This window comes from Comamonas sp. 14P8.1.4, from assembly GCF_057799285.1.
Genome location: NZ_JBYOKN010000017.1, coordinates 1 through 41244, shown reverse-complemented (window position 1 = coordinate 41244; position 41244 = coordinate 1). Strand labels below are relative to the sequence as shown.

33 protein-coding genes and 1 pseudogene are annotated in these 41244 nt (G+C 60.6%); 16 read left to right on the top strand and 18 right to left on the bottom strand.

Annotation, left to right across the window (positions count from 1 at the left end; translation table 11 throughout):
- Both AC27VO_RS15960 and rbp read right to left on the bottom strand, forming a co-directional pair.
- A partial coding sequence (locus AC27VO_RS15960) for a tyrosine-type recombinase/integrase (protein WP_488667701.1) occupies positions 1 to 1145 on the bottom strand: 1145 nt, incomplete at its 3' end.
- Between the two features lie 525 nt (positions 1146 to 1670).
- A pseudogene (gene rbp, locus AC27VO_RS15955) lies at positions 1671 to 1958 on the bottom strand (RNA-binding regulator); the annotation flags it as partial.
- Positions 1959 to 2539: 581 nt separating this feature from the next.
- Here rbp and AC27VO_RS15950 point away from each other — a divergent pair.
- The 5 genes from AC27VO_RS15950 to AC27VO_RS15930 all read left to right on the top strand — a co-directional run bounded on the left by AC27VO_RS15950 (position 2540) and on the right by AC27VO_RS15930 (position 6199).
- On the top strand, positions 2540 to 2758 hold the full coding sequence (locus AC27VO_RS15950; RefSeq protein ID WP_488667700.1) for a hypothetical protein: 219 nt from the start codon (positions 2540 to 2542) through the stop codon (positions 2756 to 2758).
- 47 nt (positions 2759 to 2805) lie between these two features.
- Positions 2806 to 3069: a translation initiation factor IF-1 gene (gene infA / locus AC27VO_RS15945; RefSeq protein ID WP_488667699.1), complete on the top strand. Its 264-nt coding sequence runs from the start codon at positions 2806 to 2808 to the stop codon at positions 3067 to 3069.
- 46 nt (positions 3070 to 3115) lie between these two features.
- Positions 3116 to 3367: an RNA recognition motif domain-containing protein gene (locus AC27VO_RS15940; protein WP_488667698.1), complete on the top strand. Its 252-nt coding sequence runs from the start codon at positions 3116 to 3118 to the stop codon at positions 3365 to 3367.
- A gap of 494 nt (positions 3368 to 3861) precedes the next feature.
- Positions 3862 to 4359 carry an ESPR domain-containing protein gene (locus AC27VO_RS15935; RefSeq protein WP_488667697.1) on the top strand — a complete coding sequence of 166 codons (498 nt, stop codon included), beginning with the start codon at positions 3862 to 3864 and terminating at the stop codon, positions 4357 to 4359.
- The gene (locus AC27VO_RS15930) at positions 4295 to 6199 is read left to right on the top strand and encodes an autotransporter family protein (protein ID WP_488667696.1); all 1905 of its coding nucleotides are present in this window, start codon (positions 4295 to 4297) and stop codon (positions 6197 to 6199) included. Before AC27VO_RS15935 ends, AC27VO_RS15930 begins: the two co-directional genes overlap by 65 nt.
- Positions 6200 to 6626: 427 nt before the next feature.
- Here AC27VO_RS15930 and AC27VO_RS15925 read toward each other — a convergent pair whose 3' ends face one another.
- Complete coding sequence (locus AC27VO_RS15925; RefSeq protein WP_488667695.1) at positions 6627 to 7361, bottom strand: SDR family oxidoreductase; 735 nt, start codon at positions 7359 to 7361, stop codon at positions 6627 to 6629.
- Between the two features lie 114 nt (positions 7362 to 7475).
- Here AC27VO_RS15925 and AC27VO_RS15920 point away from each other — a divergent pair, with 114 nt between their 5' ends.
- Positions 7476 to 8426, top strand: coding sequence for a LysR family transcriptional regulator (locus AC27VO_RS15920; RefSeq protein ID WP_488667694.1), 951 nt, complete (start codon positions 7476 to 7478; stop codon positions 8424 to 8426).
- Between the two features lie 56 nt (positions 8427 to 8482).
- On the opposite strand, the gene AC27VO_RS15915 is transcribed toward AC27VO_RS15920, so the two are convergent.
- From AC27VO_RS15915 to AC27VO_RS15850, 14 genes are all read right to left on the bottom strand, one after another.
- Entirely contained in the window at positions 8483 to 8977 is a 495-nt protein-coding gene (locus AC27VO_RS15915) for a hypothetical protein (protein ID WP_488667693.1), read from the bottom strand.
- Between the two features lie 263 nt (positions 8978 to 9240).
- The gene (locus AC27VO_RS15910; RefSeq protein ID WP_488667692.1) at positions 9241 to 10221 is read right to left on the bottom strand and encodes a Bug family tripartite tricarboxylate transporter substrate binding protein; all 981 of its coding nucleotides are present in this window, start codon (positions 10219 to 10221) and stop codon (positions 9241 to 9243) included.
- 339 nt (positions 10222 to 10560) lie between these two features.
- Complete coding sequence (locus AC27VO_RS15905) at positions 10561 to 11319, bottom strand: SDR family NAD(P)-dependent oxidoreductase (RefSeq protein WP_488667691.1); 759 nt, start codon at positions 11317 to 11319, stop codon at positions 10561 to 10563.
- Between the two features lie 176 nt (positions 11320 to 11495).
- Positions 11496 to 12197, bottom strand: coding sequence for an ABC transporter ATP-binding protein (locus AC27VO_RS15900; protein WP_488667703.1), 702 nt, complete (start codon positions 12195 to 12197; stop codon positions 11496 to 11498).
- Between the two features lie 19 nt (positions 12198 to 12216).
- Positions 12217 to 12987, bottom strand: a complete 771-nt coding sequence (gene livG / locus AC27VO_RS15895) for a high-affinity branched-chain amino acid ABC transporter ATP-binding protein LivG (RefSeq protein WP_488667690.1) — start codon at positions 12985 to 12987, stop codon at positions 12217 to 12219.
- A gap of 38 nt (positions 12988 to 13025) precedes the next feature.
- Positions 13026 to 14273 carry a high-affinity branched-chain amino acid ABC transporter permease LivM gene (locus tag AC27VO_RS15890; RefSeq protein WP_488667689.1) on the bottom strand — a complete coding sequence of 416 codons (1248 nt, stop codon included), beginning with the start codon at positions 14271 to 14273 and terminating at the stop codon, positions 13026 to 13028.
- On the bottom strand, positions 14273 to 15199 hold the full coding sequence (livH, locus tag AC27VO_RS15885; RefSeq protein ID WP_488667688.1) for a high-affinity branched-chain amino acid ABC transporter permease LivH: 927 nt from the start codon (positions 15197 to 15199) through the stop codon (positions 14273 to 14275). The genes AC27VO_RS15890 and livH overlap by 1 nt, the downstream gene beginning before the upstream one ends.
- Positions 15200 to 15304: 105 nt before the next feature.
- Positions 15305 to 16429, bottom strand: a complete 1125-nt coding sequence (locus AC27VO_RS15880; RefSeq protein ID WP_488667687.1) for a high-affinity branched-chain amino acid ABC transporter substrate-binding protein — start codon at positions 16427 to 16429, stop codon at positions 15305 to 15307.
- 257 nt (positions 16430 to 16686) lie between these two features.
- Positions 16687 to 17334: an RluA family pseudouridine synthase gene (locus AC27VO_RS15875; RefSeq protein ID WP_488667686.1), complete on the bottom strand. Its 648-nt coding sequence runs from the start codon at positions 17332 to 17334 to the stop codon at positions 16687 to 16689.
- A gap of 5 nt (positions 17335 to 17339) precedes the next feature.
- A complete protein-coding gene (locus AC27VO_RS15870) occupies positions 17340 to 19529 on the bottom strand; it encodes a PAS domain-containing hybrid sensor histidine kinase/response regulator (protein ID WP_488667685.1) in 2190 nt (729 codons plus the stop codon).
- Between the two features lie 84 nt (positions 19530 to 19613).
- The gene (gene gcvP, locus AC27VO_RS15865) at positions 19614 to 22484 is read right to left on the bottom strand and encodes an aminomethyl-transferring glycine dehydrogenase (RefSeq protein WP_488667684.1); all 2871 of its coding nucleotides are present in this window, start codon (positions 22482 to 22484) and stop codon (positions 19614 to 19616) included.
- Positions 22485 to 22660: 176 nt separating this feature from the next.
- Entirely contained in the window at positions 22661 to 23035 is a 375-nt protein-coding gene (gene gcvH, locus AC27VO_RS15860) for a glycine cleavage system protein GcvH (RefSeq protein ID WP_488667683.1), read from the bottom strand.
- A 128-nt stretch (positions 23036 to 23163) separates the two neighbouring features.
- A complete protein-coding gene (gene gcvT, locus AC27VO_RS15855; protein ID WP_488667682.1) occupies positions 23164 to 24303 on the bottom strand; it encodes a glycine cleavage system aminomethyltransferase GcvT in 1140 nt (379 codons plus the stop codon).
- 327 nt (positions 24304 to 24630) lie between these two features.
- Complete coding sequence (locus AC27VO_RS15850; RefSeq protein WP_488667681.1) at positions 24631 to 24948, bottom strand: hypothetical protein; 318 nt, start codon at positions 24946 to 24948, stop codon at positions 24631 to 24633.
- A 175-nt stretch (positions 24949 to 25123) separates the two neighbouring features.
- Between AC27VO_RS15850 and AC27VO_RS15845 the strand changes: the two genes are divergently transcribed.
- From AC27VO_RS15845 to pntB, 10 genes are all read left to right on the top strand, one after another.
- On the top strand, positions 25124 to 25909 hold the full coding sequence (locus AC27VO_RS15845) for an SDR family oxidoreductase (protein ID WP_488667680.1): 786 nt from the start codon (positions 25124 to 25126) through the stop codon (positions 25907 to 25909).
- Positions 25910 to 26036: 127 nt separating this feature from the next.
- Positions 26037 to 26477 (top strand): PaaI family thioesterase, encoded by a 441-nt coding sequence (locus AC27VO_RS15840; protein WP_488667679.1) that lies wholly within the window; start codon positions 26037 to 26039, stop codon positions 26475 to 26477.
- A gap of 103 nt (positions 26478 to 26580) precedes the next feature.
- On the top strand, positions 26581 to 27597 hold the full coding sequence (locus AC27VO_RS15835; RefSeq protein WP_488667678.1) for an NADP-dependent oxidoreductase: 1017 nt from the start codon (positions 26581 to 26583) through the stop codon (positions 27595 to 27597).
- Positions 27598 to 27672: 75 nt separating this feature from the next.
- Entirely contained in the window at positions 27673 to 28593 is a 921-nt protein-coding gene (locus AC27VO_RS15830) for an SDR family oxidoreductase (RefSeq protein WP_488667677.1), read from the top strand.
- Between the two features lie 337 nt (positions 28594 to 28930).
- Positions 28931 to 30172, top strand: coding sequence for an efflux RND transporter periplasmic adaptor subunit (locus tag AC27VO_RS15825; RefSeq protein ID WP_488667702.1), 1242 nt, complete (start codon positions 28931 to 28933; stop codon positions 30170 to 30172).
- 18 nt (positions 30173 to 30190) lie between these two features.
- Complete coding sequence (locus tag AC27VO_RS15820) at positions 30191 to 33358, top strand: efflux RND transporter permease subunit (protein WP_488667676.1); 3168 nt, start codon at positions 30191 to 30193, stop codon at positions 33356 to 33358.
- Positions 33355 to 34824: an efflux transporter outer membrane subunit gene (locus tag AC27VO_RS15815; RefSeq protein ID WP_488667675.1), complete on the top strand. Its 1470-nt coding sequence runs from the start codon at positions 33355 to 33357 to the stop codon at positions 34822 to 34824. The genes AC27VO_RS15820 and AC27VO_RS15815 overlap by 4 nt, the downstream gene beginning before the upstream one ends.
- A 326-nt stretch (positions 34825 to 35150) precedes the next feature.
- Positions 35151 to 35606: an Lrp/AsnC family transcriptional regulator gene (locus AC27VO_RS15810; protein ID WP_488667674.1), complete on the top strand. Its 456-nt coding sequence runs from the start codon at positions 35151 to 35153 to the stop codon at positions 35604 to 35606.
- A 568-nt stretch (positions 35607 to 36174) separates the two neighbouring features.
- Positions 36175 to 37782: a Re/Si-specific NAD(P)(+) transhydrogenase subunit alpha gene (locus AC27VO_RS15805; RefSeq protein WP_488667673.1), complete on the top strand. Its 1608-nt coding sequence runs from the start codon at positions 36175 to 36177 to the stop codon at positions 37780 to 37782.
- A gap of 22 nt (positions 37783 to 37804) precedes the next feature.
- Positions 37805 to 39220: a Re/Si-specific NAD(P)(+) transhydrogenase subunit beta gene (pntB, locus tag AC27VO_RS15800; protein ID WP_488667672.1), complete on the top strand. Its 1416-nt coding sequence runs from the start codon at positions 37805 to 37807 to the stop codon at positions 39218 to 39220.
- Between the two features lie 245 nt (positions 39221 to 39465).
- Here the strand turns inward: pntB and AC27VO_RS15795 are convergent, their stop codons facing one another.
- Complete coding sequence (locus AC27VO_RS15795) at positions 39466 to 40932, bottom strand: amino acid permease (RefSeq protein WP_488667671.1); 1467 nt, start codon at positions 40930 to 40932, stop codon at positions 39466 to 39468.
- Between the last annotated feature and the right edge of the window lie 312 nt (positions 40933 to 41244).

The following is a 41244-nucleotide window of genomic DNA, read 5'->3' as shown; positions in this document are numbered from 1 at the left end:
TCCATTGCTTCGCGTACCGGATCAATCCACAGCCGGTCATAAGTCTTTGTGGTGTCTAGCGACTTGTGGTTGAGCGACTTCCCAATGATCGACAGGTTGGCTCCGCTACCTGCCATCCAGGCACCGAATGTGCGTCGCAGATCATGAAGCCGCACGTCTTCGATGCCAGCTTTCTTGCGGATCGTGTCCCACGCGCGCTTGGGCTCGACCAGATGGCCTTTTGCTCCAGTGCTGGGGAAAACGAACTCGCTGTTGGCTGCGCCGGGGTCTGCTTTGCGTGCCTTAAGGATTTCCAGCGCTTGAGGCAGCAGCGGGATGGTCTGAGGCTCGCCGTTCTTTGTCTCGGGGATCAGCCATTCGTTGCGGACGAGGCTGATTTGGTCCCAGCGCATCGCCAGCACGTTGGAGCGGCGCGCACCAGTGACCAGGCTCATCTTGATGTAGTCGCGGGCAATAGGGTTCTTACATTCTTCCAGAGCCTTGAAAAGAGCGGGGAGTTCTTCGCGGGTCAGGAAACGCGATCGCTTGTTCTCCTTGTTGCGCCGGACTCCACGGCACGGGTTCAGCCCCGAATAGAGTTCAGCGCGAACGGCCTCGCTAAAGACGCTGCTAATCAGGGCCAAGACGCGATTGGCGGTGATGGGATGCTCTTCCGTGATCTTGTTGAAGACTGCCTTAACTTCCCCGATACCGATCTCGGACAGACGGTGGTTTGCGAGGTTGACGCCGTACTTCCGGTTCGACAGGTACTTGGTGAACTTGGCCAAGTCCTCCTTGTGTGTTTTCTTTCGCGGTCTGCTGTGTTGCTCGTAGTACAGCTTGAACATCTCGCCGAAGGTGATCTCCGCACGCTGCTGGCGCTTCTTGTCGGCAGGGTTACTGCCCAGCGCCACCTTGCCGTTGTGCTCAATGGCCTTGGTTCGCGCTTCGTCCACTGTAAGGTCGGTGGTACGCCCGATCTTGATGCGTTCGGGGCGACGGTTGATCTTTTTATACAGAACGTAGGTTTTGACGCCGCTGGAACCAACACCAACCGCCAAGCCGGAGACCTTGGTGTCGTAGTAATACTTCCAACCGGACTCGGGAAGAGGGAGGCTGTCTATGCTTGCTTTGGTGAAATTGATGCGGTTCGTGGGGCTTGTCATGGTGGTCAAAAACCGTCGTGACCAGCGACCGTCGGATGGATGTTTGTTGCTACTGAATTGCTACTGGACAAGCTAATTGCTACCAAATTTCTACCATCTGAACTGATCTTGTATGACGGTTTAAAAGCTTTGTTGATTCAATTTTTCATTATAAATCAATTGGTTATTATGAAGATTGACCGTTGATGACTTAGTGTGATGCTATGGTTTTTGTGACTTTTAATCCGTTGGTCGCGAGTTCGAATCTCGCAGGACCCACCAAAGATTACAGCCCCATGCAGCAATGCATGGGGCTTTTCTTTTGTGGGTTTGCGGTTTTTCCCAGCCAAGCAAAGGCGTTCTGCGGCGTCTTGGTGGCCTGATCGCTCAGTCAGTGCCCTGAGGGGGCCGGCTAAGTAGGTCGGAAATTACGCCGAAATCCACAGATAAGCAAAAAAGCCCGCATGGAAACTTCCACGTGGGCTTTTTGAATTTTCACAGTATGTGAAAAAGTTCTTGGCGCAGAGCTGTTTAGTAGCGGTTGCGATCGTTGCGGTAGCCGCCGCTGAATCCCGATGGACGCTCTTCGCGAGGGCGTGCAACATTGACCATCATGTTGCGGCCGCTCCAAGGCTGCTCATTCAACCCAGCAATTGCGGCTTGCGCTTCTTGTTCTGTAGACATTTCCACAAATCCAAAACCTTTGGAGCGACCGGTGTCGCGTTCCATCATGACTTTGGCAGAGGTGACTTGTCCAAACTGTGAAAATTGCTGCTCCAAGTCAGCATCACGTACGGCGTAAGAGAGGTTGCCTACGTAGAGTTTGGTGTTCATTGCTTGCTTTCAAAAACCACCTATGCAGCATCCACTGCGATAGGTTGAGATCAGATCCACCATGATTCCCGCCAAGGTGGATTGAGAAGTGACGACGCTAGGACTCTCCAGAAGTAGTCAGCGTGTTTGTCGAGATGTTGGAACGTACTGTCCATGTAGGCTTGGGCTCACTTGCATTGGCAACGGCCTGCCTTTAACAAGATGCCGGTAACGGGGATGTGGCATCTGGGGGCAGTGTATGTGAACCAGCCCATCCGCGTGCTTTGGGATATCTTGACCTTCCAACGGGAGCGGTACTAGGGGCATGGCGCTGGCCGCTAGTGTGATTGTGAGATGGCGGATATACTGTTTTTCTGCACTAAATTTGTTGTTCGCCCACTCTAGTGCGTGACTGGCCCCTTTCAGCCCCTTGGCTGCGGGAAGTTCCCTTCGACTGATATCGAAGCGCGTGACGGCCACACTCCACGGCGAATTCTTGCAGGCATCTTCTTGGCCTGCACTCTCATTGCCCTCTACAAGGGCACCTTCCTTTTTTTCTGACGACAGTGTCACTGCGGGTGACCAAGCTCGTCCATATTTCCATGCTGCAACAAAAAATCAAAGAGCAGGTGGGCAACTACGTTGTTACACCATTCAGTCACATAGACGTTTCGGGTCAGTTTTCCTCATCCGTTTCAATCCGACGCGGCATGTACGACCGCATCTTTCGCTTTATTCCACAGTTTGATAGCGAAACACTGGCTAACAGCTACGCATTGGCGCAGGCACGCACGATGGTGTTGTCTAACCAACTTAATTAAGCGCGTGCATACGGCACACGTTGTGAATCCACTGACACAGGAGACTCATGTCCAAAGAAGAACTCATTGAAATGCAAGGCCGTGTTGAAGAGGTATTGCCTGATTCGCGTTTTCGCGTCGTTCTGGAGAACGGACACCAACTGATTGCTTACTCCGGCGGCAAGATGCGCAAGCACCGCATTCGAGTTCTGGCAGGTGACAAGGTGACGGTTGAAATGTCACCGTATGACCTGAATAAAGGGCGCGTGACTTTCCGCCACCTGGAAACGCGCTCCAGCAATTTCGGCGCACCTAAGCGCCGCCCCAACTAAGCACTTTTGTCTTGGCTCGCCAGCCCATTTTTTCGGAAAGCACACCATGCAAAACAAGCTTTATGTCAGCAACCTCGCTTTTTCCATTGACAGCGATGCTTTGCGCAAGCTGTTTACCAACTACGGCACCGTGACATCGTCTCAGGTCATTTTGGATCGTGACACGGGCCGCTCGCGCGGATTCGCGTTCGTCGAAATGTCCACGCCCGAAGCGGCGGCTGCTGCCGTTCAGGGCCTGCATGGTCAACCGACGGAGGGTCGTTCTTTGAATGTCGCTATTGCACGCGAACGCAACTGACTGTGCCCCCGCATTGAAAACCCCTGCCAGTGCAAACCGGCAGGGGTTTTTTACATGCAGAATTTGAATGAAATAGGCCTCTAGCGCTTATACAGCAATCGCTAGATGCTATTCAATTAATCGCGCATCACATCACAGTGTTGGGTGGCAAGGGCGGCCAACTGCGTGTTGGTGGGCGCAATGTCGTGCTGGATGATGTAGCGGGTCAGCGCGGTCATGGGTGCAACCCTCTGCCCGTCAACCCGCTGCTGACCGCTGATCCACCCAGGTTCACCACGGGCGGGGCTGCTGACTTCGTAGAGTCTTCAAAGTTTGTAGCGCCAAAGCTACAGGCAATGACTGCTGCAGCCTGATTGCCAAAAATTATCGTTGGCTTGGTTTGGTAAGTTTGTTTAGCATCTGTATCAATTTAGAACTTTCTGCTGTCAGGCGGCTGCGCGACTGTGCGAGCACGCTTGGCAGCACCCATACGTTGACGTGCTAAGGATTCGCTGATGAACCACATTTACCGCTCCATCTGGAACGCCGCGCTGGGCTGCTGGGTGGCAGGCCCTGAAACAGCACGTGCCGCCGCTGGCGGTGGGCATAAACACTGCGTGCTACAGGCCACAGTGACCAATGCGTTTGCCGGTTTTCAGGGTGCGCGCTGGCAGCCCACAGCGCTGTGTTTGGCCGCACTGTTGGCATGTGCAGGCGTGCAAGAGGCATCAGCAGTCTCGCTTACGGTTGGGGCTGGAGTCAGTGAAACTATTGCCAATTCTAGAAACTACGATGGTGGGACTATCGATCCTACCGGTGAACTCAACATTATCAGTAGTGGCACGCTGACCAACGCTGGCTGGTTTGTCAATTATGGGGCCCTGCGCAACGAGTCTGGCGCTACGCTGACCAATAATGCGAACATGCAAATAATGTCTGGCGCCACACATGACCAATGTTGGCGTGCTGACCAATACTGTGAGCATGGTCAATGGTGGCGTGCTGACAAATAATGGGGATCTGACGTCTAACGCTCTGCTGATAAACGAGCATACGCTGATCAACGAGTCTGGCGCTGAGCTGACTAACAATCGCGAGCTGCTCAGTATTGGGGGGGTGACCAACAAGGGCACGCTGACCAACGCCACCAATAGCACGCTGATCAACGCCACCAATGCCACGCTGACCAATGCGTCGGGTGGCACGCTAGTTAATCATGGCGACTTAGAGTTAAGGTTCGGCAGTACATTCGAGAACTACGGCACGTTGAGGGGGACTGGCACTGTCAAAGGCAGTTTCACGACGCTGGCTGGCAGCACCATAGCGCCAGGTGGGGTAGATAACGATCGCCCCTACGATCCGCTGAAGGTGGATGGTGACCTGACGATGGCGTCTGGCTCCACACTACAGGTACGGGTGGATCCATCCACAACCCAAGCCAGCTTGCTGAAAGTTAACGGTATAGCCACCCTGACAGGCAGCAGCGTGCAGCATGTGGGCAATGTCGTTAAAGCAGCCTCTGATTTTCAAACGGGTGTGACTTACACGATCTTGACGGCCTATCAGATCAACGGCCGATTCCAATCTGTTGCGACGAATTACGCATATCTGAATGCAACGCTCGGCTATCTGGATAGTGGGCAGGTTGTCACCGATCCGGCGCTGGATGCCACCGATGTCACTCTGACGCTGCAGCGCAAGGCCAATGTGGGTTTTGCCGATCAGGCAGGCACCACCAATCAGGTGGCTGCAGCCAATGCGATTGAAATCTTGCCCAGCAGCCATCCCGTACATCAGTACATTGCAACTTTGCCAGCTGGGGCGCCAGCGGCAGCGTTCAATAGCCTGTCTGGTGATTCACACGCCAACTGGCAATCTGGCTTGCAGGCATTAAGTGCCCGTGCAGCAGGCTTGGGGGCGCAGCGCATGCACAGCAACCTGACGGCTGGTTACCGCCCAGGCGCTGCCATTGCACAGTCTGATGGCCCTTTGCCAGCATCGGCCTGGCCCACATCGAAAGCACTGCCTGCATGGGCGGAGGTGGTGGGCCACCGCCAAAGCGTAGATGGTGATGGCAACGCCGCCAAGTTGACGCAAAACGTGTACGGCCTGTTTGTGGGGGCTGATGAGGAAGTGGGTCGCAATGGCTGGCGCGTGGGTGGCTCGCTGGGCTTTACCACGGCAGATGCCAAGGTGAAGGCGCGTGATGCATCGGCAGACACCAAGAGCTACAGCGCATCGGTCTACACCGGCAAGGGGTTTAGGCACGGCATGCATCGTGTGAACGTGATGGGTGGTTTGGCGTATACGCACCACCGCATCAGCAGCGAACGCAGCGTGGCGGGCTTGGGCCAGAACCTCAAGGCCAAGTACAGCGCCAACACGCTGCAGTTGTTTGGTGAAGTGGGTTACGCCATGGGGCAGTACAGCAAGCAGGGGGTGGAGCCGTTTGCCGGCATCAACATCACGCAGCAGCGCGTGGGCAGCTTCCAGGAAACAGGTGGCTTTGCCGCACTGCGCGGCAGCAGCAGCAATGACACCACCACCAGCACCACGCTGGGCGTGCGGGCACACAGTGACATCAAGCTGGCAGGCAAAGATGCCCGCCTCAAAGGTACTTTGGGCTGGCGCCACGCCTTTGGTGATGTGAAGCGAACGGCCACCATGGCGTTTGAAGGCAGCAGCAGCTTTACCATGACGGGCGCACCACTGGCGCGCAACACGGCGCTGGTGGGCCTGCAAGCCGAGGTGGAACTAAGCCGCCGCGCAGCACTGGAGCTGGGCTACCAAGGCGAATATGGCAGTGGCACGCGTGAGCACGCAGTGAATGTGAAGATGCGCTGGGCGTATTAAGCCTTACTGCCTGAGCGCAACCCACCAAACCCCTGCCAGTGCAAACCGGCAGGGGTTTTTTTACATGAAAAATTTAAATGAAATAGGCGTTTAGCGCTTATGCAGTAAGCGCTAGTAGCTATTAAATTCAAATATTAAACTACCCGCACATCACACAAACACAGTGCGGAATGCGCCGGGTGGCCGGGTTTGCCGCTGCTGCCCATGTGGGGTGGCATGGGGGCTACCAATGACAGCTAACCGCCGCAGCGATGAAAGTTGCAGCGGATTTGCTGTTTGATGGCCACGACAGGAATATCTACGCCGGCCAGCAAGCACGCTGGAAACTGCTGGGGCGGCTGCAGGCGTGTTCAGTGACTGACGTGCGTGCCTGGCCCTCTGGCAGTGCAGCCATGCTGCGCTTGAAGTGGATCAGCGCTTCGCAGGTTCAGTGCGGGCTGGCAGTAGGGCGGACAATGATTTCGCTGGTATCCACATCTGCGGGCTGTGAGATAGCGAAGAGGATGGCGCGGGCTACGGCCGATGCGCTGATGGCAACCTTTCGAAACTCTTTCATGGTTTGGCGGCCTGTTGCATCCGAGATGGTTTCTGCCAATTCCGACTCTGTGACGCCGGGGCTGATGGTGGTGACGCGGATATCTGCGCTTTCTTGGCGCAGCCCCTCTGAGATGGCCCATACGGCATACTTGGTGGCGCAATAGACGGCGGCGGTTGGAGATACCGCGTGGGCGCCGATGGAGGCGATGTTGACCACCTGGCCGTAGCCTTGGCGGCGCATGACAGGCAACACGGCTGCAATGCCATGCAGCACGCCGCGGATGTTGACATCGATCATCCAGTCCCATTCATCGACTTTCAGTGCTGCCAGCGGAGACAGCGGCATGACGCCCGCGTTGTTGATGATGGCGTCAATGCGCCCGAATTGCGCCATGGCGTGGTCTGCAAAAGCTTGCACCTGCGCACGCTCGGTCACATCCAATGCGTGGGCTTCTGCCATACCCCCCGCACGTGCAATATCGGCCACGATGCCGTGCAACTGGTCGATGCGGCGCGCACCCAGCAGCACGGTGGCGCCGCTGGCGGCCAGCAGCCGTGCGGTGGATGCACCAATGCCACTGCTGGCACCGGTAATCAAAATAACTTTGTTGAGTGGGTTGGTCATAGGGAGCTTTCTGCGCGCCAAGGCGGCGGGGGATGGAAAGCCCGAACTGTATGCAGCCCGATTGGATTGGATAAGCCCCCTAATTTCGATCAATTTGGTTAGAGTGTCTAACCAATGAAAGATGAACTCTATTTGCTGCACAGCTTTCTGGCGGTGGCCAAAGCGCAAAGCTTTCGCGCAGCTGCAGACCAGCTGGGCGTGACGCGTTCTGCGGTCAGCCAGGCCATGCGCCGGTTGGAAGACAGCCTGGGTACGACTTTGCTGCATCGCACAACGCGCCATGTTCGCTTGACCGAGGCTGGCCAGGCGCTCTATCAGCAAATCAGCGGGCCTTTGGCGGTGGTGCATGCGGCGCTGGAAGAGGCGGCCCACGATGGACCGGCACGCGGGCTTTTGCGCGTGGCGGTCACCTCGATTGCCGAGCGATTCCTCTCGGGGCCGCTGATCAGCGCCTTTGCCGCAGCCCATCCTGGAATCACCCTGGATATCACGGTGACGGATGATGAGTCAGACATCATTGCGGCGGGATTTGATGCCGGTGTGCGCCTGGGTGAAGTCATTGAGCAAGACATGATTGCCATTCCGTTGACGGGCCCACAGCGGCAAGTGGTGGTGGCTACGCCTGCGTATTTCTCAGCGCATGGAACCCCGCAGCACCCGAATGATCTTTTGGGCCACCGTTGCATTGGCTGGCGCGCTGCGCTGCAGTCTGCGCCTTACCGCTGGGAGTTTCAGGAAAAGGGCCGTGATTTCAGCCTGGCCGTCGCACCCTGCGTGACCACGAACGACATGCTGCTGATGATTCGCACCGCGCTGGCGGATGGCGGCATCACCATGGGCATGCAAGAAACCTTTGCGCCATACCTGGAGCGCGGGCAGCTGGTGTCTGTTTTGGACCGCTATTTGCCGGAATTCCCAGGCTTTTATTTGTATTACGCCAGCCGCCGCAACCAGCCGCGCAAGCTGCGCGCCTTGATTGAGCATGTGATTGCCTGGCCGCAGAGCGCTGGCGCGGGGCTCCCTCAGCCAGCCGATCACGGCGCACACATCGGTCAGCGTATCTAGCACGTGCACCGATCAGCGTTGCGCTCGCACCCAGGTCGCCAGGGTGTTGGGTGCAGCTAGCCCATGTGGGGGGATGCCGCCGAGGTGTCGAGCTGCAACACATTGGCGGCGAACTGGCGCACCGAGCGCACAAAGGCAGGGCGGTCAATTTTTTCATCGGGCATGATGGCGCGGTGCAGGGCGCCGTCCAGCCCGTGAAAAATCAGTGAGGCGGACAGCGTATACGCGGCGGCAGCGCTAGGTTGTGGCGCTGGCAGGTTGTGTTCCATCGAACGCAGCAGCCGCTGCAAGATGCGCTCGTCAGACTGTTTGCACAGCGCCAGCGCTGGGGCATCTGCTGAGCCATAGACCAGCCGGTGCAGCGCTGTGTGCTCCAGTGCGTGGTGCGTCAGCCGCTCAATCAGCTGCAGGATGTGTGCAGGGTCGGGCTGCTGTGCTGCTGCACCACTTGCGCGGCTGGGATTGGGATCTGTGGCAGCGTCCCGTGCGGGTGCTGCTGCACAACCGCCAGTTGCAGCAGGTGGCGGACCGCACCATGACTTGGCAAGCACTGATCGCGCTGCGCGCCGGCACGCACCATGACTTGGCAAGCACTGATCGCGCTGCGCGCCGGCACGCACCTGCCAGAGCACACTGCGCAATTGCAGGCTTGGGCCCGTCAGGCCGTGGGTGAGGCGCCGCCGTAGCCACCTGCCGCGCCTGCGTGGCTGCACCATGAAAAAAGCCCGACTCCTGCGAGCCGGGCTTTTTTTGGAGTGAAAACTGCCTTTGGCGCTGATGTAGCCAGCGCTGACAGCTATCAATTAGTTATCCATTACTGGATGCTGGCACCAGACGCTTCCACCACAGCCTTGGAGTTGGTGAAGTCGGTACGGTACATCTTGTCGAATTCCGCAATGCTCATGGCCTTGGGCTCTGCGCCCTGAGCCAGGATGGCTTCTTGCACTTCGCGCGAGGCCAGCAGCTTGTTCACTTCCGCATTCATTTTGGCGGCGATGTCCGCTGGTGTACCCGCAGGCATGAACAGACCGTACCAGGTGCTGACGTCAAAGCCCTTCATGCCTTGCTCTTGCATGGTGGGCACATCGGGCAAAGAAGTGGCGCGCTGGGCCGAGGTCACAGCCAGAGGGCGCAGCTTGCCTGCCTTGATCTGGCTGATGGCCGAAGGAATGGAGGAGACCAGCAGATCCACGTTGCCGGAAATTGCGTCCATCAAAGCGGGGTTGGAGCCCTTGTAGGGCACGTGCGTCAGTTGGATGCCCGCTGCCTTTTCGAACATGTGGCCCGCAATGTGAATGCTGGTGCCATTGCCGGGCGAGCCGTAGGTCACCTTGTTGGGGCTGGCCTTGGCGGCAGCAATCACGTCGGCCATGGACTTGTAGGGCGAGTTGACGCTGGTGGCGATGATGACCGGGGTGTAGGCCACGTGGGCCACTGGGGTCAGATCCTTGGTGGGGTTCCAGGGCAGGTTCTTGTACAGATAGGGGCCCAGGATCAGGTTGTCCTTTTGGCCCATGACCATGTCGTAGCCCGTGGCGGGGGATTTGACGGCTTCGGAAATACCGATGGTGCCGCCCGCGCCGGCCTTGTTCTCAGGAACGACCGTCCACTTGGTGGCTTCGGTCAGCTTGTTGGCCACCACGCGCGACAGGATGTCGGTGCCGCCTCCTGGAGGAAATGGAATCACCAGGCGGATGGGTTTGCTGGGATATTGGCTGGCGCTTTCGGCCAAGGCGGGTGCTGCAACACCTGCAGCCAAAGCCAATGTGGTGCAGGTGATCAGTTTGCGGTACATGAAGGTCTCCAAAAACACAGATATCTAAAACAGCCGAGGGTTCTGCCATTGCCATGCAGAACAAGCTCTCGCTTTCGAGCAAATTTGTGGGCCGATTGATGGCACAGGGGTGCTGTACCACCAGGCATGGAGTACCTGTATGTAACCCAGTTTGCGCACAGCCCGTAGGGGTTGCCTACGGGTTGATCACGGTCTGCGGCATCGATCAGATGGCGCAGCGCTGTGTGGCCCACTTGGCACAAACAGGTTCTTGGGATGCCCTGATATTAGCGCTGGAATGCGAAGAATGTGACCAAAGTTAGCAAAAAATGCATTCCGATTCGGCATCTGTGCAGGTAATCAGCTTTGGCGCACATCGGCCAGCACAGGCTGGCCAAAGTCGGGCCGATCCAGCCAGGCCAGCACGCGTGCAGCAGCTTCCTCGGGCGAGGTGAGGTTGCCGCTGTGCTTCAACCCAGCAAAACGTGCGACATCGGGGAATGCAGCTTCGCTGGCGCTGCGCAGCTGCAGCTGCATGTCGGTGTCAATCACGCCGGGTGCCAGTGCGCAGACCTTGGCGCCGTTGGGTTTGGCGGCTTCGTCCAGCGCAACGGACAGCGAGAAATTGTCCATGCCGGCCTTGGCCGCGCAGTAGGTGGCTTGCGAAGCAATGGCGCGGCGGCCGAGCCCGGAGGAGACGTTGAGCACCTGGCGTGGAATGTCCCAATGCTCCGTCGCCTGCAAAAAGGCGGAGGTCAGCAGCATGGGGGCTTCCAGCCCCACGCGCAGGGCCTGGCTGATGGCGTTCCAGTCGCTGCTGGACAGCGGGGCAATCGGTGGGATGGCGCCCGCATTGTTGATCAGCACCACGCGCTCAAAGTCGGCTGCGCTGTGGGTGCCCAGCCAGGTGCGCAGTTGCTCGGCGGCGGCAGCGGGTGCTGCCAGGTCGTGCTGCCACTGTTCCAAATTGGCCTGGTGGGCAACGGCCAGTGGCTCCAGATCGGCATTGCGCTGGCGCGCCATGGTCAGCAGGTGGTGGCCCTGGCTGAGGATTTGCTGTGCCATGGCCAGACCCATGCCACGCGAGCCGCCGGTGAGGATGTAGAGCTGAGGTTTCATGCCCACCATCGTACCGTGCGCAACGCGGCGGCTGGTGTTCAATGTGGCTGGGGTGGCTGCTTGGTTGTGTATAAAAAAAGAGCTGCTAGCGACCGTCTTTGTTTGCTTTCAGCCTCTTTATATGCTGAAAGCATTCATTGACAAGCGCTGGCAGCTCTTGTTTTTGCGCAGGTGCTTTATCCGCCCAGGTAGGCCTTGCGCACGGCGTCGTTCTTGAGCAGATTGGCACCTGTGTCTTCCAGCACCAGCTTGCCGGTTTCCAGCACATAGCCCCGGTCGGCAATTTGCAGGGCGCGGTTGGCGTTTTGCTCCACCAGGAAGACGGTCACGCCTTCGTTGCGGATGGTCTGAATGATGTCAAAAATCTGCGCAATGATGAGTGGGGCCAGGCCCAGCGTGGGCTCGTCCATCAGCAGCAGACGCGGCTTGGACATCAGCGCGCGGCCAATGGCCAGCATTTGCTGCTCGCCGCCCGACATGGTGCCGGCGCGCTGGTGGGCACGCTCTTTCAGGCGCGGGAACAGGTGGAACACGTGCTCGATGCCCGACTCAATGTCTGACTTTTGCAGGAAGAAGCCGCCCATCTGCAGGTTTTCCACGACGGTGAGGTCGGGGAAAATCCGGCGCCCCTCGGGCGAGATGGCAATGCCACGCTGCATGATGTGGTGCGTGGGCAGGTGGGTGATGTCCTCGCCCTCGAAGTGGATGGTGCCACTGGTCGCACGTGGATTGCCGCACACTGTCATCAGCAGCGAGGTTTTGCCTGCGCCGTTGGAGCCGATCAGGCTGACGATCTCGCCCTTGTTCACATGCAAAGACACCTGGTTGACGGCGCAGATGGAGCCGTAATGGGTGCTGATGTGCTGCAGGCTGAGCATGGGGGTTGTTGCTGTCATCTCAGGCCTCTCCCAGGTAGGCCTTGATGACCCGCTCATTGTTTCTCACTTCATCCGGTGTGCCATGGGCAATGGGCTTGCCATATTCCATGACGGTGATGCGCTCTGAGACGCCCATCACCAGGCCCATATCGTGCTCGATCAGCAAAATGGCCACGCCATACTGGTCACGCAACTGGCGAATCAGCGCTTGCAGATCCAGTTTTTCCTGGGGGTTCAGACCGGCGGCGGGCTCGTCGAGCATGAGCACCTTGGGGTCGGTGATCATGCAGCGCGCAATCTCCAGACGGCGCTGGTGGCCATAGGCCAGGTTGCCCGCTTCGCGGTTGGCGAATTCGCGCAGGCCCATATAGTCCAGCCAGTGCAGGCTGCGCTCGATCACCTCGGCCTCTTTGCGGCGAAAGCTCGGTGTGTTGAACAGGCCTGACAGCACCGAACCGCGTGTTTTCTGGTGCTGTGCCACCAGCAGGTTCTCCAGCGCTGTCATGCGCTTGAACAGGCGCACGTTCTGGAAAGTACGCACCACGCCTTTGCGTGCCACGGTGTGGCTGCCCAGACCGGCGATGCTTTCGCCTTGCAGCACAACGCTGCCGCTGGTGGGGGTGTAGAAGCCGCTGATGCAGTTGAAAACAGTGGTTTTACCGGCCCCGTTGGGGCCGATGATGGCGAGAATTTGTTTCTCGCTCAGTTCAAGATTGACGCCATCGACCGCGAGCAAACCGCCAAAGCGCATGCTCAGGTCTTTCACGTCCAATAAATGGCTGCTATGCATGCTGGAATTTCTTCTTCAATGTGTGCATGGGATGGAGGTCAAGCGCTGCGCTTGGGCGGCACTGCCACATGGGGGCGGGTGACAGGGAACAGGCCCTGCGGGCGCCACACCATCATCAAGATCATGACCAGGCCAAAAATCATCATGCGGTATTCGGAGAACTCACGGGCCAGCTCGGGCAGCACCGTGATCAAGATGGCCGCCACAATCACACCCATTTGAGAGCCCATACCTCCCAGCACCACAATGGCCAGGATCAGCGCGGACTCAATGAAGGTGAAGGATTCGGGGTTCACAATGCCTTGGCGTGCTGCAAAGAAAGCGCCGCCAAAACCTGCAAACATGGCCCCCAGGGTGAAGGCGGATAGCTTGATGTGCATGGGGTTCAGGCCCAGCGAGCGGCAAGCGATCTCGTCTTCACGCAAAGCTTCCCAGGCGCGCCCGATTGGCATGCGAATCAGGCGGTTGGAGATCCACAGCGTGACAATCGCCAGCATCAGCGCCATCAGGTACAGGAAGATGACCATGTGCACGGAGCTGAACTCCAGACCCATGAGTTGGTGGAAAGTGGTGCCACCTTCGACGCTGGGGTTGCGGGTCATCTCAAAACCCAGCACGGTGGGCTTGGGAATGCCGGAGATACCGTCAGGACCGCCGGTCCAGTCGTTCAGGTTGATGAGCAGCAGGCGAATGATTTCACCAAAGCCCAGGGTCACGATGGCCAGGTAGTCACCGCGCAGGCGCAGCACGGGAAAGCCCAGCACAAAGCCGAACAAGGCCGAGGCGGCACCTGCCAGTGGCAGTGCTTCCCAGAATGACCAGCCTGCCCAGTGGAACAGCAGGGCGTAGGTATAGGCACCGACGGCGTAAAAGCCGACAAAGCCCAGATCCAGCAAGCCGGCAAAGCCCACCACAATGTTCAGGCCCAGCCCCAGCATGACGTAAATCATGGCGAGGGTGGCGATGTCCACCGCATTGCGGCCCGCAAAGAACGGCCAGGACACGGCCATCAGCAGCGCCGCAAACATGAGGGCGTTGCGCAGCTTGGGTGAGATGTCAGGAATGCGCGGCAGGCGAATGCCACGGGTTGCGCCCTTGAGTGCAGGTTTGAGCAATTGCACGGCAAAGACGATCAGCGATGCCCAGAGCACATAGCTCCAGTGCGGCTCCAGGCTCATTTGCCCGCCCACGCGCTCCAGTTGCAGACCAAAAATAGGGGTAACGACCAGGGCGGTGATGACGGCAGCCATCAACGCCGGGCCAAGGTTCAGGAGAAGGCGCTGCATCAGACTTTCTCCACTTCAGGCTTGCCCAGCAGACCTGTGGGGCGGAACAGCAAAATCAGCACCAGCAGGCTGAATGCCACGATGTCTTTGTACTCCGAGGAGATATAGGCAGCAGCCAGGGTTTCGGCCACGCCCAGCAACACGCCGCCGAGCATGGCGCCGGGAATGCTGCCAATGCCGCCCAGCACGGCTGCGGTAAAGGCCTTGATGCCAGCGATAAAGCCAATGAAGGGGTTGAGCTTGCCCACGGCCAGTGCAATCAGCACCCCGCCGACGGCGGCCAGCATGGCGCCCAAGATGAAGGTGAAAGAAATCACACGGTTGGTGTTAATGCCCAGCAGGCTGGCCATGTGCATGTCTTGCGAGCAGGCGCGCGAGGCGCGGCCCATGCGCGAATGCTTGATGTAGAGCGTGAGCAAAATCATCAGCACCACCGCAACCGCAATGATCAGAATGCGGGTGTAGGGCACAAAGACTTCAAAGCCATTGCCCATTTCAAACTGGAAAGCACCGGGCAGCAGCGAAGGCACGGCCATGTCGCGCGCACCTTGGCCCAGGGCGACCCAGTTTTGCAAAAAGATGGACATACCGATGGCCGAGATCAAAGCCACCAGGCGCGGGCTGTTGCGCACGGGCTTGTAGGCCACTTGTTCCACGGCAAAGCCGTAGATGCCGGTGATGACAACGGCCACGATCAGCATCAGGCCGATCACCATCCAGATAGGAACGGCGCCTTGGATGCCGACGGCCGAGAGGGTGACCAAACCGACATAGGCGCCAATCATGTAGATATCGCCGTGCGCAAAATTGATCATGCCGATGATGCCGTAGACCATGGTATAGCCAATGGCGATCAGGGCGTAAATGGCTCCCAGAGAGAGGCCATTGAATAGCTGTTGTATCAGCTGAGGGAGAAAGTCATTCATGTGCGCGAGGACCTAGCGAAATGAAAAGGCGCAGCAAAGCAAGCTGTGAACTGAAAAGCCCACAGGCTTAGAAAAAAGCGCTGTGGGCTTGCAACTTGCAATGGATTACTTGGCCGCAGGAGTTTTGCTGCCGTCTTTATGCCATTGGAAAATTTGGAAGTCGAAGGACGTCAGATCGCCTTGCTTGTTCCATGCCACAGGGCCAATCACGGTGTTGATCTTGGCCTTGTGCAGATGGTCTGCCACCTTCTTGGGATCGTCGCCCACGGCCTTGATGCTCTCGGCGATGGCTTGGGTCGCAGCGTAGGCAGTCAGCTGGAATGCGCCGGAAGGATTGCGCTTCTTGTCCTGGAACGCCTTGACGATGGCCGCGTTTTGCGGGTTGGTGGAGAAGTCTGCGGGCAGTGTGACCAGCATGCCTTCTACCGCGTTGCCAGCGATCGCGTTCACTTCAGGGTTGCCCACGCCTTCTGGGCCCATCATGCGCACTTTCAGGCCTTGCTCGGAAGCTTGGCGCAGCAGCAGGCCCATTTCAGGGTGATAGCCGCCGTAGTAGACAAAGTCAACGCCAGCGCTCTTGAGCTTGGTGATGATGGCCGAGTAATCGCTGTCGCCGGCATTGATGCCTTCGAACATGGCAACCTTCATGCCGCCTTTTTCCAGCGTGTCACGCACCGAAGATGCGATGCCCTGGCCATACGACTGCTTGTCGTGCAGCACGGCCACTTTGGCGGGCTTGGCTTTTTCCAAGATGAACTTGGCGGCCGATGGGCCTTGCTGGTCATCGCGACCGATGGTGCGGAAGATGTAGTGGAAGTTCTTGCCTTCCGTCAGTGCTGGCGAAGTGGCCGATGGCGTGACCACCACCACACCTTCGTTGTCATAAATAGGTGCAGCAGCAATGGCGGCGCCTGAGCACACTGGGCCAATCATGTAGCCGATCTTGCTGTTGACCACGCGGTTGGCCGCGACAGGACCTTGCTTGGGCTCGCAAGCGTCATCCACGGTGGTCACTTCGATCTTCTTGCCATTGATGCCACCTGCAGCATTGATCTGTTCGACGGCGGTAGATACGCCTTCCTTGACCATGTCGCCGTACTGCGTCAGGGGGCCGGTGGTTGGGATCACCATGGCGATCTTGATGTTCTGTGCCTGAGCTTGGCTGGCTACGGCTGCACCCAGCAGACCCAAAGTTGCCACTACAGTTTTCAAACGGAACGAAGCGCGCATTGTTGAATGTCCTCTCAGTAAAATTTTTGCACCAAGCACTTGCTGTAGGAGGTCTTTGCAAATTGCATGCCTGATGCTGAGGGGGTAAGCTTAAAAATGAGTTCCGGGAGGGCGCAATCGGGTTTGTCTCTAGGGCGTGGACAGTCGCAGAAAATTTGATGGATTGCTGCGAAAAATCAAGATAAATGCGTGAATGGTTTCGCAACAAAGCTGCGTGGTGGGCGCCAGTTGCCGCGGGCGTCTGGACGCCTAAAGTCTCAAAATGGTGCGGGGCTTTCGATGTGCAGTGGCTGGCCATGCATGGGGTGGGCGAAATCCAAGGTAGTGGCGTGCAGACACAGTCGGGGCGATTGCGCAGCAATGGCTGGAGGCGCATAGAGGGCATCGCCCAGCATGGGGTGGCCAATGTGGGTCATGTGTACGCGCAATTGGTGCGAGCGCCCGGTGATGGGGCTGAGCCAGAGCAGGGTGCTCTGCGCAGGCAACTGGCCCTGGTCGGGGTGGCGCAGGTATTGGGTCTGGCTGGGCTTGCCGTTGACGGGGTCGACGATCTGCAACGGCCTGCGTTCCCAGTCGCAGATCAGCGGGGCATCCACCGTGCACCACGTATCTGCCGTGATGTGGCCGTGCACGATGGCGGTGTAGCGCTTGTCGATTTCACGGGCTGCAAATGCGTCGCCCAGCGTGCGTTGCACATCTTTGGTGCGCGCGAAGATCAGCAGCCCGGAGGTGGCCATGTCCAGGCGGTGCACGACGAGGGCATCTGGCCAGTAGTGCAGGGCGCGGTGGATCAGGCAGTCTTGCTTGTCAGGGCCACGCCCTGGTACGGAGAGCAGGCCGGCGGGTTTGTCGAGTACCAGCAGGTACTCGTCTTCATACAGGCAGAGGGGGCGGGGAGGCAACAAAATGCTTAGAACTTCGGGTGGATGAGGCGGTCAACGGTCTCGCACAGCTCATCCACATCATTGGGTTTGTAGATCAATGCCAGGGCCCCTGCTGCAATGGCTTGGGCCTCGATTTCAGCCGTGACATAGCCCGAGGCTAGTGCCACGGGCAAGTCGGGGCGGATGGATTTGGAGTCGCGCACCAAGTCCACCCCGCAATAACCGGGCATGTTGTAGTCGGTGACCACCAGGTCGTAGTCCAAGGGATTTTGGCGCAAGGCCTCCGTGGCTTCCCGGGGGTCGAGGAAACCAGTGACTTGGTAGCCCCTGCGCCGCAGCAGGCGCTGTACCAGGGAAACCAGCGCCTGGTCATCGTCCACATACATGACGTGCTTGCGCACCTCGGGTGTGGGCGCCATGGCATGGGAGGGAACCGCGCAGATGTCCCGCTTGATGGGCGGGGCCGGTGGGTGCGCTTGCATGTCCGCAGCCGTCAAGACCGGAAAGTACAAGGCAAACAGGCTGCCGCTGCCGACCCGGCTGGTCACATCCACTGCACCGCCGTGCGTGCGCATCACCCCGTGCACCACGGCCAGCCCCAGGCCGGTGCCTTGACCGACGGGCTTGGTGGTGAAAAACGGCTCAAAAATGCGCTGCAAGGTGTCTGGGGGAATGCCGGGCCCATTGTCCTGCACGGAAATCACCACGTAATCGCCCAGCGCCAAGCCTAGGCGATCGCACAGCCGCTGCTCCGACAGGCTCAAAGCGGCTTCCATGCGGATCGTGCCACGTGCATCGCACAGGGCATGCACGGCATTGGTGGTGAGGTTGAAGAGGGCTTGTTCCACCTGCGTGGGGTCGGCCAGGATGCAAGGCAGCTCGTGCGAGGCATAAACCTGCAGCTCAATCGCTGGAGGCAAAGTCACGCGCAGCAGGCGTTCGGTATCGCGCATGACCTCGTGGGCATGCACGGCAAAGCGTTTGGGGGGCTCGTTGCGGCTGAAGGTCAGAATCTGGCGCACCAAATCACGGGCCCGGCGGCCAGCTTTTTCGATTTCAAGCAGGCTCTCCAGCGCCAGCGGGTTGTGCCCGCAATCGGCTTTGGCCAATTCCACATTGCCCAAGATGGCCCCGACGATGTTGTTGAAGTCGTGGGCAATGCCGCCGGCCATGGTGCCCAGCGCCTGCATCTTGTGCGATTGGCGCAGCTGCACTTCCAGTTCGCTGCGCTGCGCTTCCGCGCGCTTGTGGCTGGTCAGGTCGCGTGCAAACACGGTAGTGACTTCGCCGCCGGCCAGACGCTCGAACGACATGGCCACTTCCACGGGCAAGGTCTTGCCGGTGGCCGTGCGGGCGGTCATTTCACCCAGCATGGCCTGGGTGGTCAGCGGGGCCAGATCCAGTGCGTGGACGGCATCGGGCAAAAAACGCTCCAGGCGGCAGCCCAGCGCATCGTTGACCGGACACAGAAAGAGGGCTGCAGCCGTGGGGTTGAAGACGGTGATGCGCTGGTCCTTGTCCACGCAGATGATGGCATCCAGCGAGGAGTTAATGACCGATTCCAGGCGCAATTCGCTGGTGTGCAACTGGTCATTGCGCTCTTGTAGTTGGTGGCGCTCCGCCAACAAGGGGCCTTGATCGACCACGGCGCACATGAACTGCGCAATGGCCGGGCCTTCGCGCTGCGGGATCTGGATACACGCAATGTGCAGATCACCCTGGATCTGCTGGCCGGTGCCCAGTGTGAAGACCACTTCTTGCGCCTCGCTGTGCCCGGCTTGGCGGGCGGCCATGAAGGCCTGGTTCACACGCTCGGTGTCGTTGGGGCACACGTAGGGCATGAAGGAGACCAGTAATCGGTCATGGCCCTGCGCCTGGAAGGCGTTGTGGGCCATGGCATTGGCCTGGATGACCATGTCATGCTCGTCAAGCACCAGCAAAGGCAGGGGCACGCTGGCAAACAGCGCTTCAAACCGCTCGGAAGCACTTTCCGCTACGGCCTGGCTGTAATCCAGCACCTTGTTCTGGATTTCCAGCTCATTTTGGTAATTGCGCAGCTCGGCAATCAGGGCCGCCAGCGGGTCGTCGCTGGGCAAGTCCTGCGGCATCTCAAACGATGGCAAAACACCCAAAGACGCCGTCTCCGAAGGAGGCCGCGGTGGCGATTCGGGGGCGTCTTCGCGGTGGAGCAGGAAGGAGAGGTCTGGACGGCTCATAAAGCAGCGCGGGGCAAGAGCTGGGTCTGCAGTGTAAGTGCTGGACTGGCAAGACGACAAACCCCGCGCTCGAAGCTTGGCGGCTCAGCTCAGGTAAGCCTCCAGCGGCGGGCAGGTGCACACCAGGTTGCGGTCGCCGTGCACATTGTCGATGCGCGCCACGGGCGGCCAGTATTTGGTGGCCAGCTGTTGGCCACCTGCGGCCTGGGTACGGCTGTAGGGGCGCTCCCACTCGGCTTGCAGCAATTGCGCCGCGGTGTGCGGGGCGTTTTTGAGCGGATTGTCCTCGCGCGGCCACTGGCCGTCTTCGATGCACTGAATCTCTGCACGGATGGCCAGCATGGCCGCGATGAAGCGCTCCAGCTCCTCCAGGGGTTCGCTTTCCGTGGGCTCGACCATTAAGGTGCCGGGCACCGGGAACGACAGCGTTGGTGCATGGAAGCCATAGTCAATCAGGCGCTTGGCCACATCTTCGGCCGTGACGCCGCTGGTTTCTTTCAATGGGCGCAGATCCAGAATGCACTCGTGCGCCACAAAGCCGCCGGGCCCGGCATAGAGCGTGGGGTAGGCGTCTTTCAGGCGTGTGCTGATGTAGTTGGCATTCAGGATGGCGGCTTCCGTGGCGTGGCGCAGGCCGTGGGCGCCCATCATGCGGATGTACATCCAGCTGATGGGCAGCACGGCCGCATTGCCGTAGGGCGCAGCCGATACCGCGCCGACGGGGGAGGCACGGCCTGTGCTGGCATGGCCAGGCAGAAAGGGCACCAGGTCCTCGGCCACGCAGACGGGGCCGACACCGGGGCCGCCCCCGCCATGGGGAATGCAGAAGGTTTTGTGCAGATTGAGGTGGCTGACATCGCCGCCAAAAGCGCCCGGTGCAGCCAGGCCGACGAGCGCATTCATGTTGGCGCCGTCCACATAAACGCGGCCGCCGTGCTGGTGCACCAGTGCGCACAGCGGGCGCACGGCATCTTCAAACACGCCGTGCGTGCTGGGGTAGGTGATCATGATGCAGGCCAGCCTGTCGCTGTGGGCCTCGCACTGGGCTTGCAGGTCGGCCATGTCGACATTGCCTTGGGCATCGCAGGCCACTACCACCACTTGCATGCCGCACATTTGCGCGCTGGCGGGGTTGGTGCCGTGGGCGCTGGATGGAATCAGGCACACCGTGCGCTGGGTTTGCCCACGCGATGCATGCCAGGCGCGAATGGCCAGCAGGCCTGCATATTCACCCTGAGAGCCCGCATTGGGCTGCAGGCTGACCCCGGCATAACCGGTGATGGCGCACAGCCAGTCACGCAGTTGCTGATCGAGCAGGGCATAGCCCTGCTGCTGGTCGGCCGGTGCGAAAGGGTGGATGTGCGCAAACTCGGGCCAGGTGATGGGGATCATCTCGCTGGTGGCGTTGAGCTTCATGGTGCACGAGCCCAGTGGAATCATGCAGCGGTCCAGTGCCAGGTCCTTGTCGGACAGGCTGCGGATGTAGCGCAGCATGGCGGTTTCACTGTGGTGGCTGTGAAAGACCGGGTGGGTGAGGAAGGCGCTGGTGCGCAACAGCGGTGCGGGCAGGCGCGTGGGCGCATCGGCCTCGACCACCGGGGCATGCGTGGCGCCAAACAGCCGCAGCAGCAGGGCGATGTCGGCGGGTGTACTGGTTTCGTCCAGCGAAATGCCCAACTGAGAATCAGAGACTTTTCGCAGGTTAACGCCCGCTAGTAAAGCGCGGGTAGCTATGTTTAATGCATTGCCTGGGGCATGCACGGTGAGGGTGTCGAACGCGGTGGTATGCACCAGTGTGCAGCCCAGCTGCTCCAGCCCCTGGGCCAGTGCGGCCGTTAAGCGGGCAATGCGCTGGGCGATGGCGCGCAGGCCTTCGGGGCCGTGGTAGACCGCATACATGCTGGCCATCACCGCGGGCAGCACCTGCGCGGTGCAGATGTTGGAGGTGGCTTTTTCCCGGCGAATATGCTGCTCGCGGGTTTGTAGCGCCAAGCGCACGGCTGGCGCACCTTCTACGTCGATACTGACGCCTACCAAGCGGCCGGGTAGCGCGCGTTTGTGTGTCTCCTGGCAGGCCATGAAAGCCGCGTGCGGGCCGCCGGCACCCATGGGCATGCCCAGACGCTGGCTGTTACCTACAACGATGTCCGCACCCCATTCGCCGGGGGGTGTCAGCAGCGTCAGGGCCAGCAAGTCGGTGGCGGCAATCAGCAGCGCTTTCTGGTTGTGGCAGTGCGCCGCAGCGTCGCGCCAGTCATCGATGGCGCCGCTGCTGCGCGGGTATGGCACCAGTGCACCAAAGTGCGGGGTTTGCAGGGCTTGGACAAAAGCGGTGTGGTCGGCGGGGACGGTGACCACCCAGTCCAGCGGCTCGGCGCGGGTGCGAATCACTTCCAGGGTCTGGGGATGCACGTCGGGGTGCACCAGGAACACCGGGCTGTCAGAGCGGGCGCTGCGGCGTGCCAAGGCCATGGCTTCGGCGGCGGCCGTGGCTTCGTCCAGCATGGAGGCGTTGGCCACGGGCATGCCCGTGAGGTCGCACACCAGGGTCTGGAAGTTCAGCAAAGCCTCCAGGCGGCCCTGGGAGATTTCCGCCTGGTAAGGGGTGTAGGCGGTGTACCAGGCGGGGTTTTCCAGGATGTTTCGCTGGATAACGCCCGGGGTGTGCGTGCCGTAGTAGCCCTGGCCGATAAAGCTCTTGAGAACGCGGTTGCGGCTGGCAATGGCTTTGAGCTCTTGCAGCGCTTCGTGCTCCGTGGCTGCGGGGGGCAAATCCATGGGGGCGGGCCGTGCAATGTCGGCGGGCACGATGGCCGCCATCAACGCCTGGCGTGAGGGCTGACCTACGGCGCGCAGCATGTGCGCCTCATCGGGCGTGCTCGGCCCGATGTGGCGCCGCGCAAAGGCGTCGCTCTCGTGCAATTCAGACAAGGGTGCTTGCAGTCGCTGATTCATCATCCAACTCCCTCATTCATCACTGTGCCCGGCCCAAGGCCTGGGTGGCGGCGGCGCTGCGGCCAGAGACAGGGGGCTTGGGGGGTGACGGCCCTGTCTCTGGCGGGTGCAGGGCGCGCTGACGCCCGCAGATAAAAAAACCGCACCAGCTGGGGAGCGTGGTGCGGTGTCAGTGTTTAGTTGCTGGCTGCGAAATCGCCGTAAGCGGTTTCGTCCATCAGCGCGTCAAGCTGGCTGGGGTCGCTCAGCTTGACCTTGAAGAACCAGCCCGTGGCCAGCGGGTCGGTATTGGCCAGGGAAGGGTCGGCGCGCAGCGCTTCGTTGACTTCCACGATCTCGCCGGTCACCGGCATGTATACATCGGCGGCGGCCTTGACCGATTCCACCACGCCGGTCACGTCACCTTGCTGGAAGGTGGTGCCCACAGCGGGCAGATCGACAAACACCACATCGCCCAGGGCATCCTGGGCGTGCACGGTGATGCCCACCACAGCGGCAGCTGGGTTGGCGGCGTTGATCCATTCGTGTTCTTTGGAAAACTTGATGCTCATGGGGTGAAACTCCGGTACGCGGTACTCAAACAATAACTCTCAGGCCGTGGCATGCGGGTGCATGCGCACGCGATGGCTGACACTGTAGCGGCTTGCTGCGGCTGTGGCGTGGATTGTGCCCATCTCGCCTAGCTTTTACGGTAACGGGTGCCTACAAAAGGCAGAGGGACAACCTCCATGGCCACGGGCTTGCCGCGCACCATGGCGTTGATGCGCGTGCAACTGGCGGCGTATGCCGGTGTCACATAGCCCATGGCAACGGGGCGGTCCAAACTGGGCGCGATGGAGCCGCTGGTGACCACACCAATGGCCTCGCCACCGGGTACGTGCAGTGCAGTGCCATCGCGCACGGGGACGGCTTCCATGGCATGCAGGCCCACGCGCGCGCTGTCCACGGGGGCGCGGCCTTCTATCTGCGCCAGCACCCGATCGGCGCCCGGAAAACCTGCGGCGCGCTGGCCACCGCTGCGGCGCACTTTGGGAATGCTCCAGTTCAGTGCGGCTTGCGTGGGGGTGGTCGTGCTGTCCATGTCGGTGCCGTACAGGCACAGACCCGCTTCCAGACGCAAGGTGTTGCGCGCGCCCAGGCCGGCGGGCAGCACATCGGGCTGCTTGAGCACCCAGCGCGCAAAGGCGTCGATGTGGCTGGTTGGCAGCGAAATTTCAAAGCCATCTTCGCCTGTGTAGCCGCTGCGCGTGATGTAGCCGCGTGCGTCTTTGAAATCAAACGGGGTGCCCTGCATGAAGTTCAGCAAGCTGGTGGCGGGCACAGGCCGCTGCAGCACCGCCCCGGCCAGGGGGCCTTGTAGGGCGACCAGCGCCATGTCGGGCAGGGCGCGCACGGTGCATTCATGGCCGATGCGTGCCTGAATCCAGGCCAGGTCTTCGTGCTTGCGGTTGGCGTTGACGATGAGCAGGTAGTCTTCGCCGCGGTTGACGACCATCAGGTCATCCAGAATGCCGCCATCGTCGGACAGCAGCAGCGCGTAGCGCTGGCGGTGCAGGCCCAGATCCAGCACGTCGATGGGCAAAATCTGCTCCAGCGCGGCGGCGGCAGATGGGCCGCTGACACTGATGTGCCCCATGTGCGAGACATCAAACAGGCTGGCTTTCTCGCGGGTGTGGCGGTGCTCAGCCACCAGGCCCTGCGGGTACTGCACGGGCATGCGGTAGCCCGCAAAACGCACCATGCGGGCTCCTAACTCTTCGTGCAAGGCGTGCAGGGGCGTGTCGATGGCGTCGGTTTCGGCCGCGGGAACACTGGGCATAAGCGAATCCTCCAACTCAGTAGTTGCAATGATTCTAGGGGGCGCTGTCGTGCTTGTCGCGCCGGGTTGTGGTGCGAAAGCTGCGCGCCCCAGGTACTGCGATCGGCAGGAGAGCGTGGCGCTGTGCAGGCGGCAAAGCCGCCATGCAGCTGTATCAATAAATGAGCGGCTAGCGCTGGTGATGGCTGTTTTTCACGGGGTTTTGTCTTTGAAATCTAAGGACAACAAGCGCTGGCTGCTCTTTTATTGGGTGAACGTCTGCTGCCAGGCCCAGCCAGACCCGGCAGCAGCAGCGCAGCGTGCGCCAGATGCGGCGTTGCTGCGGATTTAGTGGTGGCGCACCTCGAAATAGCAGCCTTCTTCCCCGCCCAGGCCCTGCATGCCGGCTTCGGCGGCGGCCCGCGCGGCTTTCATCCAGCGCTGGTAGACGGATTTGGCATCTTCGGTGATTTCTTCGGGCGGCGCATCTTCCAGGCGCTCAATGGCGCGCAGGGCATCGGCCACTTCGGGCTCGCCACCCAGCTGGCGCGCCAGGGTGCGCGCGTAACGCGCTTCGGCGCGCTGGCGCTCGGTATCGGGCAAGCCGGGGTAGTCGCACAGAGCGACGGTAAAGCAAGGTTCTGTAGAAAGATCGGTTGCAAACATAGGTATGTATATAACAACAGTGACTGTATGAATGTACAGCTTTTTGAGCCAGGCTGCGCATATTTTTTTCTTGGTGCAATCACTAGGTTTCGGCTTCGCACTTGCGACAGGGCGCCAGCCGGTGCCACCGCACAATGCAGCGCATACATAGCAACTATTTGGCTGGAGACGCTTCATGACACGCACCGTGCAACAACTGTTTGATCTGACCGGGAAAACTGCCTTGGTGACGGGGGGCTCCCGCGGGCTGGGCCTGCAGATGGCACAGGCGCTGGGCGAAGCGGGTGCGCGGGTGGTGCTGACATCGCGCAAGGCCACCGACCTGGAGCAGGCCGCTGCCACGCTGAAAGCCCAGGGCATTGATGCGCTGTGGGTGGCGGCCGATTGCGCAGATGAGGCGGACATTCAGCGCCTGGTGCGCGAGACCGTGCAGCAGGTGGGCCGCATTGACATTCTGGTCAACAACGCCGGCGCCAGCTGGGGTGCACCGGCCGAGGACCACCCCACGGCTGCCTGGGACAAGGTGATGAACCTGAATATCCGCGGCTATTTCCTGCTCAGCCAGGCGGTGGCCAAGGCGGGCATGCTGGCGCACGGCGGGCGCATCATCAATCTGGCGTCGATTGCGGGGCTGGGCGGCAATCCTGTGGAGATGAAAACCATTGCCTACAACACGTCCAAGGGCGCGGTGCTGAACTTCACCCGCGCACTGGCAGCCGAGTGGGGCCCGCACCAAGTGAATGTGAACGCCATCTGCCCGGGCTTTTTCCGCACCAAGATGGCCGAGGTGCTGATCGACACCATGGGCGAAGACAACATGGCCAGCCGCGCACCCCTGCGCCGCCTGGGCGATGACGAAGGCCTCAAGGGCCTGACCGTGCTGCTGGCCAGCGATGCGGGCAAGCACATCACCGGCCAGTGGATGGCGGTGGACGGTGGCGTCAGCGCCGTGCTGGGTTGATTGTTGAAGCGCATGCGCGCATGACATTGTCGCTCTTGCTCGTATGTGACAGCTTTTTAAGGCCCGGGGGCCGCTGGCAAGGCTATGCTTGCCGCAGATCAATATTTCCCCCCTTTGGAGACTGCACATGCTGAGCTTTGGCGAACACCCCATTCCTTTTGTTGACCACCTGGGCTTTACGCTGCACAAGATGGCCGCTGGCGAGTCTGAGCTGCACTACACCGCCCAGCCTGAGCACCTGAACACCTTTGAAGTGACACACGGTGGCGCCAGCATGACGCTGCTGGATGTGACCATGGCCGTGGCAGCGCGCAGCCTGGAGAGCGATGATTTTGGCTGCGTCACCATCGAGATGAAGACCAGCTTCATGCAGCCCGCGCGGGGTGCGTTGGTGGCCAAGGGGTTGGTGCTGCACCGCACCAAAACCATGGCTTACTGCGAAGGCAAGGTCTTTGACAGCGAAGGGCGCCTGTGCACCCATGCCACGGGCACCTTCAAGTACATGCCGCGCACGGTCAGACCCGGTCAGAAAAAAGGCGGAACAGACACCGTGATCGCCACGGATTGAGGGCACAGCCAGCGGGGGCTGGTGGTGCCTGGTTTATCAGTGAAAAAAGGCTTGAAGCGCTGATGTATCCAGCGCTGACAGCTATCAATCAAGGAGACAGTCCATGCCACGTAACTCGCAAATCCTGCTCGACAACCGCCCGCAAGGCGAAGCCACGGCCAGCAACTTCAAGCTGGTGGAGGTGGATACCCCGGCCCTGCAAGAGGGCCAGGTGCTGGTACGCCACCACTACCTGAGCCTGGACCCGTATATGCGTGGCCGCATGAATGACAGCAAAAGCTACGCCGCCAGCCAAGCGCTGGGCGAAGTCATGCTGGGCGGCACCGTGGGGGAGGTGGTGGAAAGCCGCCACCCCAAATTCCAGCCTGGCGACCCGGTGGTCGGCATGGGTGGCTGGCAGTCCTACAGCGTGGTCGATGGCAATGCGCCTGGCATGCTGCGCAAGGTCAGCACTACGCATGTGCCGCTGTCGTACTACCTGGGGGCCGTGGGCATGCCGGGCGTGACCGCCTGGTACGGGCTGGTCAAAATCATCCAGCCGAAGGCGGGCGAGACCGTGGTGGTCAGCGCTGCTACCGGCGCGGTGGGCAGCGCCTTTGCGGCCCTGGCCAAGGCCCGTGGCTGCCGCGTGGTCGGTATTGCCGGTGGCCCTGAGAAATGCGCGTATGCCACCGGCGAGCTGGGCTTTGATGCCTGCATCGACTACCGCCAGCATGCCGATGTGAAAGCCATGAGCCAGGCCCTGAAAGCGGCCTGCCCCAACGGCATTGATGGCTACTTTGAGAACGTCGGTGGCTACATCCTGGACGCCGTGCTGCTGCGCGCCAACGCCTTCGCACGTGTGGCGGTGTGCGGCATGATCGCCGGCTACGATGGCCAGCCCCTGCCCCTGAATAACCCGGCGCTCATCCTCATCAACCGCATGAAGGTGGAAGGTTTTATCGTCAGCGAACACATGGAGGTGTGGCCCGAGGCGTTGACCGAGCTGGGCACCCTGGTGGCGCAAGGCCGGCTGCGCCCGCGCGAGACCATTGCACAAGGCCTTGCCAGCGCACCCGAGGCCTTCCTGGGCCTGCTCAAGGGCAAGAACTTCGGCAAGCAGCTGGTCAAGCTGATCTAAGCCCCCATTCCAAGGCAGCCTGTGGCTGCCTTTTTTCATGCCACGGCGTGTTCATCAAACCAAGAGGAGACATCGATGTTGAATGGATTGGCAGGCAAAACCGCAGTGCTGACCGGCGCGGGTTCGGGTTTTGGGCTGGAGTGCATGCGCATTGCGGCCAAGGCCGGCATGCAGCTGGTGCTGGTGGATGTGCAGGCGGATGCGCTGGCCCAGGCCGCGCAAGAAGCGCGCAGCCTGGGCGCTGGGCAGGTCATGGCCAGCCTGGTGAATGTGGGCGATGCAGCGGCCATGGATGCCTTGGCGGCCGAGGTGCAGGCCACCTTCGGGGCCCCGCACTTTGTGTTCAACAACGCGGGCGTGGGTGGCTCGGGCGGGCTGCTGTGGGAGCAGTCGGTGCGCGACTGGGAGTGGGTGCTCAATGTCAACCTCTGGGGCGTGATCCACGGGGTGCGTGTTTTCACTCCCATGATGCTGGAAGCTGCGGCCCAGGACCCTGCGTGGCAGGGGCATATCGTCAACACCGCCAGCATGGCGGGCCTGCTGACCCCGCCCAATATGGGGGTGTACAACGTCAGCAAGCATGCGGTGGTCAGCCTGACCGAGACGCTGTACCAAGACCTGCGGCTGGTGACCGAGCAACTGCACTGCAGCGTGCTGTGCCCGTATTTTGTGCCCACTGGCATAGCCAACAGCGAACGCAACCGCCCGGATGCGGTGGATATGAATAGCCTCACTGCCAGCCAAAAAATTGCACGGGCCATGACGCAAAAAGCCGTTAATTCCGGCAAAGTCTCGGCCCAGGACATTGCCAGCAAGGTGTTTGCAGCGATGGCCGACAACCAGTTCTACATCTTCAGCCACCCGCATGCCTTGGGCAATGTGAAGGCGCGGATGGACGATATCTTGCAGTTGCAGAACCCCACGGATGCGTTCGCAGATCGCCCCGAAGTCGGGGCGCAGCTGCGGGCGGCCTTGCGTGGCACGGCACCAGCCTGACCGCTGGCTGCGTGGTGGAACCAGCCCCGCTTGGCGGGGCTGTTTTGTTGCTGGGCACAGCAATTGCAACGCCATTGGCGTATGTGCGCAGTCGCGCAGTGGCTGCAAGATGTTACAAAATGGCGGGCCGCAGGCGCAGGTGGGTCAGGGAATCGTGGTGCAAACCGCGGTGAACCCGCTTGCAGCTTGCGTAATTTGCTATGGATTTGCCGGGTTGAGGCCCTTGCTTTACAGAAGCGCAACATTGCAGGTCGACAATGGCGCTGTTTTTCCAGAATTTCTGATTGCTCTTTTCATGACGTACCCCCACGCTTTTTCTCGCGCCAGCTCTCGTTGGATGGATCGATGCTTCCCAGTGAGCCAACTGCCGCGACGTACAGCCCGTGGGGCCGCTGCCGCCTTGGTGGTGGCTTTGGCTGCCGGTTGCAGCCCGTCGGATAACAAACCCGCAGCAGCGGCTGCCGGCCCTGCCAAAGTGGGCGTGGTGGTGCTGCAAAAGCAAAGCCAGATGCTGGACACGAGCTTGCCAGGCCGCACCAGCGCCTACCTGAGCGCCGAGGTGCGCCCGCAGGTCAGCGGCATTGTGCAAAAGCGCTTGTTCACCGAGGGCAGCATGGTCAAGCAAGGCCAGCCGCTGTACCAGTTGGATGCCGCCAGCTTGCGAGCTGCAGAAAACAGTGCGGTGGCGGCGCTGGCCAAAGCACAGGCGAGCTTGCAGACCCAGGAAGCCACCGCCCGGCGCAATGCCGAGTTGGTGAAGATCACCGCCATCAGCCAGCAGGCTTATGAAGAAAGCCAGGCGTCGGTCAAACAAGCGCGTGCCGATGTCGAAGTGGCTAAGGCCAGCCTCGAGAATGCGCGCATCAACCTCAAGTACAGCCGCATTGAAGCGCCGATTGCCGGGCGCATCAGTTTGTCGAGCGTGACGCCGGGTGCTTTGGTGACGGCCAACCAGGCCACGCCGCTGACCGAAATCGTGCAGGTCGACCCGATGTACGTGGACTTCACCCAGTCCACTGCCGATTTGCTGCAACTGCGCAATGACTGGGCGGCAGGGCGCTTTCAGAAAGTGGAAGGCGAGCAGGTGCCCGTGCGCATTCGCCTGGAAGATGGCAGCGAGTACGCCCACGAGGGCAAGCTGGCTTTCTCGGGCCTGATCGTCAACACCACCATGGGCACGGTCACCTTGCGTGCCGTGGTGCCCAACCCCGATGGTGCTTTGATGCCCGGCATGTTCGTGCAGGCACAGCTACCGACAGGGCTGGCACCGGAAGCCATCTTGGTGCCCCAGCGTGCGGTGACCCGTGATTTGACGGGCCGCCCCAATGTGATGGTGGTCAAAGCCGATGACACCGTGGAAAAGCGCACGGTGGAGCTGGGTCGCGCCATTGGCGTGAACTGGTTGCTGGACAAGGGCCTGGAGCCCGGAGAGCGGGTCGTGATCGATGGTTTTCAGCGCATCAAGCCCGGTGACACCGTGAGTGCGCAGGAGATGGATCCCAATGCCAAATCGGGCGCGAAGGTGGTAGATCCACAAGCTGCGGCAGCCGCCTTGCGTGCAGCGGCACCTACCAAGTAATCGAGAAGATCGCAGCACATGGCGCAGTTTTTTATCAACCGACCCATTTTTGCGTGGGTCATTGCCATCGTCATCATGTTGGCGGGGGCCTTGTCCATTTTTACCTTGCCGCTGGAGCAGTACCCGGATATTGCACCACCGCGCGTGACCATCAGTGCCCAGTACACCGGTGCCTCGGCTGAGACGGTCGAGAACTCGGTCACCCAGATCATTGAGCAGCAGCTCAAGGGCATTGACCAGATGCTCTACATGAGCTCGACCTCCGATGCGTCGGGCCGTGCCCGCACCACGCTGACTTTTGCCCCCGGCACCAATATTGACGTGGCCCAGGTGCAAGTGCAAAACAAGCTGCAGGCGGCGATGAACCGCTTGCCGGAGGCCGTGAAAAGCCGCGGCGTGTTTGTGAACAAGGGCGGCCAGGACTTTTTGGTCACCTACAGCTTCTACTCCACCGATCCGTCCATGACGCAGGTGGACATTGGTGACTACCTGAACTCCAACCTGGTGGACGTGATTGGCCGTCTGGATGGTGTGGGCGACATCAACGTCTTCGGTACCAACTACGCCATGCGCATGTGGATGGACCCGGCGCTGATGCAAAAGTACGCGCTGATGCCGTCGGACCTGGTCAGTGCGCTGAATGCGCAGAACGCCCAGGTCTCGGCCGGCCAGCTGGGCGCTTTGCCCGCCGTGGACAACCAGCAGCTCAACGCCACCATCACGGCGCGCACCAAGCTGCAGACCGTGGAGCAGTTTGAGAACATTGTGCTCAAGGCCTCCCCCGATGGCTCGGTGGTCACCATGAAAGACGTGGCCCGGGTCGAGCTGGCTGCCGACGGCTTGAGCGTGAAAGCCAAGCTCAACGGCATGGAAGGTGCCGGTATGGGCATTGTGCTGGCCGACGGCGCCAATGCCATGGAAGTCTCGGACGCAGTCAATGCCAAGCTGGCAGAACTCAAACCGTTCTTCCCGAACGAGATTGATTACTTCGTCAGTTCGGACTCTACGCCGTTTGTGCGTGCGTCGATCCATGAAGTGGTCAAGTCGCTGGCCGAAGCCATGGTGCTGGTGGTGATCGTGATGTTCATCTTCCTGCAGAACTTCCGCGCCACGCTGATTCCTGCGATTGCGGTGCCGGTGGTGCTGCTGGGCACCTTCGGTGTGCTCTCTGTGGCGGGTTATTCGATCAACACCCTGACCATGTTTGCCATGGTGCTGGCCATTGGCTTGCTGGTGGATGATGCGATTGTGGTGGTCGAGAACGTTGAGCGCGTGATGCACGAGACGGGCATGTCGGCCAAGGAAGCCACGCGCAAATCCATGCGCGAGATCACGCCTGCTCTGGTCGGTATCGGTGTGACGCTGTCTGCCGTGTTTGTGCCCATGGCCTTCTTTGGCGGCTCGACCGGCGTGATTTACCGCCAGTTTTCCATCACCATCGTCGCGGCCATGGCGTTCTCTGTGTTTGTGGCGCTGACCCTGACCCCCGCGCTGTGCGCCACCATCTTGAAGGCGCCCTCGCACGATGGCCATGAAAAGCATGTGCGCCGTGGCCTGCTGGGTATTACTGATCGCTTCTTTGTCTGGTTCAACCGCAACTTCGACATCACGGCCGACCGCTACCAAAAAGGCGTGGCCTGGGGCCTGCGCCGTGCTAAACGCATGATGCTGATCTTTATCGCGGTACTGGCTGCGGTGTGGTTGCTGATGAGCAGCCTGCCCACCTCGTTCTTGCCCGATGAAGACCAGGGCTTTGTCAGCGTGAACGTGAACTTGCCCGCCGGTGCCGCCGATGCCCGCCTGCAGGAAGTGTTGGACCAGGTGCGCGAGTATTTTGCGGCGCAGCCGGATGTGATCAGCTTCAACCAGATTTCGGGCTTGAGCGGTGACCAAAGCTCGGCACGCGGCTTTGTGCGCCTGAAGCCTTGGGCCGATCGCCCACTGGACTCGCAATCGGCTGGAGCCATTGCGCACCGTGCCACGCAGGAGCTGGCTTCCATCCGCGATGCGCGCATCTTCGTGATGCAGCCGCCTGCGGTGCGCGGCCTGGGCTCGAATGCAGGCTTTAACTTCATGCTCAAGGACTTGAACGGTCTGGGGCACGAGGCCTTGCTGGCCGCTAAGGACAAGTTCCTGGCAGAAGCGCGCAAGCACCCTGAGCTGACCAGTGTGCGCACCACCAATCTGGACGATGCGACCGAGCTGCGCCTGGATATCGACGACCGCAAGGCCGCAGCGCTCAACCTGTCGTACAGCGACATCAACAGCGTGCTCTCCAGCGCCATGGGCGGCACCTACGTCAATGACTTCTTGAACAACGGCCGCGTCAAGCGCGTCTACATCCAGGGCGATGCGCCGCACCGCATGCTGCCGCAAGACATTGCCAAGTGGAGTGTGCGCAACAAGAACGGCGAGATGGTGCCTTTCAGTGCCTTCTCGACCACACACTGGGCCTATGGCTCGCCGCAGCTGCTGCGCTACAACGGTGCGCCCACCTATGAAATCGTCGGTAATGCCGCGCCGGGCATCAGCTCGGGCGTGGCCATGCAGGTGGTGGAAGACATTTTGAAAGACATGCCCAACGGCATTGGCTACGAGTGGACGGGGGCCTCGCTGCAAGAGCGCCAGTCGGGTGCGCAGGCGCCGCTGCTGTATGCCATCTCGATCCTGTTCGTGTTCCTGTGCCTGGCGGCGCTGTACGAGAGCTGGACCGTGCCAATGTCGGTGATGCTGGCCGTGCCGCTGGGTGTGGTGGGCGCGCTGCTGGCCACGTATACGCGTGGGCTGACCAACGACGTCTACTTCCAGGTGGGCTTGCTGACCACCGTCGGTTTGGCGGCCAAGAACGCGATTTTGATCGTCGAGTTTGCCGTGCAGCTGCAAGAGCAGGGCAAGCAGGTATTTGATGCCACCGTGGAAGCGGTGCGCATGCGTCTGCGCCCCATCTTGATGACATCGTTTGCGTTTGGTTTCGGCGTGGTGCCGCTGGCCATTGGTACGGGTGCGGGTGCGGGTGGGCGTAACGCCATCGGTACCGCCGTACTCGGCGGCACGGTCGCATCCATGGTGCTGGGCCTGTTCATGGTGCCCGTGTTCTTCTTGCTGGTGCGTAGCTGGTTCAAGAGCCGCGGCCGCAATGACGAGACCACCACCGCCACCGACGACACACAGGAATCCGCCGCATGACCCCCTTTTTGACACTGCGGCCCGTGGTGGCCGCCGCCATGGCAGCGTTGGCGCTGTCTGCCTGTAACCTGGCACCCAAGCTGGCGCAGCCTGCGTTGCCCGTGGCTGATGCGGTGCAGCCGCAAGCCGGTGTGCCGGCGGTGGCTGCTGATGCCGCGCTGAGCGTGGCGCAGGCACAGACCTGGATCCACAGCGCGCAGCTGCGTGAAGTGGTGGCGCTGGCACTGAGCCACAACCGCGATCTGCGCGTGGCCGTGGACAACATGGAAAAGGCCCGTGCCCAGTACGGCATCACGCGGGCTGACTTGCTGCCCAGCGTGGCTGCGCAGGGCCAGGGCACGCGCAGCCGCAGCAGTGCCGACCTGAGCAGCAATGGTCAGTCCACGGTCAGTGAGCAGTTCACCGCGCAGTTGGGCTTTACCAGCTACGAAATCGACTTCTGGGGCCGCATTCGCAACCTCAACGAAGCCGGGTGGCAGGCCTTTTTGCAGTCGGAAGACAACCAGCGCAATGTGCAAATCGGCTTGGTGGCTGATGTGAGCAATGCCTGGCTGACGCTGGCTGCCGATCTGGCGCGCTTGCAGCTGGCGCAGGACACCCTGGCCAGCCGTGAAAAAGCCTATGCCTTGACAGAGCGCATGCTGGAGATTGGCTCCACCTCCGGCCTGGTGCTGGCGCAAAACCGCTCCACCGTCGAGACCGCGCGTGCCGATGTGGCGGCCTACAAAGCCCAGGTGGCGCGTGACCGCAATGCCTTGCAACTGTTGGTGGGCGGGGTGGTGGATGCACGTTGGCTGCCCACGGCGCAGATCCTGGCTGCAGCAGGCGATGCCCAGCAGCTGGCCTTGCTGCCCGTGCCGCAGGACTTGCCTTCCAGCGTGCTGCTGCAGCGCCCTGATGTGCAGGCGGCCGAGCACAATCTGCGCGCCATGAACGCCAACATTGGCGCGGCACGTGCCGCCATGTTCCCCAGCATCACGCTGACGGGTAGCGTGGGCTCCGGCAGCCGCGAGCTGAATGGGCTGTTTGACGGCGGCAACAGCACCTGGAGCTTCATGCCGCAGATCAAGCTGCCCATCTTCTCGGGCGGGCGCTTGCGGGCTGGTGTGGAGGTGGCCAAGGCCAATGAGCGCATTGCGCTGTCGCAGTACGAAAAAGCCGTGCAAACCGCTTTCAAGGAAGTGGCCGACGTGCTGGCGGACCGTGCTGAATGGGACAACCGCCTGGGTGCGCAGCAGGCCATGGTCAGCGCCATGCAAAAAGCGTTTGACCTGTCACAGGCACGCTTTCAGGCCGGGGTGGACAACTACCTGACCGTGCTGGACGCCCAGCGCAGTCTGTACGCGGCGCAGCAGACCTGGATTGGCCTGCGCCTGGCCGAGCAAACCAACCGCGTCACGCTGTGGAAGGCGCTGGGCGGGCAGGAAGTGGCCGCCAACGCTGCCGCGGAAGCGGTGAAAAACTAAGCGCAGTCAGCGCTTGCCCAGCAAGCGTTGCTGACGAATCAGGCATGGGGTTGGTAGTGACCACGTGCCCAACAAAAAGGCCGATCTGCGAGGGGTATTGCAGATCGGCCTTTTTGCGCAGTGCCTCAAGGGGCGGGTCACACAGCGGCGGGCAAACGGTAAATTGCCGTGGCGATGAAATGGCGTTGAACATCGCCGGTGGGCGCTGCTTCCATGCCTTGAAGTGTGCATGTTGCAGCGCAAAAAATGCTGCTGTCCTGCTATGGAATTGGGGTGAATTCAAAAAATAATTCTTTCAAATTTGCTTTTGCAGCAAAATTTGCTGTATGGACAAAATTGATAGAAAAATCATTGCGCAATTGCAGCGCAATGCACGTGCCAGCCTGCAAGAGATCGGGCAGGCCGTGGGCCTGAGCCCTTCGCCCTGCTGGACACGCATCAAGCGCATGGAAGACGAGGGTGTGATCGAGGGCTACACGGTGCGTCTGAACCCGCAGGCGCTGGGCTTGAGCGATACGGTGCTGCTGATGGTCACGCTCAACAGCCACAGCGACAACACGCTGGAAAAATTTGGCGAGCAACTGGCCACCATTCCGGAAGTGGTGGAGGCGCACCTGGTCTCCGGCACCTATGACTATTTGCTGCGCGTGATGGTCAAGGACACGCGCGACTACGAGCGCTTGCTGCGCGAGAAGCTCTACAAAATCAAAGGCATCCAGCACAGCCAGTCGATGTTTGTGCTGCGCACCCTCAAGCGGGCCGAAATGCCTTTGGGGGATTGAGGGCAGGGGGCTGGTGCGGCGCGTGTGTGGGCGCGCAATGGCAGTGGTTTGTGCAGGTGTTTGTTAAAAAAGTGAGCTGTCAGCGCTGAATTTTCCTGGTTTTTATAGGGAAAAGTGTCTGAAACTCATGGCTGGCAAGCGCTAGCTGCTTCTTTTTAAAAGGAATTCAGGCATGCACACACGCTGGCCCAGCGCTGCAGGCGCGCTGTTGCTGCGCACCCTTCAACAGGCAAGAGTGGGGCCGTGCCCATGTACGTGGGCAGTGGCTGCGCTGGGCAGCAGCGCAGGCAGCGACAGGCTTTGGGTGCCCAGCGCTGCACCAAATTGAGGAATTTCTGCGGCATTTGTGCCGATTTCGCGCACCTCTGTGGTGCATGAACGCCAAGGCGGGGCTGAGATGTCCGATACTATTTGACTCAGTCGCCAGCCTGCAGGCACCACCACGTCTGCAGATTGTGCCTACCCCATTTTGCAAGGCCTGCGCTTTCCATAAGAGTTCGCCGGCCACACGCGATGGCCCCGCGCACCAGCAATCGCCCCCTATTCAAAACTTCTGGAGATTCCTCGAATGCAAGATATTCATGCCCAGCCGCCGCAGCGTATCGGCGTGCCCAGGGAAATATTCCCCCTGGAAAAACGCGTGGCCACCGTGCCCGATGTGGTGGAAAAACTGATCAAATTGGGCTTCACCGTGGCGGTGGAGTCCGGTGCCGGTGAGGCCGCCAACTTCAGCGACGACGCCTACCGCGCCGCAGGCGCTGAGATTGTGGACAGCGCAGCAGCGCTGTGGGCCGGTTCAGACATCGTCTTCAAGGTGCGTCCACCGAGCAGCGAAGAAGTGGCGCTGATGCGCGAAGGCGGCACGCTGATTGACTTCATCTGGCCTGCCCAGCATCCAGAGTTGATGCAGCAGCTAGCCGCCAAGCAAGCCACCGTGCTGGCGATTGACTGCCTGCCGCGCACCCTGAGCCGTGCGCAAAAGATGGATGCGCTGACATCGACCGCCGGTGTGTCGGGCTACCGCGCCGTGATTGAAGCGGCCAACGCCTTTGGCCGCTACTTCAACGGCCAGATCACGGCCGCAGGCAAGGTGCCTCCAGCCAAGGTGTTCATCGCTGGTGCCGGTGTGGCCGGTCTGGCCGCCATTGGTACGGCCGCGAACCTGGGCGCCATCGTGCGTGCCAACGACACACGCGCCGAAGTGGCCGACCAGGTCAAGTCGTTGGGCGGTGAGTTTGTGAAGGTGGACTATGAGGAAGACGGCTCGGGCGGCGGCGGTTACGCCAAGGTCATGAGCGAAGGCTTCCAGGCTGCGCAGCGTGCCATGTACGCCGAGCAAGCCAAGGAAGCGGACATCATCATCACCACCGCGCTGATCCCCGGCAAGCCCGCGCCCAAGCTGATCACGGCCGAGATGGTGCAGAGCATGAAGCCCGGCAGCGTGATCGTGGACATGGCCGCCGAGCAGGGCGGTAACTGCGAGCTGACCGTGCCCAACGAAGCTGTGGTGCGCCATGGCGTGACCATCATCGGCTACACCGACCTGGCTTCGCGCCTGGCCAAGCAGTCGTCCACGTTGTACGCCACGAACCTGCTGCGCCTGACCGAAGAGCTGTGCAAGGCCAAGGATGGCGTGGCCGTGGTCAATATGGAAGACGACGCCATCCGTGGTCTGACGGTGGTCAAGCAAGGTGAGATCACCTGGCCTGCACCGCCCCTTGTGCAAGCGCCCAAACCTGCACCCAAGCCAGCGGCAGCCCCTGTGGAGCAGAAAAAAGGCGGCCATGGACATGGCTCGGCCGGCCCGCTGCCTGCCAAGACACTGGCCATCATCTTTGCGGTGGCTGCCGTGGCCTTCTGGTTCATCGGCGCTTATGCACCCGAGGCCTTCCTGGGGCACTTCACAGTGTTCATCCTGGCGTGTTTCATCGGCTACATGGTGGTGTGGAATGTCACCCCTGCGCTGCACACACCGCTGATGAGTGTGACCAACGCCATCTCGTCGATCATCGCCATCGGTGCGCTGGTGCAGATTGCATCGCCTGCCGCAGGCACCGAGGGTCGCCCTGACAGCCTGATTACCTGGCTGGCTTTTGCCGCGCTGGTACTGACGGCGGTGAACATGTTTGGTGGTTTTGCGGTGACACGTCGCATGCTGGCCATGTTCCGCAAGTAATAACTACAAGAGGAAGCATCCAATGTCCCAAAGTCTCGCAACGGTCGCCTACCTGGGCGCCGCTATTTTGTTTATCTTGAGCCTGGGTGGCCTGTCCAACCCGGAAACGTCGCGCCGCGGCAATCTGTTTGGCATGCTGGGCATGGCACTGGCCATTTTGGCCACGGTGTTTGGCCCCAGCGTCAGCAGCAACGGTGTGGCATGGATTGTTGGTGCGCTGGTCATCGGTGGCGGCATTGGTCTGTATGCGGCCAAGGTCGTGAAGATGACCCAGATGCCAGAGCTGGTGGCCCTGATGCACAGCCTGGTGGGTCTGGCCGCCTGCTTGGTGGGTTTTTCCAGCTATGTGGACACCTCCATCCAGCTGGCGGGCGCAGAAAAGGCCATCCACGAAGTGGAAATCTACGTCGGCATTTTGATTGGCGCGGTGACCTTCTCGGGCTCGCTGATTGCCTTTGGCAAGCTCAACGGGAAAATCGGTGGCAAGCCACTGCTGCTGCCTGCACGCCACTGGCTGAATTTGCTGGCGCTGCTGGTGGTGATCTGGTTCGGCCGTGAGTTCCTGCACGCGGAAACCGTGGCCGATGGCATGCTGCCCCTGGCGGTGATGACGGTGATTGCGCTGCTGTTTGGCGTGCACATGGTCATGGCCATTGGTGGCGCCGACATGCCCGTGGTGGTCTCCATGCTCAACAGCTACTCCGGCTGGGCGGCTGCGGCCACCGGCTTCATGCTGGGCAATGACTTGCTGATCGTCACCGGTGCGTTGGTGGGCTCGTCCGGCGCCATCCTGAGCTACATCATGTGCCAGGCCATGAACCGCAACTTCATCAGCGTGATCGCGGGTGGCTTCGGCTCGGGGGCCCCCGCCAAGAAGGGTGATGCGGCCGCTGCAGCGGAGCCCCAAGGTGAGGTCACGCCCGTCAGCGCCACGGAAACCGCCGAGCTGCTGCGCGACGCCAAGAGCGTCATCATCGTCCCCGGATACGGCATGGCTGTGGCACAAGCGCAGCACACCGTCAACGAAATCACCAAGACCCTGCGCGCCAGCGGCGTGAAGGTGCACTTCGCCATTCACCCCGTGGCAGGCCGCATGCCTGGACACATGAATGTGCTGTTGGCCGAAGCCAAGGTGCCTTATGACATCGTGATGGAGATGGATGAGATCAACGACGACTTCCCCGAGACCGATGTGGCCATCGTGATCGGTGCGAACGACATCGTGAACCCCGCGGCGCAGGACGACCCCAGCAGCCCGATCGCCGGTATGCCGGTGCTGGAAGTGTGGAAGGCCAAGACGTCCATCGTGATGAAGCGCTCCATGGCCTCGGGCTATGCCGGGGTGGACAACCCGCTGTTCTACAAAGAAAACAACCGCATGCTGTTTGGCGACGCCAAGAAGATGCTCGATGAGGTGCTGTCGGCCTTGCGGGCCTAAGCACTGCAACACCCGCGCGTGGTGCGCGGATGGCACCCCAAGCCCGTGGCCTGCGTCACGGGCTTTTTTTGTACCTGCCGGCTGCGGCTGTAAAAAAGTGAGCTGCTAGCGCTTGTTAAATAATGCTTTCGAAGGTAAAACTATTGGAAGAAAAGCATTGGCAAGCGCAACCAGCTCACTTTTTCAAGCCATAAAAAAGGCCATCTGCAAGCAGATGGCCGAGGCTGGAAAGAAGCGGGCAGTGCTTAACGTGCGCCGCTGATGTCCATGTTTTCGAGTTTGACGAAGCGGGTGCCCTTGCTGAACTTGTAGCCAAACCAGATGGCCAGGAACAGGGGAATGCCGATGTAGGTGGCCACTACGCCCGCCCAGTCAATCTTGTCTGCCAGGAAGGCCTCGTAGTTCTGGCCCAAGGTGATGATCAGGCACAGTACAAACGCAAAGATCGGGCCTAGCGGGAAGGCGGCCGCACGGTAGGGCAGCTTGTGGGTGTCAAAGCCTTGCACCTCACAGGCGCGGCGGAAGCGATAGTGGCTGATGGCAATGCCCAACCAGGCGATGAAGCCGCACATGCCCGACAGATTCAGCAGCCAGATGTAGACCGCCTCAGGGCTGAACACATTGGTGAAGAAGCACAGGGCCGCAATCACGGTGGTGGCCAGCAGCGCCATGATGGGAACGCCCTGGGCATTGACGCGCCCAAAAATCTTGGGAGCCATGTTCTGGCGTGCCAGGGCATACAGCATGCGGGTCGAGGCATACATGCCCGAATTGCCCGCCGAAAGCACCGAAGTGAGCACCACCGCATTCATCACGGCGGCAGCACCCAGCAGGCCTGCACGCTCAAACACCAGGGTGAAGGGGCTGACGCTGATGTCACCCAGCTCATTGCGCAGCAGCTTGGGATCGGTGTAGGGGATCAGCAAGCCGATGATCAAAATGGCAAACACATAGAACAGCAAAATGCGCCAGAACACCTTGCGCACAGCGCGTGGCACGTTCTTGGCGGGGTCTTCCGATTCGCCCGCGGCAATGCCGATCAGCTCGGTGCCTTGGAAGGAGAAGCCGACAATCATGGCCACACCGATCAGGGCGGCAAAGCCGCCTGCAAACGGTGCATCACCAGCGGTGAAGTTGGCAATATTGCCCCAGAGCCCGTCGGGCGCGCCGCCCGTCAAAATGCCGAACACCATCAGCACACCGATGCCGATGAACACCAGCACCGTCACCACCTTGATGGCTGCAAACCAGAACTCCGATTCACCAAATCCCTTGGAGGACAGGGAGTTCAGACCAAACATGATGGCCAGGAAAATGGCACTCCACAGCAGGCCATTGACCTCTGGGAACCAGTAAGCCATCACCAACTGTGCGGCCACCAAGTCCACCGCAATGGTCACGGCCCAGTTGTACCAATAGTTCCAGCCCAGCGCGAAGCCAAAGCCTTCATCGACATACTTGGCACCATAGGTGGCAAACGAGCCCGAGACGGGCAGGTGCGAGGCCATCTCGCCCAGGCTGGTCATCAAGAAATACACCATCAAGCCGATGACGCAGTACGCCAGCAATGCCCCGCCAGGGCCAGCTTGGGAGATGGTGGCCCCGGAGGCCACAAACAGGCCGGTGCCGATGGAGCCGCCAATGGCGATCATGGACATGTGCCGGGCCTTGAGGCCACGGCGCAAAGAAGACACTTGCGAGTCAGAAGACATAAACGCGTTGCAAATTCAGTTGAAAGCACTGCAGCGTGCATGCGCCGCAATGCCAAACAAACAAAAGGCCGCAGTACTGCGGCCCTGTGTTCCGTATGGCTTGCGATTTTGGGCGATGCCCTGCATCTTGTCTGGCGATGGCATTAATGCCCCTACAGCAAGTTAAGCAGTGCTAACTTAGGGGGGAGGTGCATTGGCAAGTGTGTTGCTCACTGACCATAAAGCGCTGTCCGCATCCAACACAGCACTTAAAGTTTGAATTTTTTCAGCACGATGCTGGCATTGACCCCGCCGAATCCAAAACCATTGGAC

Excerpts from the sequence above, each read along its gene's own strand:
- AC27VO_RS15840 (WP_488667679.1), top strand. The coding sequence starts at position 26,037 with ATGCTGAGCTTTGGCGAACACCCCATTCCTTTTGTTGACCACCTGGGC.
- livH (WP_488667688.1), bottom strand. The coding sequence starts at position 15,199 with ATGAATGACTTTCTCCCTCAGCTGATACAACAGCTATTCAATGGCCTC.
- AC27VO_RS15845 (WP_488667680.1), top strand. The coding sequence starts at position 25,124 with ATGACACGCACCGTGCAACAACTGTTTGATCTGACCGGGAAAACTGCC.
- AC27VO_RS15815 (WP_488667675.1), top strand. The coding sequence starts at position 33,355 with ATGACCCCCTTTTTGACACTGCGGCCCGTGGTGGCCGCCGCCATGGCA.
- AC27VO_RS15825 (WP_488667702.1), top strand. The coding sequence starts at position 28,931 with ATGGATCGATGCTTCCCAGTGAGCCAACTGCCGCGACGTACAGCCCGT.
- gcvP (WP_488667684.1), bottom strand. The coding sequence starts at position 22,484 with ATGAATCAGCGACTGCAAGCACCCTTGTCTGAATTGCACGAGAGCGAC.
- AC27VO_RS15925 (WP_488667695.1), bottom strand. The coding sequence starts at position 7,361 with ATGACCAACCCACTCAACAAAGTTATTTTGATTACCGGTGCCAGCAGT.
- AC27VO_RS15805 (WP_488667673.1), top strand. The coding sequence starts at position 36,175 with ATGCAAGATATTCATGCCCAGCCGCCGCAGCGTATCGGCGTGCCCAGG.
- AC27VO_RS15820 (WP_488667676.1), top strand. The coding sequence starts at position 30,191 with ATGGCGCAGTTTTTTATCAACCGACCCATTTTTGCGTGGGTCATTGCC.
- infA (WP_488667699.1), top strand. The coding sequence starts at position 2,806 with ATGTCCAAAGAAGAACTCATTGAAATGCAAGGCCGTGTTGAAGAGGTA.
- AC27VO_RS15795 (WP_488667671.1), bottom strand. The coding sequence starts at position 40,932 with ATGTCTTCTGACTCGCAAGTGTCTTCTTTGCGCCGTGGCCTCAAGGCC.
- livG (WP_488667690.1), bottom strand. The coding sequence starts at position 12,987 with ATGCATAGCAGCCATTTATTGGACGTGAAAGACCTGAGCATGCGCTTT.
- AC27VO_RS15900 (WP_488667703.1), bottom strand. The coding sequence starts at position 12,197 with ATGCTCAGCCTGCAGCACATCAGCACCCATTACGGCTCCATCTGCGCC.
- AC27VO_RS15940 (WP_488667698.1), top strand. The coding sequence starts at position 3,116 with ATGCAAAACAAGCTTTATGTCAGCAACCTCGCTTTTTCCATTGACAGC.
- AC27VO_RS15950 (WP_488667700.1), top strand. The coding sequence starts at position 2,540 with ATGCTGCAACAAAAAATCAAAGAGCAGGTGGGCAACTACGTTGTTACA.
- AC27VO_RS15930 (WP_488667696.1), top strand. The coding sequence starts at position 4,295 with ATGACCAATGTTGGCGTGCTGACCAATACTGTGAGCATGGTCAATGGT.
- AC27VO_RS15830 (WP_488667677.1), top strand. The coding sequence starts at position 27,673 with ATGTTGAATGGATTGGCAGGCAAAACCGCAGTGCTGACCGGCGCGGGT.
- gcvT (WP_488667682.1), bottom strand. The coding sequence starts at position 24,303 with ATGCCCAGTGTTCCCGCGGCCGAAACCGACGCCATCGACACGCCCCTG.
- AC27VO_RS15850 (WP_488667681.1), bottom strand. The coding sequence starts at position 24,948 with ATGTTTGCAACCGATCTTTCTACAGAACCTTGCTTTACCGTCGCTCTG.
- AC27VO_RS15870 (WP_488667685.1), bottom strand. The coding sequence starts at position 19,529 with ATGAGCCGTCCAGACCTCTCCTTCCTGCTCCACCGCGAAGACGCCCCC.
- AC27VO_RS15880 (WP_488667687.1), bottom strand. The coding sequence starts at position 16,429 with ATGCGCGCTTCGTTCCGTTTGAAAACTGTAGTGGCAACTTTGGGTCTG.
- pntB (WP_488667672.1), top strand. The coding sequence starts at position 37,805 with ATGTCCCAAAGTCTCGCAACGGTCGCCTACCTGGGCGCCGCTATTTTG.
- AC27VO_RS15910 (WP_488667692.1), bottom strand. The coding sequence starts at position 10,221 with ATGTACCGCAAACTGATCACCTGCACCACATTGGCTTTGGCTGCAGGT.
- AC27VO_RS15905 (WP_488667691.1), bottom strand. The coding sequence starts at position 11,319 with ATGAAACCTCAGCTCTACATCCTCACCGGCGGCTCGCGTGGCATGGGT.
- AC27VO_RS15810 (WP_488667674.1), top strand. The coding sequence starts at position 35,151 with ATGGACAAAATTGATAGAAAAATCATTGCGCAATTGCAGCGCAATGCA.
- AC27VO_RS15920 (WP_488667694.1), top strand. The coding sequence starts at position 7,476 with ATGAAAGATGAACTCTATTTGCTGCACAGCTTTCTGGCGGTGGCCAAA.
- AC27VO_RS15890 (WP_488667689.1), bottom strand. The coding sequence starts at position 14,273 with ATGCAGCGCCTTCTCCTGAACCTTGGCCCGGCGTTGATGGCTGCCGTC.
- AC27VO_RS15835 (WP_488667678.1), top strand. The coding sequence starts at position 26,581 with ATGCCACGTAACTCGCAAATCCTGCTCGACAACCGCCCGCAAGGCGAA.
- gcvH (WP_488667683.1), bottom strand. The coding sequence starts at position 23,035 with ATGAGCATCAAGTTTTCCAAAGAACACGAATGGATCAACGCCGCCAAC.
- AC27VO_RS15935 (WP_488667697.1), top strand. The coding sequence starts at position 3,862 with ATGAACCACATTTACCGCTCCATCTGGAACGCCGCGCTGGGCTGCTGG.